We start from the raw sequence: 57,671 nt of genomic DNA, 5'->3' as shown, positions 1-57,671 counted from the left end.
CGGTCCAGCATTGGCGGGTGGGTGTAGCGGAAAATTTTCACCAGCATCGGCGGATTGACTTGACTTAAGCCGTTGCGTGTCAACTCTTGAAATGATGTGATGGCGGCATCCGGATTTTTCGTCATCTCAATTGCATAGGTGTCAGCCCTTGTTTCCTGATAGCGGGAGACAAGATTTGACAGCGGGCTTGAAGCAAATAGCAGCATTGAGATAATCATGTAAAATAACGGGAGCGACCGTATATCCTTTGTGTCGGAAATTTTCAGTTCTTTTCCAAAGCGGTCAACCGCCCAATTCATCATCCGGTAGGTTACATACAACCCGAGAAGCGATAGCAGCAGGTAGCCAGCAATTCCCCAATATATATGCTTCTCCACATAATGCCCCATCTCGTGAGCCATGATAAATAAAATTTGCTCATCTGAGAGTTTATTTAAGGTAGTATCCCAGAGGACAATCCGGGCATTGGAGCCAATCCCAGCGACGTAGGCATTCATGGCATTTGTTTTTTCCGCCATATTCACCTCAAAGACATGCTCCGCAGGGATATGGGCCTTATCAGCCAATGTCAGGATTTTGGTTTCTAATGCTTTGTCTTTCAAAGGATAAAAGTCATTATATAACGGATCGATAATGACAGGCTGAATAAACATCATAAATAGAGTGAACGGAACCGATAACAGCCAGCCGTAAAGCCACCATCGTTTTTGGCTTTTTCTCATAAGCCAGTATAAGACAGGAACAATAATGAGCCATGTTGCATAATTAAGCCAAAAATCAATCAGTTCGTCCTTCATCCAAGAAGGAAAGGATTGCGTTGAAATATGATACGTTTTTGATAAGGAAAAGCTGATATAGCTTAATGGCAGTACCGCAATAAAGGCAAACAAGGATAACCAGAATAGGTAGACTGGGGTGTGCAGCAGTTTATGTTTCACCGAGTCCTCAGCCCAGCGTTTGAATGCCTTCGACAAGCCAAATAATAAAATCAGAAAGTAAATCAGCCATTCCAGCGGAGTAGATAGGAAAAACAGTAGATTTCTAATTTTCGAATATTCCTCACTCAAGCTAAGTTCTCTTCCATTTAAAAAAGTAGCCGGATCCGCCTTTGTTCCTTCATATTCAAACGGAAGCTTCGGGTCGGCAAACTGGAATAAGTACCAGTAAAAAAATAAGCCATATAAAACAAAGGCCAAAACTGCATAGACCCCCATTTTTCTCGCCATGATTTGTCCCCCTTTGTGTACAACCCTCTATATTTAGTTTAGTTTAAAATGCGGGAAATAGAACTTCGTGTTTTTTTTCTTCTAAAATAGTTTCGGTCACGCAGAAACATCTACGTGACCGAATTTGAAAACTAGCTTATTTCCCCTTAAAAACCGGTTTTCTTTTCTCTCCAAATGCCTGAAGTGCCTCAATTCTGTCTTCTGTCGGGAGTGTCACCTCATATGCCTTGCGCTCAATTTGCAGCCCGGTGTTCAAATCAGTATTCATCCCTTGTTTAACTGCAAATTTCGCCTGCTGTAAGGCCACTGGACCATTAGCAAGGATTTGTGAGCAGAATGCACGACTTTCATCCAATAGCCCATTACCATCTACCACTCTAGTTAAAATGCCATAGCTAAAGGCTTCATCTGCCGTTAGCCTTCTAGCAGTTAAAATAAGCTCCAATGCCTTCGCCTGCCCAATCAAGCGCGGCAGCCGCTGTGTTCCCCCTGCCCCCGGAATGATGGCAAGACTCGTTTCTGTCAGCCCCATCAAGGCACCGCTTGCGGCAAACCGAAAATCGCAAGCCAAAGCAAGCTCCATCCCGCCGCCAAAGGCAAATCCATTGATCGCTGCAATCGTCGGCTGCGGCAGCTGGTCAATCGCATTAAAACATTCGTTGATTTTAAACAGATTACGCTTCACCTGTTCATCCGTCAGGCTTTTGCGCTCTTTTAAATCGGCACCGACACTGAATGCCTTCTCCCCTGCACCAGTAAAAATAACAGCCCGTATATCCGGATTGACGCGTATTTCCTCAACCGTATTCTGCAATTCCATTAAAGTTTCATGGTTAAAGGCATTCAGTGCATCAGCGCGATTGATCGTAACAACCGCTATGTGGCTGGCAACCTCAAGTAAAATGGCCTTCATTGATCCTGCACCCCTTTCGCCTTTATAAATTCGAAAAAGGCAAGCTAAAAGCCTGCCTTTTTCATTAAAAAATTTTAGTTCCCAACAGTCTGCGCTACCTGTGTCTTTAAAGCGCGTCTTAAGATTTTACCGGTCGTATTCTTTGGAAGTTCCTCTAGAAAGACAACTGAAGAAGGAACTTTATACTTGGCAAGATGCTCCTTGCAGTAGCTAATCATCTCTTCTTCCGTAAGATCTGCCCTTTTACTTACGACATATGCCTGTACCGCTTCTCCTTGGTTCAGATCCGGAACACCAAGCACCGCAACTTCAACAACATCAGAATGATTATAGATGACTTCTTCTACCTCACGTGGGTATACATTGTAGCCGCCAACGATAATCATATCCTTTTTGCGGTCAACAATATAAAAATAGCCCTCTTCATCCATTCTTGCCATATCTCCCGTATGAAGCCAGCCGTCTTTAATGCTCGCTGCCGTTTCCTCCGGCATTTTATAATAGCCCTTCATTACGTTTGGACCACGGACAATCAGTTCGCCAACCTCGCCGACAGGAACCTCTTCGCCAAGTTCATTCACGACTTTGTTTTCCACATTAACGATGGAAGGTCCGATCGAACCTGCCTTGCGTGGACGATCAAGCGGGTTAAAGCAGGTAACCGGAGAGGCCTCCGAAAGACCATAGCCTTCAGAAATGAGCACATCAAATTTCTTTTCGAAGTTTTCTAATAGGGCAACAGGCATCGCGGCACCGCCGGAAATGCAAAGACGTAATGAACTTAAGTCCTCAGGGCTTCCTTCCGGATATTGAAATAAGAAATTATACATAGTTGGTACACCTGCAAAAACCGTCGCCTGATATTCTTTCGCAAGTTGAAAAATATCCTTCGGGCTAAATTTTGGGGCAATCAATAGAGTTGCTCCTTTTAACAGCGGTGCATTCAAAGCAACCGTTAAGCAAAAGACGTGGAACATTGGCAAGGTTGTAATCACACGGTCGGCATCATTCATTTTCAAATAAGTGCCGACATCACTGGCATTGCTATACAGATTTTTATGTGTCAGCATCGCGCCTTTTGGCTTACCCGTTGTACCTGAAGTATAAAGGATAATGGCAGTATCATCGTCATGAAGTTTAGGACCCTGGAAACTTAATTCACCGGATGCCACCACATCTGTAAACGATTTCATTTTAGGATACACGGTAAATCCCTCAACACCAGGCTGTGCCAATCCCTTTTGCTCTGTTTCGCAAATAATATAGTGGTTCACTTTCGGAAGCATGGTATGAACTTTTTCTGCTAATGGAATCATCAGATCAAGGCCGACAACCACTTTTACATCGCCATTATTCAGGATATAACCGATCTCATCAGCGGTATAAATCGGATTGACCGGAATAACTGTTGCCCCTAGGCGGAGTGCCCCATACAACCCAATGACAAAATGCGGGGAATTCCCCAGCAATAGTGCGATATGGTCCCCTTGTTTTACCCCCAATTTCTCAAGGCCTGAAGCAAACTTGGTAATCGCCCTATCCAGTTCGGCATATGTACTGGATTTGCCCATAAAGTGGTAAGCAATTTTCGTGGCTGAAGCCTTGGCAGTTTCATGAAGCTGTGTCGATAGATTCATATTCTCTCTCCCCTCAAATGAATGAATGCTCATTCACAAATTCGTAACAATTTTCTAAATATATTATATTGCTAGAAATTTATCTATACAAGTATAATACTTAAAAATTTCAGAAAAAAATAAAAATAGGAAGCGTTTTAATACAAACGCTTCCTGCATCCAAAAATTAGTATATTAAGTTAATAAAATCCTCTTTGGAAACATTTCCAAAATAATACGTTGTATCCACATCTTCCAGCGCACTTTCCATTTCGCTTTTTTCATAACGAATCCCACTAAGCCGCTGTTCTATTTCACTGACATCGCCCACACCAAAAAAGTCACCATAAATTTTGCAATTCTCGATGATTCCTTTGTTCACTTCAAGCCGGACATCAATGGAACCAACCGGGAACCTGTGCGAGTGCTGTAAATTGAATTTTGGAGACTTTCCGTAATTCCAATCCCAGTTTTGATATCTTTCTTTGGAAAGCTGATTGATGTTTTGCCAATCTTCTTCCGTTAACACATACTCAGGAACATCTTCCTGTCCTTCAAAAATATATTTAAGGAGCAGGGAGCGGAATTCCTCGATGCTTATTTTTTCTGATAAAAATTCAGAAATGTTAGCAACCCGGCCGCGGACTGATTTGATTCCTTTGGATTCAATCTTATCTTTCTTCACCTTTAAGGCAGATACAACGTTTTCCATTTCAGAATTCAAAAGCAGCGTTCCATGGCTGAACATTCTCCCCTTTGTCGAAAATTGGGCATTTCCAGAAATCTTCCGCCCGTCTACTTCGATATCATTACGGCCGCTTAGATCGGCATTTACTCCTAACTTTCTTAAGGCCTCAATCACCGGTTCAGTAAATTTACGGAAATTATGAAAACTTTCACCGTCATCCTTCGTGATGAAACTAAAGTTTAAATTCCCCAAATCATGATAAACCGCCCCGCCGCCTGATAATCGGCGGACCACATGGATGCCGTTCTTTTCCACATATTCAGTATTAATTTCTTCAATCGTATTTTGATTTTTTCCAATGATGATGGATGGCTCATTTATGTAAAATAATAAATACGTCTCATTAATATCAAGATTCTTTAATGCATACTCCTCAATCGCCAGGTTAATGCGCGGATCAGTAATCCCTTTATTATCAATAAACAGCATACTCACCAAATCCCCCTTTAAAGTTGAATAGTCTGAAATTCTTCTGCAATTTTTATTATACCAGTAAATTCACCTGATGCCTCATGAACTAAATCACATACATTCCCGTAATGCGGCAGGTGAGTGAGAATTAATTGCTTTACGCCTGCCTCACGGGCAAACCGGCCAGCCTCTACACTGTTCATATGTCCCGCTGATTTGCCGTTTTGATGCCCGTAAAAGTTGCACTCGCATAACAACACATCTGCATTGCTGCTAAACTGAATAAACTCCTCTTTAAAGGCGCTATCCCCTGTATAAACCAATGACTTGCCGCCCGCCTCAAATCTCATCGCATAGCAAGGCACAGGATGGTCTGTTTTTAAAAAGCTTACTTGAAACGGACCGATAGACAGGACCTGATTTGGTTCATAGGCAATTCCTTTCGTAATTGTTTTATAGGTTAATTTTGTAAATTCATGCTGATCAAAATGGTGTCCATAGATTGGCAGGGTCGGAAATTGTTTTCCCAAAAAGCCTTGGATCAGCCTCGCATGCTGCAGGACACCGATATCGGCAATATGATCAGGATGGTAATGGGAAAGAATAACCGCATCAAGCTCCTCAGGCTCAACGATATTTGGCAGTTTCGCAAGAACTCCGCTGCCGCAATCGACTAGCAGCCGAAACCCTTCATGTTCAAGTAAATAGCCTGAGCTTGCTGCATCCTTTTTTGGATAGCCGCCCCAAAACCCGATGACCGTCAATTTCATGATAAATCCCTCCAAAATTCCAGTTCATTTTTAATATGTACATTATCAGCAGCTCTTTACTATATTCATACACGAAAAGACCAGCCGTATCAATGTTGAAGGCTGGTCTTTCAAGTTTATTCATGTGCTGCTTTAAATTGATGCTTCATCCTCATCGCATAGTTGGCAATTGACAATACGCTGAAGCCAACAATAAAGCCAAATAAAATGAGGGCATTTTCCCACATAAAGCTGAAATCACCGCTTGAAATCACCGCTTTAAAGCCCTGCACCGAATAGGTCATCGGCAGGAAGGCATTAAAATGCTGCAAGAAATTCGGAATCAATTCAAGCGGGAATGTTCCTGCACTTGTTGTTAATTGGAAAATTAAAATGATAATCGCGATAAACCGCCCGGCATCTGCAAGTACTGATACAAGCAATTGGATTAACGCAATAAAAGTTAAGCTTGTAATTATGGAAAACAAAATAAACTTTGGCATGCTTTGAACTTCAAGGTTTAATCCAAACAGAAGGATTGCATCAGCAATCAATGCCTGGATTATTCCGATGCCTGCCATAATGGCAAATTTGCTGGCAAACCAATTAAAACCGTTTGCCGGTCGGATGGCAGCATCTCTAATCGGGAAGACAATCGATAATAATAGAGCACCAACAAATAATCCTAATGATAGGAAGTATGGCGCAAACCCTGTTCCATAGTTTGGTACAGTATTTAAACTTTCCTTATCCAGTTTGACCGGTTTTGCCATCATATCATAGGTTTTGTTGTCTGTGTGAACCTTTGCAGCCTCATCGGAACCCTCTTTCAATTTATCCGCCAACTCCTTGGCACCATCAGACAGTTTTCCTGCTCCATCTTTTAACTGCTCCGAGCCATCTGCCAACTGTCCGGCACCAGTAGTGATGGCATCGGCACCTGCGGTTAATTGCTTCATCCCAGTTGAGAGACTGCCCGCACCGCCGTTTACCTCATTAGAGCCTAAATATAATTGATGGACCCCTGCCTGTAAGGCCTGCTGCCCTTGGTTGATCGTTCCTAAACCTGATAACAATTGATCAAAGTATGGGTTTGTCTGGCTGGCGATTTTTTCTTCAAGGCCTGACGTTGCTCCTGAAAGCTTACCAGTCAACTCTGTTTTAAACGTATCAAACCCTGCACCCAAATTGGAGGTCAGCTTGGCAGATACAATCGGCTTTACTATAGCCTTGATTTGTTCCTTTGATTCCGCTTGAATAATCTGCTGTGCATACTGTTCTGGGATACCGCTGGCAACAAGCGCCTTTGTTTGATTTTCAATAATTGGCCCCATCATGCTTTGCATTTCAGCCGGAGTAAATTTCCCACTTGAGATCAGGCTTTGAGCTATTTGATTCATGGCTTGCTTTTGTTGATAAATTTGTTCAGCAGTCTGGTCAGCCATTTGTTCAATTAATGACGTGGATAACTGGGATTCAAAACTATTTATCCCATTATTTAATTCCACAACACTGCCGCTCAATTGGTTATTGATTTCTTTCGCAATCCCAGCAGGGAGCTCTTTTTTCAATTGTTCTGCACCCGCATAGGCCTTCTTTGTTCCGGCCACAAGCTTTGGAAAATTGGAATCCACCTCAGACAGACCGGCGCTAAGCTTAGATGAGCCATCAGCAAGCTTAGCCGATCCGGCATCCGCCGTTTTCATGCCGTTATCAAATTCAATCGATTTTTCAGCAAGAGTTGCTAGCCCTGCATAGAGGTCTTTCGAACCTTGAGTTAATTCTTTAGAACCGTCGCTCAATTGGCCCGCACCATCGCTTGCTTTTTCAACTCCATCAGCAAGATCGGTTATTTTAGAAAAAATAGTCTCAGCATACGTTTCCGTTACCTTTTCAGAAACTGCGGTTTTTATTTTTTCTGCGGCCGTTCCGCCAATTTGGGCTGATAAGAAGTTATAGCCTTCGTTTGGGACATAGGTTAATGTTAGTCTTTTCGGTTGGTCGTCCATTAATGTGGTCGCATTTTCCGAAAAATCGTTCGGAATTTCAATCAGCATATAATATTTTTGTTCTTTGAGCTTTTTATAACCCTCACTTTTACCAACCGATTCAAAGCCAAACTCCTTGCTTTTCTCTAGTTTTCGCACTAGGTCATTGCCAAGCTTCAGCTTTTCTCCGTCAAGTGTTGCCCCTTTATCTTCATTAACTATGGCAACAGGCAAATGATCCAGTTTGGCGTATGGATCCCAAAATGCCCAAAGGAACATTCCAGCATATAACACCGGGACCAGCATGACCGCAATGATCGGGATTAAGATTTTTCTATTTTTAAGAATAGTTGATAGTTCAGCCTTTAATAGGTTTGGTTTCAACCTTATCCTCCTCTCTAATATTGACTAATTTGTTCATTTGGTCATTTGTGTTCTAAAAAGAAGGACTATCCAGCAGACAATCCTAAAAAAACGACTCATAAAGTGACCAAATGAACGTTTCAGTCATTAATCACTTAATGAGTATACTACCATTTTAATTTGTTGACAAGAAAAATAAATGAAAACTCGTCGATTGGCGAGTCCGATAGGACGAAGACAGAGACGTAGTTGAATTTATGCGTTATGAAAGTATAAATTTGTGAAAATTTATATTTTCATATTAGCTAAAAAAAAGAAGCTGATTTTAAGTTCAGCTTCCTTTGTTAGTTAAATATTCTAGTACATTTTTAACGGCTGCTTCTCCTTGGTCGATACAATCCGGGACGCCGACACCGCCGTAGGATGCTCCAGCTAAAAACACGCCCGGCAGTTCTTGTTTCATAGCCTCCAGAATGGAATTGAGCCGCTGTTTATGCCCGACCGTATATTGAGGCATCGAGTTTTTCCAGCGGGAAATGACGGCAAAATCAGGACTCATATTAATTTGCATGATTTTGTTTAAGTCATCAAGGACGATTTTAACGATTTGGTCATCGGACAGATCGACTACCGTTTCATCCCCCGCCCTGCCTACATAACAGCGGAGCAAAACTTTTCCCTCCGGCGTAGAATGCTCCCATTTTTTATGTGTCCAGGTACAGGCCGTTATTGTATAATCACTGTTTCTAGAAACGACAAAGCCAGTCCCATCTATGTCCTCATTTATGGCCTCTTCCGGGAAGGCCAAGGCAACTGTGGCAACGGAAGTCGAGGGAACATATTTCAAAGGTTCAAAAAAACGATAATCCGAAAACATCGCCTGCGTTATTTTGTGAGGGGTGGCAGCAATAATACTATCGGCTGTCAGGCATTCCCCATTGTTCAGATAAACCTCATATTTATTATTTACCCGAGCGATGTTCTCCACCCGATGCCCTTTTAAAACCGAGCTGGCATCTAATTTTGCTTCAATCGCTTCAGCAAAGGATTGCAAGCCTGTTTTAAAGGTGAGGAATCCGCCTTTTTTTGATTTCCCTTTATCACCCTGCTGTTTTGGCTGCGCCGGAGTTGATTTTTTCATCCCCAATATCAGGCTGCGGTGCTTCTGTTCCACCTCATAAAATTGCGGAAAGGTGGCCATCAAACTCATTTGATCGATATCGCCTGCGTAAATTCCTGAAAGCAGCGGTTCAATTAAGTTCTCGACCACTTCATCACCCAACCGCCTTCTAAAAAAATGACCTAATGCTTGGTCTTTTCCGCTTTCAGAGCGGGGCAATATTAAATCGGCCGCTGCTCTCAGCTTCCCTGGAATGGAAAATAACCCCGTTGTCATAAATGGCCCCACTTCGGTCGGGATTCCCATGATTGAGCCGCCCGGCATGGAATGGAGCTTTTCATTCACCAAAACATAGGATTTCCCCGTTGAGTTTGGTACTAATTGATCGTCCATCCCAACTTCCTTCGCCAGCCGGATGATACTCGTTTTTCTGGCCAAGAAGGAATCCGGACCTCTTTCAATGGTGAAACCGTCTCTTACAACAGTCTGCATTTTTCCGCCGAGTCGGTGCGAGGCTTCAATAAGTTGGATCTCCAGCGGGAGATTTTTCTCCTTTACTTCTTTTTGAAGATAATAGGCTGCGGTCAAACCGGCAGCTCCCCCACCAATAATAATTACCTTCTGTTTTTCTTCTGCCACCTGACGTCACCTTCTTCAAATTGAATTTCCAAGTTCCTAATCCGCTAACTTCTTTAAGATGACGGTTGACAATGTATCAATGAATTCTTCCTTTGCATTAGGCATTTCCGGTCGATAGTAGCTCACGCCCAATTCACGGGTAACAGCCTTACATTCATAATCATTATCATATAGAACCTCAAGATGGTCCGAAACAAATCCAACTGGTGCATAAACGAATGCCTTATAGTGATGGTTATGATATAAATCTCTCGTTAAATCTTGAACATCAGGTCCTAACCATGGCTCCGGCGTATTTCCTGCGCTTTGCCAGCCAATCACATAATTCTTTACTCCTGCTTCAGCAGCAATTAAATCCGCAGTTTCTTGCAGCTGTTTTGGATATGGATCCCCAAACTGAAGAATTTTTTCCGGCAGACTGTGGGCCGAAACGATCAGCACCGCATGATCCTTTTCTTCTTCAGGCATTTGTTCAAAAGTTTGTTTGAGCTTATCCGCCCAGTAAGAAATAAACTTTGGTTCCTGATACCAGCTTTCAATCGTTTTTATCGTAAGTCCGCCTAATTTTTCTGCCTCTTCAACCGCTCTGCCATTATAGGATTTTACGCTAAAAGTTGAAAAATGCGGGGCAAGCACGATACTTACTGCCTCTTTTATGCCGTCCTCATGCATCTGTTTAACGGCATCTTCAATAAACGGCTCAATATGCTTTAAGCCAAGATACATTTTAAATTCGACTTCATCTTGAATTTTATTTAAATATGCTTCTAGCTTTTCACCTTGTTCAAGGGTGATTTTTGCCAAAGGAGAAATCCCGCCAATCGCTTCATAGCGATTACGTAGGTCCTCAATCATTTCCGGAGTTGGTTTTCTCCCATGCCGGATATGGGTATAGTATCTTTCCAGGTCGTCTGCATTGTAGGGGGTACCGTATGCCATCACCAGCAAGCCCATTTTCTTTTTCGTCATCGTTTGCACCTCTTATGTAATTTTCCGTATTCCTTTTATTAGGGATAGGGCCACAAGGCTTGTGCAGTCTCAACCTGACATCCCTTATGGCCCTTTTTAATAGCTCTTTTATTTTGCCAAAAATCTGCTCTTAATACCAATAAAAAGCTTAATTCAACAGGTTATCTGCCGTTTTTCGCTGCTGAATATTCATGAACAAAAGCCGTAAGTTTTTTCAGGTTTTCCGGATTAACAGACGGGAATACCCCGTGGCCTAAATTAAAGATATATCCGCCTTGCTCCATTCCCTGATCTAAAATGGCTTTTGCCCTCTCTTCAATTACTTCCCATGGAGCCAAAAGGATCGCTGGGTCAAGATTTCCCTGGACTGTTTTCTGAATCCCCATTTCCCGTGCTTGGCGGATTGGCAGACGCCAATCAAGACCGACAACATCCAGCGGCAGGTCATTCCATTCCAATGCCAGGTGGCTTGCGCCGACACCGAACATGATTAATGGAACATTCTCTTCTCTTAATGAAGAAAAAATCCGGTTCATGACTGGTTTAATAAAATAACGGTAATCCTCCACATTTACAGCGCCAACCCATGAATCAAAAATTTGAATAGTGCGTGCTCCGGCTTTGATTTGCGCTTTTACGTATGTAATGACCATATCGCCTAGTTTATCCATCAACGCAAACCAGGCCTTCGGCTCAGCGTACATAAACGCTTTTGTCTTATTATAATTTTTCGAAGGGCCGCCCTCGATCATATAACTAGCAAGCGTAAATGGGGCACCGGAAAATCCGATTAAAGGCACGGATAATTGTTCCTCTGTCAATAATTTAATCGTATCGATCACATAAGGAATATCTTCTTCAGGATGCAATTCCCCTAGTCTTTCCACATCCGCAAGGGAACGAATTGGATTGTCAATGACCGGACCGATGCCGCCTTTGATTTCCACGTTCATCCCGATGGCCGGAAGCGGTGTCATGATATCCTTGTACAAAATCGCGGCATCAACATTATATTGGTCAACAGGCAGGCGGGTGACATATGCACACAATTCCGGCTGATGAGTAATTTCAAATAGAGAGTATTTTTCTTTAATTTCCCGGTACTCCGGCTGTGAACGTCCTGCCTGGCGCATGTACCAAACTGGAACATAATCCGTCTTCTCTCCCCGAGCTGCTTTTAAAAATGTTTCATTAATAGGCTTTGCCATAAAAATAAGTCCACCTTTCAAGACATTCTGTTTACCATTTTAATATATAGAACAAGATTTTAAAAACTTTCTTTCATACACAGTTGTCTTCACTATATCGATAATTTCCTCCTCTGCATAGCAAACGATTACTTTTGTCAAAAAAAAGTCGATTTTTACGTTTGAAAATGAGTTTAAATAAGAAAATAGTTTTTGCATAAGCTATTACTTAAGATTAGCTTAAGGGGGATTTGAAAAATGACCGTATATATTACCAGCGGAACACTCGATTTTTTAAAAACGATTAAAGCGAAATATCCCGCTGAAAAAATTATGATGATGAGCAGTGCAAATGGAGCATTATTATTCCATGAAACTGCCAGAAAAACCGTTTTTAATGAACCAAGGAAATATGAAGTCTTTGAATCAATCGGGGAAATGAGTGGCGAAGGGTTTGTTGTTATGAAAAATCTTCCCGTTACACCTGAAGGACACCCCATATTTGAACATCACCTAAAAAATCAGAGCAGGAAACTGGAAGGCACACCTGGTTTTATCGCCCTTCGCGGGCTCCGCCCCTTGGCTTCAAATACATATATAATTATGATTGTGTGGACCGATGAAAAATCTTTTGAAGATTGGCATGTCACGAATTCATTTCTTGAAGGGGATAAAAACAATCCCGAGAATGACGATCTTCCAAACATATTCGAAAGTGCACCCTATATCAGCAGCTACACAATTGAAGATTAATTTTTCAAAAGGAATGGAGAATCTAGCCATTCCTTTTTCCTTTCCACGGTTAAAAATTTTGTTTTTCCTCCCGCTCACCTCTTTTAAGCAAATTCATATTCTGTATTACATCCAGCCGGGCGGATACCTATTACAAAAGTCCATGGATGAAAGAAAGGAGGTTAATTTTATGCTCGTGGAGCTTACTGCTCTTCATTGGATATATGTCGTCTTTATTGCACTGATTATTGGTTTTATGGTCATGAGACGAGACACGACAATTGTCTGCATTGCCGGTATTTTCTTAATTGGTCTTATCGCCACAGGCAGTTTAAGTCATGCGATAAGCAGCATTTTTAATAGTTTTGCATATGCGATAACAGAATTATTGTCCACGATCCTTGTCATCTCCATCATTGTGGCGATGAGCCATACGTTAACCACAACAGGGATCAATGATGTGATGATTTCGCCTTTCCGGAAGCTGATTCGCAACCCGGCATTAGCATACTGGACAATCGGAATTTTAATGATGGTCATCTCCTGGTTCTTTTGGCCTTCACCCGCGGTAGCTTTGCTCGGTGCCGTCCTTCTTCCTGTTGCCATTAGGGCTGGGCTCCCTGCTTTGGGCGTTGCCATGGCCATGAACCTATTCGGGCACGGAATTGCTTTATCGGGTGATTTTGTCATTCAGGCTGCACCGAAACTGACATCTGATGCCGCCGGGATACCCATCCAAGATGTCATTGATGCCAGCATTCCTTTAGTATTTATCATGGGTATTGTGACAACGATTGCGGCCTTTTACTTCCTGCGCCGTGACATGAAGCGGGGAATTCTAAAGGCCGATACATCGATTATCTCCGCTTCTGAAGCTGAAACCACACAGCAGGGGCTGCTTTCTCTCTCCCAGAAACGATTCTTTGCCATAATAGTTCCTTTATTATTTGCCGCTGACGTTGCTGCGATGACAATCCTTGATTTAACCGGTGGAGATGCGACAGCTTTGATTGGCGGAACCTCGATTTTAATTCTTCTATTAATCTCATTGACAAGTTTCAAAAATGAAGGTCTTGAAAAAACAACAAGTTACTTGATTGAGGGCTTCCAATTTGGTTTTAAAGTCTTTGGTCCAGTCATTCCAATTGCCGCTTTCTTCTACTTGGGAGATGCCGGCTTTACGAAAATCATCGGAGAATATCTGCCGAAAGCCTCTCATGGAATAGTCAACGACCTAGGTCTGGCACTTGCTAACATCGTTCCGTTAAGCAAGGCGGTTGGAGCCGTTACTCTGACTGCTGTTGGTGCCATTACCGGACTGGACGGCTCAGGATTTTCCGGTATCTCACTAGCAGGTTCAGTTGCTGCTCTTTTTGCCGTCGCGATTGGAAAAGGGGCGGCTACCCTGACTGCGCTGGGTCAAATCGCCGCCATCTGGGTTGGCGGTGGAACCCTTGTCCCTTGGGCCCTCATCCCGGCGGCGGCAATTTGTAATGTTGACCCCTTCGAACTTGCACGGCGAAATCTCGTTCCGGTCGTGATCGGCCTTGTGGTGACCACGATAGCGGCAATGTTTCTAATCTAACTATCTAAATGGGGCTGAAAATCTTCAGCCTCTTCTATTTGTTCCATATCTTATATAAATGTTAAAATAGTATGAAAAAGAGGCTATTTATTTCTAAGGAAAACTCGTCGATTGGCGAGCCCTAAGGGCGGTTCATGAGGCGTAGTTGCACTTATACTTTCTTAATAGCTAGTAAAGACTGAGAGGGGGATTTACATATGTTAGATGAATTGTTTGCTAAATTAGAAAATTCCTATGAGGAAATGGTCTCCATTCGCCGACATCTTCACCAGCATCCAGAACTATCCTATCAAGAATACGAAACGGCCAAATTTATTGTTTCCTTTTATGAAAAACTTGGAATTAAAGTGAACAGCAATGTCGGCGGGAACGGTGTAGTAGCAAAGGTTTATGGTAAAAAGCCGGGTAAAACCGTGGCATTGCGGGCCGATTTTGATGCCCTGCCGATTCAGGATGAAAAGGATGATATCCCATATAAATCAACAGTGCCAGGAGTTATGCACGCTTGCGGACATGACGGGCACACCGCCACCCTTCTGCTCCTTGCCAAAGCATTGAATGAACTTAAGGACAATCTCGAAGGAACCTATGTGTTTATTCACCAGCATGCCGAAGAATATGCCCCAGGTGGTGCCATTTCGATGATAGAGGATGGCTGCTTAGAAGGTGTGGATGTGATCTTTGGAACCCACTTATGGGCAAGCGTGCCAACTGGTACGATTCAATATCGAACTGGCCCTTTTATGGCAGCTGCAGACCGGTTTGAAATTGAAATTCAAGGCAAAGGCGGGCATGGCGCACAGCCTCATACGACAAAAGATGCGATCGTGACAGCCTCCCAGCTTGTCTTAAATCTTCAGCAAATTGTCAGCCGCAAGGTTAATCCGATTGATTCGGCCGTTGTCTCCATTGGATCATTTACTGCTCAAAATGCCTTCAATGTCATTGCCGATAAAGCAAAGCTTATTGGGACGGTACGGACCTTCAATGAGGAGCTTAGAAGCTTTATTGAAGAAGAAATTGAACGAATTGTCCACGGCACCTGTTATATGTCAGGCAGCACTTACGACTATAAGTATTTTCGCGGCTATCCGCCAGTGGTGAATCATGCCAAGGAAACGGAATTCCTGGCTGCCTGTGCTCACCTTGCAGCAGAAGTAAAAATCGTGGAAGAGACCGAACCGGACATGGGCGGAGAAGATTTTGCCTACTATTTGCAAAAGGTGCCGGGAACCTTCTTCTACACCGGAGCAAAGCCGGAACGCGATGATGCTGCTTACCCGCATCACCATCCACGATTTGACATCGATGAAAAAGCTATGCTGATTGCTGCCAAGACATTGGGAACAGCAGCCATAAAGGTGCATAACGAGTAAATGGAAACTCGCCGATTGGCGAGTCCGGTAGGACGAAGACAGAGGCGTAGTTGAATTTATGCGTTAGGAAAGTATAAATTTGTGAAATACTTTCCTATTAGCTAAAGAAAAAACCCCTGAACTTTATTTAAAGCTCAGGGGCTTTTTGCAAAATTCTTAACCGATAAGCGTTCATCGCCGTTTCGCCTAATGTTTTCATTAGGTTGTTATTGGCGTATGCCCCAACAAAGGCGCCGATCCCCGGAACAAGCTGAAGCATTTTGACAAAATCAATATAATCCCGGTATTCCTGCTGGAACTTCCGCCAGTCCATTTCCACAAGTACCTGCTTTCGCTCCTCCCAGTTTTCAATCTCAGATAACGTGTTTCTGCGGATTTCATCGCTTGAAAAAGCAAGCTGAAAGACATGAAGAATAAATAACCTTTCCTCATATTCCTTCGTATTGAAGCCGTAAACGGAGGCTGCATCAAATAAGAACTTCATCTTGATGGTTAACAGCAAAGGGAAGTCTGCCAGCCCCAGCAAAATCCCACCCGCACCAGTGCCGGCCCCTTCCACCATCGCTGTTTTTTGGTAGGTGGCAATTTTTTTGCGGACTAATTCATCTCTTTCTTCAAGAGTTAACCCTTCTGCGGCATTTCTGTTGGTGGTCATTTGCGAACTAAATAAAGTAGCCTTTACCATTGTTTTAATGCTGTCCGTCATGACTTCATGAACTTTTTCAGGGATGATTTCATTGATTTTCCCTTGCGCCTTTTTCGATATCCTATTCATCATTCCCGACCGTCTTATCAATTTTCGTTTCCAGTCTTGAACTTCATCATATACCTTTAATTCATAATCGTTCATCAAACCTCACCTCGCCATACTAATTTTATGCGTAAATACGTAAGAATCAGCCGTTTGGTTTCAAAAAAAAACCCCTTTGCCTAAACTCAAAGGGGGGTCATTTTATCCTTCATTCTATTTTTACTGTAAAAATAAACAAATAAGAAGTTAAACAATAGTCCTGCGGCAAGTTCCAATAATGCCAGGGATATTTCTCCCTTCAGAAAAATAAACAGGGCAAAAACAATGTTTTCGATTGTTAAAATGACCATCAGCAATAAATGAAAATCATCATGCTTGTGTTTTTCAGCAACCGGATAAAGGTCGACCCACAGCTTGTTTTGGTGGTGATGGATAAGCGGAAGCAGTTGAAATCCAGTTAAATATAAAAACAAAATACTGATGAGAATTTGTCCCAATCCAAACGAAATAAAATAAATCCCTAGTATACCAATAACCGTTAAGCGGACAAACAGTCCGAGATAATCCGATGACCGCAAAAAAGTCCGTGCATACAAATAGAGATACGTTTTTTCTTGTAAAAAGCGAATCCCCCCCAAGAGGAAATCCAGCCATTTTCTTCTTTTTACCGTATCCTTTAGTTTCGGCACATCTGTAAACATATTTGCAAGCCGATAAAAGGAAGCCATTCTTTTTTCTTCCTGATCAATTAATAAATCCCATTTTAACCCTAGGGCTTTTGTTCTGTTATGGAAAAAGAAATAATACAAGACCATAATCAAAGCAATGACCAAAAGGACTACAAAATTTGCCTGTTTAAACAGCAAATAGGTTAGCGAGAGATTAATGAAATATCTGACGGTCAGATCCCATCTATGTACTGATATCTGAACAAAGTAAGAAATCCGCCAGCTGACTAATAGATTCCATCCCTTGATGACAAAAAGAACAATGAGAAACGGGAAAAATAAGCGAAAGCCAGTGCTGCTAATATGGGCATACATTGGCATAAGAACAGCAAAAATGAGTAAGAGTATGTAACCTTGAAAAATAAAGCTTACGAATCCGGAACGAAGAAAATACCCCTTTAATTTATCTTCTAACGGAAGCAAAAATACCTTATCCGCTTCCAATAAAAAATTATAAACTGGGCTGTATGTTAAGAAAAAACTGATAAACAGGGCTAGAATAATTTCCGCCGGAAAATCAGTTGATAAAGTTTTAATCCACTCCTGATAATAATAAGCACCGCTGCCAATCAGAAACAATAAAACAATGACAAGATGGCCATTAAAAATATAGCGAAGATACGTGCTCAAATCCTTAACACGCCGGCCTGCCCGTTCCTTCCAAAGTTTCACCGCATTAAACATAATTTTCTTCCTTTGTTAACTGAATATAGATGTCATCTAATGACGCGGCCGGCATCGAAAATTGCTCCCTAAGCTCTGTAAGTGTCCCTTTTGCCCGAATTTTCCCTTCATGCAAAATAACAAACCGGTCGCAATATTTTTCCGCAGTGGCTAGAATATGGGTCGACATTAAGATTCCCGCCCCATTGTCTTTCATTTTCTTCATTAAATCGAGCAATGATTGGATACCGAGCGGGTCGAGGCCGACAAACGGCTCGTCTACGATGTAGAGCGATGGCTGCACAAGGAATGCGCACATGATCATCACCTTTTGCTTCATCCCTTTAGAAAAATGAGCTGGAAACCACTTTAGGCGCTTCTCCATCCGAAATTCAGTGAGCAATGGAGATACGCGGGATTTATAGTCCGTTTCAGAAAGTCCATAAGCCATCGCCGTTAAGCGTAAATGCTCCTCCAATGTTAATTCTTCATATAAAATTGGTGTTTCCGGAACAAACGTAAACATTTTACGATATGCCTCTTTATGATCTGTGATGGTTTGCCCATTTATTTTTATGACACCTTGATGTGGTTCCATTAATCCGATGATATGCTTAATGGTTGTGCTCTTTCCTGCGCCATTCAACCCAATTAGGCCAACCAATTCTTTTTCGTTCACCTCAAAAGAAACGTCTTTTAAGACCGGATTCCTTGTGTAACCGCCAACTAGATTTTCAATCGTTAATAAAGACATTTTTTTAAGTCCTTCCCTTAATGATTTCCTTTATTTTATCAAATCGTTTTCAATAAAAATAGAAATTCAATTTTATTTGTATATTTCCTTTTCAATCGGACATCATAATATTCGAAGGGGAGTTCAATTGATGAAGTGATTCATCAACCACTTGAAATGAGGTGTCTACAAAAGACAATATCCGTTTCAAACCCAGAAGCTTCTAAAAACGTTTCAAAACAAGGGGATGGTTGTATTGTACAATGTGCATGGTAACCATTTTGAGTTCAAATAACACCAGGTTTTTGGATAAAAAACTGAAAATGAGGTGTTTGTCGCAGACATCGTCCGTTTTTAAAGGTAAGAAAACCGATAAAAACAAATAGGGGATGGTCAGCTTGAACAATGATGTTTCTTTATAACAACACTCTACTGTAAAATGAGGTGTTTATCAAAGAACACTCCTATTGAACGTCAAATTTGAAGCAATTTCCCCTTCGAGAGGGCGGGATTCTAAGCGAATCCTGCTCTTTTCTTTTTTGCGAAAGAATTCTATGGTAAAATATACAAAATATAATGAAAGGCTGGTCCCAAAAATGAACGATTGTATTTTCTGTAAAATTGTTAATGGTGAAATTCCTTCCGCAAAAGTATTTGAAAACGAACATGTCCTAGCCTTTATGGACATCAGTCAGGTAACAAAAGGGCATACATTGGTCATCCCAAAGATACATAAAGAAAATGTCTTTGAACTGACGCCCGAAATCGCCAGAAACCTATTCGAAGTGGTCCCTGCCATTGCCAACGCTTTAAAACAGGAATTTGAACCGGCCGGTTTAAATACCATTAACAATAATGGCGAGTTAGCTGGACAAACTGTTTTCCATTACCACATGCATTTAATTCCTCGTTATGGCAAGGGAGATGGCCTTGGTGTAGTCTGGAAAAATAATCAAAGTGACTATACACCACAACTGCTCCAGGAAATGGCAGCCAATATTGCCAAGAAATTATAGGCCCGTACAATAAGTTATCTGAAAATTATTTCTTTATTATTATTATCGTAATATGCTATAATGTGTATAAATTCTTCGCTGCAGGCAATGAGTGCACTGCAGGAGGAAAAAAGCTTTAGAAGAGCAGAGGAGAGATGAGAAATGAAAACAAAAAACCTTGTCATTTTAGCACTTTTAGCGGCGATTGGATTTGTGCTGCACGCGGTAATGCCGGCGTTCCTGACGATTAAACCAGATATGATGCTGGCGATGATGTTCTTAGGAATTATTCTTATTCCGGAAATCAAAAGCGTTATGCTTTTGGCGATTGTTACAGGAGTATTATCTGCGATCACCACTCAGTTCCCTGGGGGGCAGTTTCCAAATATCATTGATAAGCCCGTCACTGCATTAGTTTTCTTCGGATTATTTTTAGCATTAAAAAAATACCGCAGCTCTATTGTAAGTGTTGGTGTTTTGACAGCGATAGGAACGATCGTGTCCGGAACAGTCTTTTTAACAACTGCCTATTTCTTGGTTGGTCTGCCTGGCCCATTTGCTGCACTGTTTGGCGTAGCTGTTTTACCTGCTGCTGCCATCAATACTGTCATAATGGTTATCTTGTACCCAATCGCGCAATCGATTGCTAAAAGAACTAAATCATCAACTGTTTCCGTCATTGAAAAGTAATGACAGGTACGTTAAGAAAAGAACCCTTAAGGGTTCTTTTCTTAAATTCACTTTAGAAAAAATAGGTAAACAATAAGGCTAACACTAAAAAGATTCCCCCGCCGCTAGCGCAGACAGCTGCCCTTTTCTTTATTATTTGTTTAGGCGGATAAACACCTGGTTTCGTTAAATCAATGACAAACTTACCTGTACCCATGAAAAAAATGGCACTTAGAACAAAAAACATGATAGCTGCACTTTTCATAGTAAGATCCCCCTGCAGGATTCCAATTTTCAATTGATGTTGTAACTATTTATATGTTTTTCTGTCCATACCTATGAAAAATTTAGTAACACTATATAAGTAAATTAATTTTTAAAAAAATATTCAAAAAGTTTCCATTTTTCTTATTAATCAATTATAATAAAATAGAAATCTTTTAAACAATTTAAATTTCAATATAAAATTATCGTAATTTCTAAAAATTTTGTGAATTTTTTCTTTATTAATTTTTATTTTATTGGCATAATGAAAATAGAGTAATAATAAAGTAGGTGAAAATGGAGATGACGGAGAAACAATATTCGGCCAAGGAAGCAATGATTTTTAGTCAAAGAATTGCGCAATTAAGCAAGGCGTTATGGAAATCGATTGAAAAAGATTGGCAGCAATGGATAAAACCGTATGATTTAAATATTAATGAACACCACATTCTTTGGATTGCCTACCATTTGAACGGTGCATCTATTTCCGATGTAGCCAAATTTGGTGTCATGCATGTCTCAACAGCTTTTAATTTTTCAAAAAAATTAGAAGAACGAGGCTTGCTGAAATTTTCTAAAAAAGAAAATGACAAACGGAATACGTATATCCAATTGACACCAGAGGGTGAAAACATTCTCCTGCAGTTAATGGAAACCTATGATCCAAATGCCTACTCAGCATTTACCGGCGCACTGCCTTTACGGGAATTATACGGAAAATTCCCGGACATCATTGAAATGATGGCAATTATCCGGAATATTTATGGACAGGACTTCATGGAGATTTTCGAACGTTCCTTCCATAATCTTGAAAGTAAGTTTGTGGAAGAAGACGGGAAGCTAAAAAAATCAGAGGAAATAGAACAAGAACTGGCCTAACTAGGCTAAATAAATTTTTCAAATTCCTGAAAAAGTGATTTGTATAGATTCTGTGATAGACATGCTTTGATGGTTTGTCCGATATCTAGTTTGTCAGGCATTGAGATCGAAAGCTCATCAAAAAGCGGATGAAAGTATACATACCCTTCCGCTTTTTGTTCTTCCAATTTTTTGCTCAGTTTATCACATATAGAATAAAAATGATTCACTTCTGATTCGGAAAGGCCGGATTCAATGATCATTCGAGTGAACTTCTTGGATGGATGATCCACTACCTCTAATAACAGCTTTTGATGAAATTCAAGCATATTTATTTTTTCTGCCAGCATTTCATATTTATCCATGAAAAGCCCCCCTTTTCCATATTATTCACCTTTTTGGGACTTGGATAAACCTATTTCAGTATTTACTTATTTGGCATCAAAATCTGAGAACCTTCCATTCTTTTTGACTATCTTTTTAATAAATTATTTGGTAAGGTAAAATGGAACAGTATCTGGGGGGAGGGATTTCTTATGATCTCCATTTTTATCGTTTTTGCCATTTTTATTTTGTTTTATGTAAATAAAATGACCAGTTCATTATGTATTCAAAAAGAAATTCCGGAAGAACGTCAGCACAAGGTGTTTCGTACAATTAATGTTCTCGTTACTATTTTATTAATTTCTTCCTATTTGGAAATTTTGTATACATAGTGTATAAGTAAAAAAACAAGCGATGAGGTGTCTCTCATCGCTTTTTACTTATGCTTAAATTACCCAAGCAGCACCAACGATAATCAATAAAATGAAAAGAACAACGATTAACGCAAAGCCTGCACCGTAACCCGCCCCACCAGACATATTTTTGCCTCCTTTCCGTTTCTACGATATACTATTCAACCTCCCTCCAATTCGACTAGGCTCTTATCTTATTTTTTCGGAAAAGACATGAATGGGCTTGTAAATTTTTGAAATGATAATCCTTTTAATTTTTTGCAGGAGTTGCCATTTATGTTATAGTTAAGGATGTGGACAAAAACCCATAAGAATTTACTATTTAGGAGAGATTCATCATGAAAAAATGGATAATGGCCCTAACGCTTGCAAGCTCAATCCTTGCCTTAAGTGCATGTAATCAAAATGGTTCGGAAACGGTTGCAGAGAGCAAAGCTGGGGATGTAACACAAGAGGATCTTTACAAGGCAATGAAGGATAAATTCGGCAATCAGGCATTACAGCAGCTTGTCTATGAAAAGGTTCTATCTAAAAAGTACAAAGTAACCGACAAAGAATTAGATGACAAAATTAAACAAATCAAAGAGGACCTTGGCTCAAACTTTGAAATGACCTTGGCCCAATATGGTTATAAAAGTGAAGCCGACCTAAAGAAAACAATGAAGCTTGGCATGCTGCAGGAAAAAGCGGCGATGAAAGACATTAAAATAACCGATAAAGAATTAAAGGATTACTATGATAATTATCAACCTGAAATTAAGGCACGCCATATTCTCGTTGCCGATGAAGCAACCGCTAACACTGTAAAGCAAAAGCTTGATGGCGGAGCAAAATTCGAAGATGTGGCAAAAGAATACTCAACTGATAAAGCTTCTGCCCAAAATGGCGGCGACCTAGGCTGGTTTGGGACTGGAAAAATGGACCCTGATTTTGAAAAGGCTGCCTATGCCCTGAAAGTTAATGAAATCAGCGCTCCAGTAAAAACTCAATTCGGTTACCATATTATTCAGGTTACTGATAAAAAAGAGAAAAAATCCTATGATGAAATGAAAAAAGATATTGAATATCAAGTAAAATCTCAAAAGTTAACTACCGATGTGATTAATAAAGCCATGGAACGTGAATTAAAAGACGCTAATGTAAAGATTAATGACAAAGACTTAAAAGACGCACTAACACCACAAACTGCAGCCCAATAAAAATCGGAAAAACGGAAGCGCCTCATTTTGCGCTTCCGTTTTTTTATTCGCTTGTGGCATGTTCACCTTTTCGGGCTTCCTTTTCTTTTTCAAGGCGCATCATATAGATTTCGCCCTCACGTTCTATATCCTCTTGTTCAAGCTGACGCTCTTCCCGCCCTGTTTTGATGGCCATTAACGCGCTAATGATAATCCCAACCACAACTGCATAAACCCAAATAGGTATAGTCAACTTCACTTGCCCCCTTCAAAATGGTTGTCCAATTTTCTAATAAATAATATTCATGGATTAAAAAATTATGCATAAAAAAAAGATAACCTCCAAGAGAGGCTACCCTTCCTATTTATGAAATGCAGGCTTGTAAAATGATCGATTATCCAGCGCAAAAACCCGTTCAGTAAACTCCCCTGGCTTAACTCTTTCCAAAGCCCGGTCAAGCATGTTCATTTTTGCATCGAGATTATCAATGTAATGAAGGATTTCTGCTTCTTTCACTAACGGTGGTTTGGGACTTCCCCACTCCGCTTTTCCGTGATGGCTTAGAACGAGGTGCTGGAGGATTAACACTTCCTCCCCGTTAATACCAAGTTCTTCAGCTGCTTTGCCAATTTCATTGATCATAATCGTAATATGCCCAAGTAGGTTCCCTTCGAGCGTATAAACAGTTGAAATTGGCCCGGATAATTCCATGACTTTGCCCATATCATGCAGGATGATGCCTGCATACAGCAGGTCCCTGTCAAGACTTGGGTATAGGCCGGAGATTGCTTTGGCGAGATCAAGCATGCTGACCACATGATAGGCAAGCCCGGAAACAAATTCATGATGATTTTTGGTCGCCGCCGGATACTCCAAAAATGCCTTCTGGTGCTTCTTTATTAAGTGGCGGGTAATCCTCTGGATATTTGGGTTTTTCATATCAAAAATATACTGGGTCAGTTTACTCACCATTTCATCCTGACTTAACGGTGCGGTTTCAAGGAAGTCTTCCAATTTCACCGCATCCGCTGGTCCGGTTCTTCGAATCTGGCGGATTTTCAACTGGCTTTTGCCCCGGTAATTTTGCACGTCCCCATGAATTTTGACAATCGTTTGGGCGGCATACATTTTTTCATCCTCTTCATTGGCATCCCAAAGCTTGGCTTCAATATCTCCACTTTGGTCTTGCAGTATTAACGTTAAAAACGGCTTTCCGTTGCTCGCAATTCCTTTTGTGGACGTTTTAATTAATAAATATAACTCAATCTGTTCCCCAACATCATAATGTAAAATACCTTTCGCCAACCTAGACACGCTCCCTTCCGATAGTAAAAGTATAACATATCCTTCTTTCACTCTATGAAATTATCTGAACAGCACCTTTTTCCAAGAAAAGAACATTTTCCTTTGGAAAGAACTGTAGTAAATGTTGATGACAAGTAAAAAATAAGATTTGATTTTGTTCCAGCGTTTTTATAAGCGCGATGACCCTTTCTGTTCTGCCAATATCAAAGTTTACGAAGCTGTCATCAATGATAATCGGGAACCGGTATTTTTCATAAAGGGTTGTAGCCAGTGCCAGTCTGATCGAAACATATAGCTGTTCTGTGGTGGCTTGGCTTAATTCGTTTGCTTCAAATAGGGTCCGGTCCTCCCGTTCTACTAGGAAACCAGTCCCCAATGGGTGCAGGTGTATTCGGTGGTATCTGCCATTTGTAAGAAAAGACAGAAACTCCTCCGCCCTTTCCAGCATTCTGGGCAAATGTTCATTTTTGTATTTCTCGATTGTTGCCGTCAAAATATTTTGTGCAAGAGAATATACAGCCCACTCTTTTGCTGTCTCCTCGAGTTCAAATTTTTTCAGCTTATAATGATGGAGAATATCAGAATAAACGCCGCCTTCTTCGAGAACCTGTAATTCGTACTTGACCTTGGCTTGCTCCTCCTGCAGTTCTTTTAATCTAGCATGCAATCGCTTAGATTCATCAAGGCCGGCAGTTATTAATTCATCCCAATTAAGGATGGTTAGGAAGCTTTCCCTCTCTTCCTCAGACAGGCTTGAATAGTTAAGCTGACTGCGGATATTGTCCAAATCAGCCAGCAGTTCGGATCTTTTTTCCGCCTTTTTTCCAAGTTCATAGAATTGCTGTTCCGTATCCGTATTAGCAGACTGAAGCAGCAAAGCATACTCCGCTTCAAGCTGTTCCAGTTCATGTGATTTGCCTTGCCAATCTGCTTCCATGCCAGCAAGCTTATTTTTTCTTTCCTGTTTTTTGATACTCTTTTCAAGCTCTTCCTTAAGTTTTGTCCTCAATAAAAATGCGGTCTTAAGTAAATCGAGATCCTTTTCCGGCAAAAAGCGTTTGCCATATTCCAGAATTCCTTCGGAAATCTGGCTTTGCTGCTGATTAGCTTTGTCCACTTTTGCAATTAGCTTATCCCGTTCCCATAAAATCTCTTTAAATTTTTCGATTTGTTTAAACGCTTCCTCCAAAAAGGCGTCCGCAAGATTATCAGGTATTTTTAATTCCCTGCTAACTGTAAGCAGCGTCTCCTTATGCTTACTAGAGGCAATCTCCCATTCCTCAAATTTCGAAATCACTTTTTCAAATTGGCTCTGCTGCTGCTTAAGCCTTAATTTTAACAGCTGCAGCTGTTCACGCCGCTGATTGTCTATCTTCAACTCTTCAGCAGCCTTGCTCAGATCCAGGTATTCGGCAGATTGCAGCTTTTCACTTACCTGTTTTTCTCTTTCCCGCAGTCCGTTTAGTTGTTGAACAAGCTGCTTTTCTTTAGCCTGCTTTAAGGATTGGAGCATGTATACGGCAAAAGCCAAACAGCCTCCTAACCCCAAGATCATCAGTACCCATTGTTTTGTCAGAAGTCCATAAAGGATTAGTCCGAGGAGGATCAGCTCTATCGTGATAAATTGAAGCTTAAGCCTTGATTTAGCATCCTGTTCCTGGTCAAGAGATCTTTGCTGGAAATGGATTTTTTCCTTGATTCCCTTTAATTCCTCTTCTAAGCCCCTTTTATCATTTCCGTGAACCTGTTTTTCAAGGAGCAGTCTGTCTTGGTCCGGCAAACATAAGCCCTCAGTCAAGAGAACCTCCTTTTCAATCGTCTCTAAGGCATTTTTTTCTTCCTCATACCGTTCATCCAGCTCCTCTTTTGCTTCCATCAGTTTTCTGCTTTGTTTTGCAGTTGTTTCAACCTGGTTTTTCATATACATATTTGTATTAATGGCTTGAAAATCTTGATCCTGCAATGGCAGATGGAGCTTCGCTTTTATAATGGAAAGTTCCGCCTCACAGTCAGCTAGCCTCTGTTCATATTGGCCCAGTTCCAATTTGAACTGATCAAAAATGGGCATCTGATCCAGTAACATTAATATCGCCGGCTCATTCTCGAGGAGCTCTTCATTTGGCTCCAAACCGGCTATTTCCAGCTTTACCTTTTCAATTCGTTCCGCAAGACTGTTCAGCTCTGCTTTGTAGGGAAGAATAAGTTGGTTTAATTTTTCGAGTCTTTCCATTCCTCGGACAGGGAACTGTACTTCTTCAAGTTCAGCAAGCTCGTTCTCAATCCACTTTTCTTGTTTAACAGAAGATTCTATCCTTTTCCATTCCGAAAGCTTTGCTGTATTTACCTGAAAGGTGGCAAGCTGTTCATTAAGATTAGCCATTTCCTGCAGCAGGCTTTCTTTTTTCGCTGCCAAGATCTCATATTCCTTATTTTTCGCAGCGGCTTTTTTTAGCTCTTGATTGACCTCATGAAGCTCCTGCAGTTTTTCATTTAGCTCAGGCTTTTTTCCCCCTGGCTTAAAGCGGGTATCCAGCTCCTTTTGGAGGGCAGCCTCTGCCTTTGCCAGTTGTTCTGTGCCTAGTGTTCCTGCGGAAAATAGGTATTTACCCAGCTCTTCACCCTTCATCTGGTGGATGTTTTGCAGCCCGTGTATATTGAAAGAAAAAATGGCCTGAAATAGATTTTTATCAAAGCTTTGTAGTAATTCCTTTAAAAGTTCCTCACCGCCAATGATCCCGTTATCCATGACTACCTTGACATCACCGGCGGCTTTTCCTTTTACCCGTTCAATTACTGCAAAGCCTTGACCTTCAAGATAAATTCGGATATTCCCGCCGTACTTTGTACCTTGTTTCGGTTCGTAGCGCAGCTCTGATTGCTGCTTAGTTGGAAAACCAAATAAAATACTATGTATAAAGGCCATAATCGTAGATTTTCCAGCCTCATTTTCCCCAAAGAAAACCTGAAATTCATTCAAATTTTCGATGATGACATTTTCCAGCTGCCCAAAACCGTAAATATTCATTGCCGTGATTTTCAATTTGGATTCACTCCTTTCTATTTATAAAGTAATTCAATTAGCAGCTTCTCCGCCCTATTAATTAGTTCATGCTGCTCACCTGAGGATAGGGGTGACAAATATTTTTTACCCAAGCGGTGCTCATACAAAACGGCCAAGGCTTCATCTACATGATCGAATTGTTCAATTGCACTAAAAAGCTCACCATAAAAATTGGCTTCTTTTTTTAATTGTTCCTTGTTCACCTGCAGCCTTTCGGAAAAAGATAGCTCCACAATCCAAACAAATGCTTCCTCCTCCTGTTCATCTTCCAACAAAAGATCTAGCAGATCCGTTTGCAAACTTCTTCTTTCCATGTCGTCTTCCAGGAGAATGTTTTTGATGGCTAGGGACAAGAATGTGCCTTTTTTATCCTTTCTCCAGGTATTTAGGCTTGACTGACATAATTGAAGAATATCATGAAAATTCTTCGCCGATGCTGCATCAATTTCAGCCTCTTCCCAGACAATATCTGCTGCTTCTACAAAGTCCAGTTTTGCCTCAAGTTCCGTAAGAGTGACATGATAAAATCCTTTTGCGTCTTTTTCCTTTTTATTTCTCCCTTGAATATTACCGGGATAGATAATCGGAGGATTTTCAGACAATACAGCGCGTTTATGGATATGGCCCAATGCCCAATAATCAAAGTCTTTATCAAGTAAATCCTTAACAGTAAACGGGGCATAGTTATCATGTTCGGAGGAAGAGCTTTCATTTCCATGAAGGATGCCAATGTGGAAATCTGTACCCACTGACTTCACATACTCATCTGTTCTTCTCTCAAACACATGCCGGGTTGGATAGCTGAATCCATAGAAGGATACTGTTTCACCTGACTTTGTCTGCAGTTCCATCCGTTCGACTTTGCTCCCAAACACATGGACATTGTCCGGCATGTCAAGGTGAACCCAGGAACCATTTAAATGGTCATGATTGCCGTGGATCACATAGACGGGAATTTCATGTTCTGCAAGCCTCTGCATTTCCGCTCTGAATCGAGATTGGGCCCGGAGACTGCGGTCCTCTCCGTCAAATAAATCACCTGCTATAATGACAAAATCAACCTGTCTTTCAATTGCTGTTTCAGTCAGCTTTTTTAAGGATGTAAAGGTGCTCTCTTTAACTCTTGAAAAAATAGCAGCGGGCAAATGCTTCAAACCGACCATTGGGCTGTCCATATGTAAATCGGCAGCATGAAGAAATGATAAATTTTTCATAAAATTTCCTCTCAAACGTTCTTTTCTTTTATTTTATCACGACTAATATACGAATGCACGTTCTTGTTATGATTAATAAAAAGCTTTACCATAAATGGTAAAGCTCAGACTGACTATTGGTTTTTTGTTAATTGCAAAGCTTTTTTAATATCTTTAAAGGAATTGGATTTGCCATACATCAAAACACCGCCGCGATAGACTCGTGCGCCAAAAATAGCTAATACGGCAATCGTTGCCACAAGGATGGCAATCCCTAAAACAGCCTCCCAAACCGGAATGGTCAGCATTCCCACACGGAGGAACATAATCATTGGCGTAAAGAATGGGATATAGGACGTGATGGTAATAAACGCAGCATCCGGCTTGCCAAGGCCAAACATGGCAATCATAAAACCACCAACAACCAATAACGTCATCGGGGTAATCATCTGTTGGACATCCTCAATCCTGCTGACCAGCGAGCCTAAAAAGGCCGCTAGGGTGGCATAAAGAAAATAGCCAAGGATAAAGAAAATCACTGCATAGACGATGGTTGCCGCCGGGATATCGCCAAACCCATACACTCCAAAGAAACCGTCTTTGAGGGACTCCATATTTTTTGTAAGAGAAAAATAGCCGACAATCAAAAATACCGCCAATTGTGTCAGGCTCAACAGTCCAATCCCAAGAATCTTCGCAAACATCTGCTTGATTGGCGAGACACTTGAAATCAGGATTTCCATTACCCTTGATGATTTTTCCGTTGCCACCTCCATGGCAATCATATTGGCATACATGATGACAGCAAAATAAATGATAAATAAGAGAACATAGACAAGTCCGCGTGCTTGATTTAGTTCCTCTTCTGTTTTCGCATTTTTCTCAAGCGCTGTTTTTTCAAACGAAACCGGCTCGTAAAGCTTTTGCAGCTGATCAGGTGCTAAATTAATTTTCGAAGCGGCGAGCATCGTTTTAACCTGCTGCAAGGCTGTCTGAAGATCCGTATACAACGCAGAATCAGCAATGCTCATTGCCTTATAGCCCGCTTCCGGAAGCCCTTCTTTGTTAAAACGCAATTCAAGCAATCCAGTAAACTTACCATTTTCGACCGCTTTTTCCGCTTCTTTTTCAGTACCTTTATAGAATGTTAAGTTTATATCTTTATTGATTGTTTTCAATTGCTGCTTGAAAGGCTTGTAAAGCTTGCCTGTCTCATCCAGGACAGCAACATTCTCTTTACCGCCGTTTTTATCAAAATTCTCGATGATATTTTGAAAGTTTGTTAACCCCAGAACAATTACGATTGTCAAAAAGGTTGTGACAATAAAGGATTTGCTTTTCAATTTATTCAGGTAGGTATGTACTAAAATAATCCAAAAATTATTCATATGCATTACCTACTTTCTCGATAAAAATATCATTCAATGACGGCTCTTCAAGGGCAAATTTTCGCAGCAAGCCTTTCCCGGCAATTTCCTTGAGGATTCCTTCCGCGACCTGTTCCCCTTCAATCTGTAATTCCAGCCCCTCCATTGTCGGTTTCGTCTTTACCACACCAGGAAAGTCTTTGATCGACTCCAAGGAAAAATCCGCATGGATAATGAGGTTCTTCTTCCCATAGGCGCGCTTGATTTCCTTTAAGGAGCCATGAACCACTGGACTTCCATTTTGCAGAATACAGAGATGTTCGCACAGTTCCTCGACATGATGCATTTGATGGCTGGAAAAGACAATGGTTGTTCCGTTTTCCTTAAGTCCTAAAACTGCCTCTTTTAACTGCTCGACATTGACAGGGTCCAGTCCGCTAAACGGTTCATCCAATATTAACAGCCTCGGTTTATGGATCACAGCAGCAATGAATTGAATTTTCTGCTGATTTCCTTTTGAAAGCTCTTCAACTCTTTTATTTTCGTATTCGGGTATTTTAAATTTTTCAAGCCAGCTTCTTAGCTCCATTAAAGCTTCATTTTTGGGCATTCCTCTTAATCTAGCTAAATAAACAACTTGGTCCCGGACCTTTAGTTTTGGATACAGCCCTCTCTCTTCAGGGAGATAGCCCACCAGATGGCTGGTAGAATAATCGAGTGGTTGATCGTCCCAGGTTATTTTACCGGAGCTTGCATCGAGTAACCCTAAAATCATTCGAAACGTTGTTGTTTTCCCAGCGCCATTTGCCCCCAAAAAACCAAACATTTCTCTCTCCGGAATCGTCAGAGATAAATCGCTGACAGCAGTAAATTCTCCGAAACGTTTTGTAACCCGTTCCAGTTTAAGTACCATTTTACCTACTCCTTTCCTCTTACAATACAAATATACCATATTATGGGTTTAATTTTCTCTTTGCACAATTTATAGAATTATGCAAAAATAATAGTGAGAATTTTTTTGAAAAGGGGTATGTGGAATGAAAACTTATAAATTAACGGCGTTTGAGGCAAATGGAGAAAAGATATTAGACGAAGCCTTCCAAGCAGAAAACGATGATGCTGCAAAAGCGCAGGGGGAAAAACTATTATCAGAGAAAAATTTACTAGATAAAACACACCGCTGCACATCTCCTGCAGGCAAACTGCTACTTTTTCATGCTTAAAAATCAGCAATAAGAGGCTGTCTTTTGACAGCCTCTTGTTTTATTTTCCGATAAAATTTGGCTTTCTTTTTTCAATAAACGCTTTGATTCCCTCTTTGTGGTCTTCGGTTTCGCGCATTTTCTGCTGGCCGTATTTCTCTAGCTCCAATATTTTTAAGAGCTGCGGGCGATTCTTTTCAGCCAATATCTTTTTCGTTTTGATCATCGCTTGAACAGGTCTTTGCAGCCAATCTGCCACTCTAGTATGTACAGCATCCTGCAGATCGCCTTCAGCTACTTCCTGAATAAGACCGATTGAATGCGCTTCCTCCGCACTCATCATTTTACCTTCCCAGATTACATGCTTTGCCTTAGTTTCTCCTAATCTTTTTTCCATGAAGAAATGGGCACCGCCATCTGGGATCAGCCCAATGCCGATAAAATTCATTGCCAGTTTGCTAGATTTTTCAGCGATTATATGATCGGTTGCTAACGCTAAACTAAACCCTAAGCCCGCTGCCGCACCGGTAATCGCGCTGATTGTTAATTTTGGCATGCTATATAAGGTGATCACCAGCTCACTGATACAGTCCATGAGCGGAAGAAATCCATTCTCGTCCATATCAGATAGCATTGTTTTAATATCTCCCCCTGCTGAAAACGCTTTTCCTTTTCCAGTTAAAATCAGGATATCCACATCATCCGATTCGCTGATTTCTTTCAGTTTGCTGACAAGGCCTTTTATCATATCCACGTCCATTGCGTTAAGCGCTTCCGGCCGATTCATTTCCAATGTGGCTACCCGGCCCTCTACTTGTAAGTTCACCTTTTCTGTGACAAAATTTAAAGCCATTTCCAATCCCCCCAATAAACTTGTTCATCTTCATTATATAGAGAAATAAACAGAATAAAAACAAACTTTCGTAATAGATTGAATTTTCCACGGGCAAAAAGGACAAAGGGCTGGTCCCCTTGCCCTCGGCTATTAACCTTTTTGACTTACTTCCTTTTGCACCTGGTCACGAAGAGCCATTTTCAAAAATTTCCCTACAGAGGTTTTTGGAACTTCCTCGATGAATAAAATATCGTCCGGAATCCACCATTTTGCAAATTGAGGCTGAAGAAATTCAAATAGCTCTTCTTTAGTTGTTTTTCCTTTATAGGCATCCTTCAGTACAACGCAGGCGATTGGGCGTTCCTGCCACCTTTCATGGGGAACCGCCACAACGGCCGCTTCAAACACTGCTTCATGGGCCATTAAAGCATTTTCCAAATCAACAGATGAGATCCATTCCCCTCCGCTCTTAATCAGGTCCTTCGTTCTGTCGACTATTTTAACAAACCCTTCTTCGTCAATAGTAGCGACGTCCCCGGTGTGCAGCCAGCCATCGTGGAAAGCATCCTTCGTCCGTTCATCCTGATAATATTCGGAAGCAATCCATGGTCCTCTTAAGCATAATTCGCCCATTTCCGTGCCGTTCCATGCGACTTCACCGTTCTGGCCCAGTATTTTCATCTCTAGTCCAGGGACAAGAACTCCTTGTTTAGCTCTTAATTCCAATCTTTCCTCGTAATCGAGGTCCTGTTGATAGCTTTTTAATGAGGAGAATACAGCAAGCGGGCTTGTTTCAGTCATCCCATAGCCGTGCATAAAGGGAATATTGTATTTTTGTTCAAATGTTTTAATCATTCCTTTAGGCGCTGCAGAACCGCCGCACAGGATTCCTCTTAGGCTGCTTAGATCATAGCTGCCTTCTTCAAGTTCTTTCAGCAGTCCCATCCAAATCGTTGGAACCCCTGCTGTTATGGTCACTTTTTCCTGCTGAATCAATTCAGCTAGCAGCTTTGGTGTAAAATTGGGTCCCGGAAGGACTAACGTTGTTCCAAACCAAACACCCGCAAACGGCATTCCCCAAGCATTTGCATGGAACATTGGGACAACCGCAAGGGCAACATCTTTTTCACTAAGCGCTAAAGTGTCAGCTAAACCTATCGCCATGCTATGCAGAAAAATTCCGCGGTGAGAGTATACGACTCCTTTTGGATTTCCAGTAGTCGCGGAAGTATAGCACATCCCGGCTGGGTCGTTTTCATTAATTTGAGTGGTATATTGAAATTCTGGGTTTGCTTCGGCTAATAGTGTTTCGTAATGATATACAGGTGAGAGTGTGGTCTGAGGGACCTCTTTTTCGTCTGTCATGATAATAAAAGCTTTTACGGTTTTAAGTTCATCTTTACATTTTTCAATAAGCGGGAGGATGTCAGAATCGATTAGGAGTACTTTGTCTTCGGCATGGTTGATGATATAACTGATGTGCTGTGGTGAAAGACGGATGTTAATCGTGTGAAGGACAGCGCCCATACACGGTATGGCGAAGTATGCTTCAAGATGGCGGTGATGGTTCCAGGCCAATGTTCCCACCTTATCGCCTTTTTCAACGCCTAGCTTGGTCAAGGCATCGGAAAGCTTTCTAGTTCTTTGGCCAATTTCTTTGTAAGTAAGCCTTTGAATGCCGCTGGCGGTTCTTGAGACAACCTGCTTCTTTGGAAAGTACCTTTCAGCCCTTTCTAGCATTTGCGTCATTGTTAAAGGTGTTTGCATCATAGCTTATTCCCCCTTTTAGTAAATACGTTTTAACCCCATAGTATCCTATGAGGCGGTTCCTCTTAAATATTCGACATTGGGGAAAATAATCCTTTATTAAGAACACGCTACCAACAAAAAATCCCCTGCTTCATATTAAGCAGGAGATCCTTTTTCTGAAAATAACTCATCTAATATTTTGATCTTTTCTTCTGTGTATGCCTCAAATCCGTCATTATAGGATTTCGGGTCTTTCGGGTTGGCAAAGTGCGTAATTTTCCCAGTGACAGGGTCAATGAATTTGCTCGATGCCCCGCAGCCAAGTCCGATAATAGTCTGCTGCTCTTCCATAATCATGATATTATAGATACTTTCTTGATTTGGCAGGGAGTAGCCGACATTTTCCAGGTTGCCCAGGATGTTTTTCTGGCGGTATAGGTAGTAAGGGACATAGCCATGGTCAGCGGTCCAATCCTCGGCCAGATTCATCATTTTTTCAACCTCAGTCCGGTCTGCCACCTTATATTTTTCCTTATTCTTCGTCATTTCAGACGCGCGCTTGAAGGATAAAGTATGAACCGTCAGTGATTCTGGCATCAGTTTTTCGGTTTCCGCCAAGGAATGGGTAAATTCTGTCAGACCCTCACCGGGAAGGCCGATGATAAGGTCCATATTGATATTATTCATCCCCATTTCCCGAGCCAAGTGATATTTTTCAATCGTTTCCGTAACCGTATGATGCCGTCCGATTGCCTTCAATGTTTCCTGCGTATACGATTGTGGGTTAATGCTAATCCGGTCAATCTTCCACTTTTTCAAAACGTCAAGCTTCTCCGGGGTAATCGTATCTGGACGTCCCGCCTCCACAGTAATTTCCCGAATTTTAGTGACATCAGGAAACGAGTTGTACATCTCCTCGTAGAGCATGTCCATCTCTTCAGGGGTAATGCTTGTGGGTGTGCCGCCGCCATAGTAAACGGTTGTAATCCGCACCCCTTTTTCCTTCAGCCACTCGCCGATTTTCCTCATTTCATAATGAAGGCCGCCTAAGAAGGAATCAACAGATCCCTGCCGCCCGTTAATAGCATAAGCCGGGAACGTGCAATAGGCGCATTTGGTCGGGCAGAACGGAATGCCAATATAAATGCTCACTTCCCGCTCGAGCGAGTAAAGGTCTGGAACAACCGTCAACTGCCGGTCAATGATGTGCTGCATCAGTGCAATTTTTTCATCAGTAATTAAATACTCATCCTTTAATTGCCGATGGGCCACTTCAGCTGGAATGCCTTCCTGCAGTTTTTTGTGAAGCAGCTTAGTCGGTCTAACACCCGTTAAAATTCCCCATTTTTGCGTAATGCCGGTCAAGTCCTGGAGAACCGTTAAATAAACGTGGGAAACGGCATTTTTAATCTGCTTAAACCGTTCTTTTTCAGAATCGGCTTCCTTAAAATCCCGCTGATATTCAGCAGATAGGACTTTTCCGTTCCCATCCGTTAATTTAGCAGAAACACCGATTTTTTCCTCAACCTGTAAATGAAATAAAATCTGTATATCAGCATCATCCGTCTGAGATGTCAAAATCTGTGACTCTTCAAAAAATAAATTCGCAATTAGCGTCAATGGCCGATTGAATCTTTCATCCTCTAAGCCTAGTATCGAAATTCGCAAGCTTTATCACCTTTCAAAAATAAACTTCTTTAAGTGTACAAAATCACAAAAATAAGGTCAATATAGTGGAAATCATTGGAGCATATAAATGAAAACTCGCCGATTGGCGAGTCCGCCAGGACGAAGACAGAGGCGTAGTTGAATTTATGCGTTAAGAAAGTATAAAGCTTTCGACAGAAAGTTTATACTTTCTTATTAGCAAAAAAGATATCAGAGACCGACCCTGATATCTTTTTTCAAGATTAATTTTTGATAATCTTCATTTTTCTTAAAAATTCGATTGGCTGCTGCTTTCTGAAGTGTTCCTTCACCATATAAGCAACGCCATGTTCGTTTTCCGACCTTGTTACCCAGTCCGATGCTTTCTTCACCTCAAAAGGAGCATTCCACATCGAAACACCTAGACCAGCCGCTTCAATTAACGGGATGTCATCAAGGCTGTCACCGATATAGACCATCTCTTTTAACTGGAAACCGAGCTGGCTGCCAAGAAACGCTAACCCATTAAGTTTGGAAACTCCTGCCGGAACAAGATCGAGCCGCAATGAATCAAGTTTAATCGGAGTGATTTCCGTAAACATTTTTTCAATGGCGGTTTTGGCATCCTCTAAATCGCGTTTATTTTCGAAATAGACTTCAATCTTCGTAGGAGTTGCCGGCTGATCATGCAAATATTCGCTGAGGGATTCGACAAATTGCTGTGAATAAACAAAAGGGTCGCCTGTGGTGAAAACCGTTTTTGCTAATAATTGCTGATGCAGTTTATATTTATTGGCAATCGAAAAATTCTCGTGAACTAAACGGATTTGACACGGCAGCGCCTCGAGCAGACGAATAGTATCATAGGTAATTTCCTCATTAATCCGCTTCACGTATACCGGCTTATTTTCCTCCCGCGCAATGAATGCCCCCTGATGGGTGACGAGCGGTGACGATATCTTTAAGGCTTTCGCTGCCTTCTTGGCTGAGTGAAAGCTCCGTGATGTAACGAGTGTGATATAAATCCCCTTTTGCTGAACATATTCTACGGCTTCCTTTGTCGATTTATGGATTTTTCCATTGCTTTGTAAGAGTGTGCCATCAATATTTAACGCAAGTAAGCGATAAATCATTATGCTGCCCCCTGTTCTTGGTGAAATTCCCTTTATATCACTTTTATGATTTTTCACCAATTTATAGAACAGTGCTTGTAAAAGTGTAGGCTTGGCAGCTTCTTAAAAAATTAAATTTGTCCGTATAAATCAGCCAATGGCTTTAGGACGATCTGGTTTAACTCCCCGATCACATTATTCATTCGCTGTTCCACCTGCATAAGATGGGCGATTTTCGGATTTTGCTGAACAACTCCGACGGTTGCTTGGGCCTGCTGAATTTCCTGCTCGGAAATGTTTTGTCCCATCATTTGTTTTTGCTGCAAATTCATTTGGATGTGGCGAAATTGATCAAACAACTGCTTCGCTGCCGGGTCGGCATTTACCTCTTGATAAGCTTGCTGTAGTTGTTTAAATTCATCACTTTGACGGATCGCATTTTCTAAAGCATAGGCGGAATCATATAAATTTACTGCCATTTGCGGGCTCACTCCTTTTTGGTTAACAATACTTCCCAACTATATCAAACTATTCAAGGGAATGCGAGAATGTTCAAATCACCATCCCTATTGGTTTTACATAGGATACTACATCAGCGGATGCCTATTTAATAAAGAATGAGGAGTGATTATGTCCCGTTCATTAACAAGCATAACAATTTTACCAGAGAAATCCGAAGCAACGAATTCTCATTTGATTAAAATGTCCCGCAGGCTGTATCACTACCTGCAAATGGAGAATCACCGCGAATTACAAATCATGGTCGGCACAAAAACAATTCGTGCCAATATCCAAATCATCGATACCCTTCCCCGGGAACTGCATGTGCCGGAGGAAGTCTTTACCTATTTTTGCTTGCCTGTCCGAAAGGTTAACCTACAAGCAAAATACTTTTCTGAGTCCAACACACTTAAGCTTGGTCCGGTCATCGGATTGCTGACAGATTTTTCACCGAAGGATGGTGAAGAACCTAATTTCCGTTCCATTCATAAGTTTTGTGAGGATCTCCATCAGGTGGTGTCAGAAAATGGCGGTTTTCTTTATGTGTTTTCTTTTAAACATTTTTTACAGCACGGCTATTATTTTGAAAACGGAAGCTGGATAGGAACAAGCCCACCTGCCCCTGATGTTATTTACAATCGAATCCATTCTCGAATACTAGAAAACAAACAAGAATTTGTTGAATTTCGAAAGATTCTTGAACAACTGGCCATTCCCATCTTCAATGATCGCTTTCATTCAAAATGGGAAGTATACGACCAGTTGAAAAATGAACATCATTTGTCATCCTACATTCCCGAGACAGCCTTGCTCTCAAGGGATACTTTACATTCCTTCCTGCAAACCTATGAAACCATTTTTATAAAACCGATTCATGGCAGCCAGGGAAAAAATATTATTAAACTGGAAAAAATTGCGGAAGACCAATTTACCCTCCAAACTTCAGGCCAATCCCAGGCAGATGCATTACCAGCCCTAGCAGCACATGAAATCTATCAAGAAATAAAATTACTGCTGCAAAACCGAATTTGTATTGTTCAGGAGGGTATTTCTTTTATTGACTATCAATCATCTGCCATGGACTTCAGGGTATTAGTCCATCGAAATTATGAAAAAAAGTGGGAAATTACCTCGATTGTTGCAAGAATCGGGGCTGAACAGGAATTTGTCTCCAATGTTTCCAGGGGCGGCCATACGATAAAACCGGTAACTGCCTTACGTTCCAAAATGTCCCAAAAAACCGCTTTGCAAACATTGAAGCTAATAAAAGAGCTGTCGTTGGAAACCGCCGAAAAGGTCAGTGCGCTGTCTTCCGGAATTACCGGCGAACTGGGGATTGATGTCGGCGTTGATGAAAAGGGGAAACCCTGGCTGATTGAAGTAAACTCAAAACCATCGAAGGTATTTGAAGATGATTCAGGGAAAATCAGACCGTCTGCAAAAGCCATCATTCGCTTTTGCACAAGCCTGGCCTTTGAAACCCTGAATGAAAAGGAGGTTTAATTCACTTGATTACATTTGGCATTATGTCCTTAAACCTAGAAACAGAGGCCCCCTATATAACGGAAATGGCCGAACATGCAAAAGACTTAGGAATTGAAGCTTTTCGCTTCGTTCCAACCAATATCAATCCAAATACACTTCAGGTTCAAGGGAAAAAATTTGACGCTGAACAAAAGAATTGGGTCAATGCCGAATTCCCCATCCCCCGCATCCTCTATGACCGTTGCTTCTACGGAGAGGATGACCAATCGAAACAATGCCTTCCAATAGTATCGTGGCTAAAAAGCAGGAAGGATATTAACTTTTTAGGATATGGTCTGCCTAATAAACTAGACCTCTATCAGGCGCTGAAAGACACGAAGCTATCTGCCTATCTGCCGCCGACAAAGCAGGTAATCGATACGGTTGGAATTTTAAAAGAATTAAACAGTGGAAAAAAGATTGTCATAAAACCCATTAACGGTTCACAGGGTTATGGCATTTATTCCTTGAAGAAAAATGACAAATCGATTCATGTTAAAACAGAAAAACAAAAACAGATTATATCAAGGATCTTTCCAAACGAAGGAAAATTTTCGCATTGGCTTAAGAGCTTGCTCGCGCGGCATCAATATCTTATGCAGCCTTATCTTGAATTAACCAACAGTGAATTGCAGCCCTTTGACATCCGGATTCTCCTGCAAAAAAATGAGCATGGCAATTGGGGAGAAATTGGGCGCGGAGTGCGAATCGGTACCAGCGGCGGGATTTTATCGAATTTAAGTGCAGGCGGGATGGCAACAGCGTTCTCAGAATGGTCAGCTTCCCTGCCTGCAGCGAGAAGGGAATTTATTCAGCAGGAATTAACCAGCATTCTTACAGAATTACCACACCTTCTTGAAAGAAGCTTCCTGCCGCTCTTTGAAATCGGTGTCGATATTGGCATCGCCAAAAACGGCTCGATCTGGATTTTAGATATGAATTCAAAGCCCGGCAGGAAGGTTATTTTGCAAACCCGGCCCAATCTTAAAGAAAAGCTGTACTGTGCACCGCTGCTTTACGCAAAATACCTGTCGGAATCGAAAGACCAAGAAAGGAAGAACATCTATGAGAAAACGTTATCTCATTGAGGTCGTCCAAAATGATCAATTGATTGTTTTTTGCCCTCCTTCCCTCCTTCAAGAAAATGGGCCTAAGCGAATTGCTTTTGGTTCAAATTCAATGGCAGTGGAATTTCTGCCCCATCCTGACCGAAAAGATCGGATTGTGATGAGCAGGGTCATACAAAAAGAACTCCAATTTCCGGAATTTAAGCTGCCGCTCCATGTTTTTTTAGATAATCAAACCCTGTACATCGGTCCTCTTGTTGGCATTTTTACGGCTGGATTTACACTGCTTCCTGATCAGCTCCTCGGCGAGAGAACACAGTTCTTTTCCAAGCTTTTATCCGTAAATAAAAACGTCGGAGCCCTCGCTTTTGTGTTCGGAGAGCAGCATATTGATTGGGAACAGGGCACGATTGAGGGTTATTTTTTCCACGATGGAGATTGGGAACAGCGGAAGGTCCCTTTCCCTAACGTCATTTATGATCGTCTGCCAAACCGAAGGAGTGAAGGAATTCCCAAATTAGTTAAAGTAAAAAAACGGCTTCAACAGGAATATTTAATCCCTTGGTATAATCCCGGCTTTTTCAACAAGTTAGATATTTACGAACGGCTTCTCCAAGATCATTCGGTTGATAAATACCTTCCTGAGACCCATCCTTTTACCTCTTTTTCCTTGATTGAGAGGATGCTTTCTAAATACGGGCATGTGTATATAAAGCCGAAAAACGGCAGTCTTGGCTTTGGCATTCATCAAATTATTTTTGATAAAAACACAAACGACTATTACTGCCGTTATCAAGATGACGACGGGGCAAACAGGTTACAAAAATTCCACAGCCTGGAGAAATTGTTTGAGCGGGTATTCGCGAAGCAATCGCTTGAAAAAATGGTTGTCCAACAGGGGATTCATTTAGTTCGCAACGAGCAGCGGCCCGTTGATTTTCGCATCCATACGAACAAGGACGAAACAGGCTGCTGGCATGTTTCCGCGCTTGCAGCAAAAATAGCCGGGCCGGGAAGCCCGACCACTCATAAGAGGAGCGGCGGAGAAATTAAAACGATTAGCGAAATCTTTCCTGCTGAAGATGCCGGCATGTTCGAAGAGAAGCTTTCCAATGCTGCCCTTTCCTTAAGTCATGCATTAGACCGAAATGTCGAAGGAATTATCGGCGAAATTGGCTTTGATTTGGGCATTGACCGGAACGGCGATGTCTGGCTGTTCGAGGCAAATTCCAAACCCGGCCGTTCGATTTTCAGCCATCCGGAATTAAAAGAATTTGATTTATTGACACGTAAATTGTCCCTCGCCTTCGCCGTTTTTCTCACCGAGCAAGCCTTACTGCATCCCGAGGAACTTTATCAATGATCGACAAACAAGCAGGGCCGGTGATTGGCATCATGACCGCGCTTAAATCCGATGGAACAGTCGCTGGAAACGGGGAACTTTTTATCAAACTGCAAAAAAAGCTTATTTCGCTTAATGGAATAAGCTTTATTTTTACCCTTGAAGGGGCAGGAGCGGAATATATTGAAGGATTCAGCTATTCACCCGATGAAAATCGCTGGATAAAGAACTCTTTCCCCTATCCAGATTTGGTGTATAACCGAATTCCCTTCAGAAAAACAGAACAGACCGAAGAATGTAAAAGCTTCTTTCAGCTTTTAAAGGATAAAGGAATTCCCTATTTCAACCCAGGTTTTATAGATAAATACGAGCTTTATCAACTAATGGAAAACCATCCTGTCCTCCAAGATTACGTACCGAAGACGATTCTCCTTCAAGAAAAAAAAGACCTGGAATTGTTATTGAAAGCAAATTCTAGTGTTTATCTAAAGCCGGCAGCCTCATCAAAGGGAAAGGGCGTTTTTCGCATCAGGCATTTATCCTCGCCATACATCCAATTTGAGTCAAGAAAAAGAAGCATTTGCTACCCATCTTTTGAAGATTTTTGGCAGGATTGGAGCGAATTGCTCTTATCGAAAACCTATTTGGCACAGATTGATATCAATTCTGCTGAATATGAGGGTTTTCGCTATGATTTTCGGATTATTGCCCACGCCGAAAAAGGGGATTATTCACTAACCGGCGTCGGCATCCGGCAATCCCAGGAACAAGGAGTCACCACCCATATTCCAGCGGGGGGAAGACTTCTTCCCTACTCTTTATTGCAAACGAACGAACATGATCAGTTTTTTCAAATGATTATCCCTCACATTGGGAAAGCATTATCGGAACAGCTTGGCTTTTTCGGGGAATTTTCCATTGATGCCGGCATGAGCAAAAGTGGAAAATATTATATTTATGAGGTGAATTCAAAACCAATGCGGTTTGATGAATCACAAATTGAAGAGAAAAAAATTGACCAGCTATGCCGTATTTTCCTCCACTTAACAAGCTCCTGCCCATAAAAAATTTTATTTGCATAATATTCAAAACAAGGTAAGCTATAAGTAATACAAGGTGTTAGAGGAGGACAATAAGGTGATCATGCATTTTCAATATAAGCCGCTTTTTGAAAATACCAATATTCCCGGCTGGAATATTTCCTTCTATTTTAAAAAACAGAGATATACAGGAGTTTATCACCAAACAGGAAACCTTGAATGGACCTCAAAACCTCCTGCCGAAGAAGATTTGAAGGCATTGACGAGCCAGATTCACGAGCTAATGCTTTACCATGTATATGAATAATCGACTATTCCCTGCATGAAACTCCATCCTTTCTGTACAAACTAAAAACGAATTAGAAGGAAAGGATGGTTGAACGTGACTAAAAAAAATGAACAGCCTATCACTGAAGGGTCTGCATATGAAGGCAGAGACATGGCTTACATGGATATTGACAGAATGATTAATGAAGGAATGTCCGGAGGGTCTGTCCACGCCCGTTATGATTCAACAAATATTGAAGAAGCGCGCGATCTAATAGAAGAATCACCGCCAAATGAAAATACATGATAACATTTGCCGAGCCAGTTTAGAGGGTTCGGCAATTTTTCTGTGGAAACAAATTGAAACTGGTATAATAGGCTCTAAGAAATCTAATGGGGAAATGAACGATGCTTAGAAAATTACTTACTGTATATGAAAATTCACTGCTGTTTTCCGAAAGGCCAGATGTGCCATCTGAACAGCTTTATCTGTTTTACGACCAGTCCTCCGATGAATGGCTGGGTATTCCCAAAAAAGAAATTAGTGAAAAAGAGCTCCACCTTCTAAAGACTTTGTATGAACTGGTGGAGCAGTCTTCAGCCGTGTCGTCTAGAGTAAACACCTGGTATGAGTTTTTATTTTTAAATGGGGTTCTCCCTTCAGAGAAGCAGGACACGTCATTTCGCTTTATCCAATTTCATTTAAATGGCGATGTTACAGATCAAAAGGAAATGGAAACTGCGTTAAAAGGCTTCTTTTCGGATGAGGCTGTGTTTCTTTGGGAAAGTCACTCCAAAGGTGTGGTTATAGAGGAACAAAAACAAATTTCTCTTTCCGAAGAAGAATTGTTGGCCATTTCAGAAACATTGGAAAGCGATTTTTATGAAAGTGTCACTTTTTTCATCGGAAAAGTTCATCCTTTTTCTAAGCAGTTAAAGGACTTCTTCCAAGAGGAAAGAGAATTATTCCAGTTTGCTCTAGTGAAAGTGCACAATTCAAAGATTTTTTCTTTTGAAAGAATTTTTCCGGCTTACCTTTCTGCCCGCTTGCCTGCTGAAATAAAAAATATGGTTCCCGAAGCGGTTTTTTCGCTTTTTGGTGATGATCCGGAAATGTTTTCAACGATAAAAGTATTTCTTGAAACCAATTTAAATGCCAGTCTTACAGCTAAAAAGTTATATATTCACCGAAACACACTGCAATATCGGATTGATAAATTCGTGGATAAAACAGGAATAGTATTAAAGGATTTTAACGGTGCGTTTATCGTGTTTTTAGCATGCCTGCTATTTGAACAAGAGGGATAATGTCAATCTGCCCAAAAAAGCGTTTTCAATATTTGTGCAGCCTGACCATATCGATTAAAGCGCTTTCCTTGTAAACTTAAAGTACAAACAACCACAAGGAGGCTGTGAACATGGCTGAATTAAAATTAGACCATATTTATAAAATTTACGACAACAAGGTAACGGCAGTTAAAGATTTCAATTTACACATTGATGATAAGGAATTTATCGTATTTGTCGGCCCATCCGGATGCGGAAAATCAACGACACTTAGAATGATTGCCGGTCTTGAAGAAATCTCAAAAGGGGATTTTCTCATTGATGGCAAACGCGTAAACGACGTAGCACCAAAAGACCGCGATATTGCAATGGTTTTCCAAAACTATGCGCTTTATCCGCATATGACCGTTTATGATAATATGGCATTCGGTTTAAAGCTTCGCAAATTTCCTAAAGATGAAATCGACCGCCGTGTGAAAGAAGCAGCTAAAATCCTTGGCCTTGAAGCTTATTTAGCTCGTAAGCCGAAGGCGTTATCAGGTGGTCAGCGCCAGCGTGTTGCATTAGGCCGTGCAATCGTTCGTGATGCAAAGGTATTCCTAATGGACGAGCCATTATCAAACCTTGATGCCAAGCTTCGTGTGCAAATGCGCGCTGAAATCGCCAAGCTTCACCGCCGCTTAAATACAACAACTATTTATGTAACACACGACCAAACTGAGGCCATGACAATGGCAACCCGATTAGTCGTTATGAAGGATGGCATCATCCAGCAGGTTGGTTCACCAAAAGAAGTTTATGAAAAGCCTGAAAATGTCTTTGTTGGCGGCTTTATCGGATCACCAGCGATGAACTTCTTCAACGGAAAATTAGAAGACGGCAAATTTATCATTGGTAAAACCTCCATTGCTGTTCCGGAAGGAAAAATGAAATTCCTTCGCGAACAAGGCTATGTCGGCAAATCGCTGATCCTTGGTGTCCGCCCTGAAGATATTCATGACGAGCCATTGTTTATTGAAGCTTCCACAGGTACAAAGATTGCTGCCCATATTGATGTTGCCGAATTAACTGGTGCAGAATTAATGATTTACTCCAGCATCGAAGGCCAAGATTATGTGGCCCGCCTTGATTCTCGCAGCGATGTAAGACCTGGCGATAAATTAGAATTGGCATTTGATTTAAACAAGGCCCACTTCTTCGATACGGAAACAGAGCTACGTATCCGCCCACAAAGCGAAAAATAAAATATGATTCTTTAGGGTCCTGATCACTCTGCAATACCGCAGAATGAGGTCAGGACCTTTTGATTATTCTTTAATAAAGATAACATCATCTTTATGGCAGGCATGGCAGCGATAAAGATGCGGACACTTATGATCAGAATAGGTATCTGCGTAACCATCCTCCATTTTCATCAAGTCAATTTCCATATAGGGGCTGTAATCATCGTAGTAATCTTGAAGTCTGCCGCTTTCCAACATTGGCTCTCCGCAATTGGCACATAATAAGTATACTTCCCTCAAGCCGTTACATACCGGGCATACGTTCATCTAATTCACCCTTTAATTTGTTTTCTTTAGTTTGCGTCACTTTGTCCCCCCTATGATATAGAATAAATTTCCACTTAAAATTTTCGAATAAGCTTTTTAGATTTAGTCATAATAAGATTACAAGCAACACCCCACCAGGAAAAACAAACATCACTTACAACGATGGATGAAGCCAGACAGGGTTACAACCGGTGCAACTCCGGTTCATCCAACCAAAACAATTATCATGGGTTAGGCCAAGGAGGCTATGGTAATAATCCCATTATGGTTCAACTCCATACTAACCCCAAAACTAAAAAGAGGAGTGTTAACTAACTATGGCTAACAACAACAACTCTAACCAACTTTTAGTACCAGGAGTACAACAAGCACTTGATTCAATGAAGTATGAAATTGCTCAAGAATTTGGCGTAAATCTTGGAGCGGACACAACTTCTCGCGCTAACGGATCTGTTGGAGGAGAAATCACTAAGCGTCTTGTCGCTATGGCTGAATCTCAACTTGGCGGTTTCCAACGCTAATTAAGTAAACCTTATTGATAAAAGTTCATAATATGGCTAAGAGCCCCCTCCTTTGGAGGGGGCTTTCCTTTGTTTACACCATTTTTTCTGGCTTAATCCACTCATCGAATTGCTCAGCGGTCAGATACCCCGTTTTGATTGCCGCTTCCTTCAGGGTGCTATTTTCTTTAAAGGCAAGTTTGGCGATTGCAGCTGCTTTTTCATAGCCGATATAAGGGTTTAAGGCGGTAACCAGCATTAACGAACGTCCCACATGCTCTTTAATAGCTTCTTCATTTGCTTCAATGCCAACTGCACAGTTGACATTAAAGGAACGAATGCTGTCGGTTAAAAGCCTGATTGATTGGATTAAATTATAAATAATCACCGGTTTAAATACATTTAATTCGAAATTGCCCTGGCTTGCGGCAAAGCCAATGCATGCATCATTCCCAAAGATTTGGCAGGCAACCATCGTCAATGCTTCACTTTGTGTTGGATTCACTTTCCCTGGCATAATTGAGCTTCCAGGCTCATTGGCCGGTATCGTCAGTTCGCCGATGCCGCTGCGCGGGCCGCTTGCAAGCCATCTGACATCATTGGCAATTTTCATTAAATCGGCCGCCAATGCTTTTAAAGCCCCATGGACATAAACGATTTCATCATGGCTTGTCAGAGCGTGGAATTTATTTTCTGATGTTTGAAACGGGAAACCAGTCAGCTTGTGGAGCTCTTCAGCGACTTTTGCGCCAAACTCCGGACTAGCGTTGATTCCCGTACCGACTGCAGTTCCGCCGATCGCTAATTGAAGCAGGTGCTGGCATGCCTCTGTAATCATTTGCTCATTATTCTCGAGCATATACCTCCAGCCGCTGATTTCCTGCCCCAAAGTAAGCGGTGTTGCATCCTGCAGATGGGTTCTGCCGATTTTTACGATATTTACGAAGGCTTTTTCCTTTTCTATCAGCGTATTTTTTAATTCCTGTATTGCCGGAATAAGATTTTCGGTAATTTTTATAAAGGCAGCAATATGCATTGCCGTCGGAAAAGTATCGTTTGAGCTTTGCGACATATTAACATCATCATTTGGATGAATCTTTTCGGTGCTATTTTGACTTTTTAACCATTCATTAGCGCGATTGGCAATGACTTCATTGACGTTCATATTGGACTGTGTACCGCTTCCTGTCTGCCATACCGCCAATGGAAAATGTTCATCATGTTGTCCGGCTAAGATGTCTTCAGACACCTTTTTGATGGCGTTCATTTTATCCTCACTCAATTTACCGAGCTGATGATTAACAATCGCAGCCGCCTGCTTAATGTAAACCAAACCATAAACGAGCTCGAGCGGCATTTTTTCCATCCCGATTTTAAAATTCTCTTTACTCCGCTGCGTCTGTGCTCCCCAAAATTTATCCTCAGGAACACGGACTTCCCCCAGGGTATCGTGTTCAATTCTGAATTTTACCATCATTTTTCCACCTCACTATTTATCATCCTTTCATATGTATTCCCAAACTAATCTGTTTTATAAATAAAAAAAACTGCGGAACATTGTCCGCAGCCTTAATGTCTGCTAATAAGTGTATAGCCAATGTAATACGTAAGAACTAAAAAACTGCCAATGGTTAGAACAACTGTGTAATCTGACATTGATTTGCCACCCCATTTTTTATTTGAATTAAAACTACAATATCATGGGGTGAAAGGATGACAAGTGATTAAAATTACACTTTTAACGCAAAGAAATGAATTTTTTATGAACTTTTTCAATTAACCTGCCATGTCTGTGCTTCCAAGCTGAAGCTCATACATTTGATAATATTTTCCCTTAAGCGCCATTAATTCATCATGAGTCCCGCGTTCGACGATGGTGCCGCGGTCTAGGACGAGAATTTGGTCCGCATTTCGAATCGTCGACAGACGGTGGGCGATGATAAAGGTTGTTCTTCCCTTCTTCAAGACATCCATCGCCTCTTGGATCAGCGCTTCCGTTTCAGTATCAATGCTGGAGGTGGCTTCATCCAAAATGAGAATAGCCGGATTATAAGCAAGGGCACGGGCAAAAGAAATCAACTGGCGCTGACCGCTTGATAAAGTGCTGCCTTTTTCAATAACCGGTTCGTCATAACCGTTTTCTAGGTTTTTAAAAACTTTTTCCGCACCAACATCTCGTAATGCTTTTTCGACTTTTTCACTTGTAATGGACGGATCATTTAGACTCACATTGGAGGCGATTGTTCCTGTAAATAAATACGGGTCCTGCAGGACAATCCCCATATGCTGACGGATTGTTTGCCGCGGGAAGCATTCGATATCTTTTCCGTCAATCAAGATTTTTCCTTTCTGAAAGTCGTAATATCGAAAAAGAAGATTCATGATGGAGCTTTTCCCGGAACCGGTATGGCCAACAAGCGCCACCGTTTCCCCAGACTTTGCCTCAAATTGAATATTCTTTAGAACATATTCACCGTCTTTGTAACCAAAAGAAACATTTTCGAATGTGACATTGCCTTTAATCCGTGAAATTCGTTCCTGACTGACATTTTCCCCCGGCTCATCCATCAGCGTAAATACCCTCTCACCAGCAACAAGCGCTGTCTCTAGATTGGCCAATTGGTTGACAATGCCTTGGACGGGCTGAAACAGCCGATTGATGTAATCGACAAAAGCGTACAGCATTCCTAAAGAAATGACAGCTGAAGGTGAAAGTGCCTGGCCTCCAAAATACCAGATAAATGCCACAAACACGAGATTTCTTAAAATCCCCACCAGGTTGTGACCTGTTAAGGCATTCAGGTTTAACAGTTTGTTTTGGTAGGTAAAATGGCCATGGTTCAGATTCTCAAAATCCTTCATCGTTTCCTTTTCCCGGTTGAAGGCCTGGATAATATTCATCCCCTGAATCGATTCATTAACCATCGCATTGATTTCACTGTTCCGCGAACGAATCACCCGATTATATCTGGAAGCATACTTCCTGTAAATCAAAATCCAAATATACAAAATGGGCAAGAGTAGCAAACAAATTGCCGCCAGCTTTGCATTTAAAATAAATAATGCTGAGTAAATGCCAGTAATATAAATGGCGCTTGTAAAAAAGGCTGCCAATACGGTTACATAAAGCTCACGAATCGCCTCGGTGTCATTTGTGATTCTGGCAACAACCTTGCCTGCCGGAAGGTTGTCAAAATAGCGGACTGGAAGTCTTTGAATATGATGAAACACATCCTCACGCATTTTTTGAATAATCCGGTTGGCTGATTTTTTCAAAAGGAAGTGCTCGCCGTATTGAAAAATGGCCGAAACCACCAAGAGTCCAAAATACACTGCCAGCAGTTTAAAGATCCCTGGTATTTCTGGCTGATAAAACGCTAAAAGTTCAGGCCCTTTGATAATTTTTGCAGGGTATTCTGCTTGCTTTTTCCCTTTTGAAATAAATAGTTTACTGTCCTTGAGGTTTCTTTTTCCGTCAAATTCCAGATCGTCCTCTATAAACACAAACTTTGTTCCTACCTGAAGGATCCGGACTTTTTCTCCCTTTTCCTCGCCGTTTGAAAAATACTTTTCCCGTTTATAAAACGTTCCGTTATAGCTAACGGCTTTATCGTCTTTTGCTCCTGTTTCATACCAAACCGACTCAATCCCTAAAATATGCTGGTCGATGATGTTCTTTGCGATAAATGGTCCGGCCAAATCCGTAACGACCGAGATGGTCAGCATGAACAGGGCCGCGATAATGATTTTTTTATAAATTAAAGCGTAATTAATTAAGCGTCTGCCAACCTTCATGCTGACACCTCCTCTTCGATTTTGGCTTCGACCTGCTGGCGCAAGAATTGCTCTTTATACCAGCCGTCCCGCTCCAGCAGCTGTTCATGGGTTCCTTCCTCAATAATGGCCCCTTCATCAAGGACAATGATATGGTCGGCATGCTGGACTGCAGACATTCTGTGCGTAGTGATAATCGTTGTTTTCCCGTTTCTTACTGTTCGGATATTGTCGATGATTTTCTTCTCCGTTTTCGCATCAACTGCAGATAAGGAATCATCGAGAATCAGTATTTCCGGATTTTTAATGAGCGCACGGGCAATCGAAATCCGCTGCTTTTGCCCGCCCGATAACGCGACTCCCTTTTCCCCAACTAGTGTCTCGAGACCTTCCGGGAGCATTTGCAGGTCCTTGCGAAAAGCCGCTAGGTCAATGGCGGTCTCTAGGTCGTCCTCAGATGCATCCTTACTGCCGAACAAAATATTTTCCTTTACACTTCTTGAAAAAAGTACATGGTCCTGCGGGACATAGCCAATCCATTGGCGCACTTGTTCTAGTGTTTGGTCCTCAATGGAGGCCCCGCCGATTGAAAGTCCGCCTGTTCCAAGTGGATATTGCCTCAACAATTGCTTGATAAAAGTGGTTTTTCCGCTGCCAGTCTTACCGACAACCCCAAGCGTCTGACCTTGAAGCAGCTTGACGGTGACATTTTGCAGATTATCCGTTTTCGAAGATGGGTAACGAAACGTTACTTTTTCGAAATTGATTGGATTTGCTTTGGTTATCTTTATTGGCTGGGATGGGTTTTGGACCTCTTCCTGATAGCTGAGTGTTTCATGGACCCGGTCGAGCGAGGCATTCCCCCGCTGCATTACGTTGATCAGTTCGCCGACCGCAAACATCGGCCAAATCATCATCCCCAGGTACACATTAAAGGAAACGAGGTCTCCCAAGGTGATAGCCTGATGAAAAACGAGCGTGGCTCCGTAACCAATGCCAATTAAATAGCTGAGGCCGACCAGTATTTTTATGGTCGGATCAAATAACGAATCGATTCTGGCGACGTTTATATTTTTTTGATAAACATCTTCGGTCAATTCGTGAAACCGCTCGCGGTCCGCATTTTCCTGGACATAGGCACGGATGACTCTTACTCCGGCAATCGATTCAAGAACGCGGTCATTTAATTCGCCGAAGGCATCCTGTGCTTCGGTAAAGCGAGTGTGGATCTTTTTGCCGTACATTTGCATCAGGATGGCCATGATTGGCAGCGGCAGAATCGCCGCCAAGGTCAGCTTCCAGCTGATGAAAAAGCCCATCGTAAACAGAATCGTCAGCATCCAGACACTCGAATCGACAAGCGTTAAAATCCCGAATCCGGCTGTAATGGAAATAGCTTTTAAATCGTTGGTGGCCCGAGCCATTAAATCCCCGGTACGATTCTTTTCAAAAAAGGCCGGCGTCATTTTTAAAAGATGGCCCATAAATCTTGAGCGCAGCTTTCTTTCGATTAAAAAAGCACCGCCGAACAATTGATATTGCCATATATAAGTGATGGCGTAGGATGAAACCATAATGATGGTGAGATAGACAAGATACATGAAGATTTTTTGGTTTGTCATCGCCCCTGAATGAATATCATCAATCGCCAAGCCAATTAATTTGGGCGGTATGACATCTAATAACCCCACGAATATAAGTAAAGTGACCGCTACTAGGTAGCGCTTCCAATTTTCTTTAAAAAACCAGCTTAATTTCTTTAATACGGAAAACATGCTGTTATTCCCCCTATTTCGGTTTAATCTATCCGCTTTCTAGATCTCCTATTTTGTGTGCGAGCCTTACATTGAGTCTTTTCAGCATGCTAATTCCTCCTTTTTTTATAAAAAAAGAGACATACTGCCGCAATTGTGCAGTATGCCTCTTTTTTAAAAATAAAAAACACACGCCGCGCATCACAAAGTAACGCAGCCTGTGTTTGTAAATACAAAAGTGAAGTGTAGATTACAAGGAAATCCCTTTAGTGGTGGCTGCGTTAACATATTCAGTTGATTGATTAGTTAAGTGGTTTAAGATAATCATTTTGCAGCCCTCCATTTCCTTTTTTTTCTTACTTTGTAAGATTAACACCATATTTTTTAATTGTCAATTCCCATTTTTCGGAATTATCTTAGCTCTATTTGGTCGACAAATATTAACAAAGTTTTCAAATATTCGAAATTAACTTTCTGCAATTTGAAGTAAAATGGGAAATGGGATATTAATTATTTGAAAGGATGTGGACTATGCCTACACCCAAAAAATCACGCCGTGAAACAGAGGAGTTACTTATGTTACGGGCCTTAAACCCGCGGATAAACCTTTCCGACAAAGACGGTAGAAAGTACTACGCTCTTGAAAAAGGCTATCAAGGAGAAGTGATGTTTGATGCAATTACCCAAGAATTGAAGAATAACTGCATTGTATTAAATGGCTTACTCTTTAAATTGAAAGAAAAGCATTTTCAAATCGATACGGTGATTATTTTTCAAAAAACGATTTACCTGATTGATGTTAAAAATTTTGAAGGAGATTATATTTATAAGTCTGATCCCGACCGTTTTTGTAAAAATGATACCGAAATTGACGACCCTATCCTTCAATTGTTGAAGGCCGAGTCCAAGCTGCGGCAACTTCTCGAAGAGTACAGATTTAATCTGCCGGTTGAATCCTACGTAGTTCATATTAGCCCCACATTTAACCTATACAATGCTCCTCAAAACAATCATGTTATTCTCCCAACACAACTCAATCGCTTCATAAGAAAATTAGAAAATATCCCATCGAACCTGAATGGCGGCCATGAGAGGCTGGCAGACCTGTTAATTTCTCTGGATCAAGGTGATTATCCAAATCCCCCAAAGCCGACTTATAGTTATGATGGGCTGAAAAAGGGTCCTTATTGTTCAAAGTGTATCTCATTTTCGGTTTCTGTTGGGGAGAGGAAAATGGTTTGTAATACTTGCGGGTGTGAGGAGCGGATGGAGTCTGTGGTGCTGCGGTGCATGAGGGAGTTGGTGTTGCTTTTTCCGGAGATTAGGATTACGACAAGTGCTGTTTATGAGTGGTGCGGGTGCGCAGTCCCGAGAAAAACGATTGGAAGAGTCCTAAAACAGAACTATAAGGTGATGTCATCTGGAAAATGGACTTATTATGTATAGTTGGGGCAGGTTTCTACCAAGTTCTTGATTTTTAATACGATTTTAGCAGCTTACACCATTTTTATAATACCGTTTTTGAAAATTATACCTTGTTGCGGTAGCATATACCCTTTTTATGCTACCCAACTCTTGATTCACTCGGTGGTTCGGGCTCTTTCTATGCTACCCAATTTTTCGTTCTTTCGATGGTTCGGGTGCATATACCCTTTCTATGCTACCCAACTCTTCGTTCTTTCGATGGTTCGGGCGCATATACCCTTTCTATGCTACCCAACTCTTGATTCCTTCGATGGTTCGGGCTCATATACCCTTTCTATGCTACCAAATTTTTTGTTCTTTCAATGGTTCGGGCGCATATACCCTTTCTATGCTCCCCAACTCTTGATTCCTTCGATGGTTTGGGCTCATAGACCCTTTCTATGCTACCCAACTCTGAATTCCTTCGATGGTTCGGGCTCATAGACCATCTCTATGCTTCCCAACTCTTCGTTATTTCGACGTTTCGGGCTCATAGACCATCTCTATGCTTCCCAACTCTTCGTTCTTTCGACGTTTTGGGCGCATAGACCATCTCTATGCTTCCCAACTCTTCGTTCTTTCGACGTTTTCGGGCTCATATACCATCTCCATACTTCCCAACTCTCCGTTCTTTCGTTGGATTAGGCTCATGTACCCGCCATCAAACCATCCCATAAACAGAAAAAAGACAGCCCCCCACCCACGGCCATCCCATCTTCATGTATTTAGTCTTCACTTTTAGACAATTCCTTGAACTGCTGCTTAGAAAACTTTTCGTCAAAGCTGCTGAAAATACGGTAATTTCCCCCATCCAAGATCCGAAAATGCTTGCTTAGAATATTCTGTTGGAGGACGAATCCGTTCTTCTTTACAACGACCCGCCACCAGACCCGGCCGCCAAGTGTTTTGGCTTTCCGGTAATCAATGCCTTCTCTTGCTACCGTTTCAAGTACTTCAAGGGGCTCGTTTCCAAATAAAAATTGGACCGTTTCTGTTTCACGAAATAAGGCACAAACAGAAACTACCGTTGACCAGTTGGCAAGAACTCTTCCTTTTTCAATCTGTACAAGGGTTTTCTTAGAAACACCAATAATATCTGCCATTTTATCCTGAGTGTAGCCTGCTTCAGTCCGGATTAGCCGCAATTTCTCTGAAACAATCTGAATAATTTCATCTCTGGTCATACAAAGCCCTTCCTTCAATAACTTCTAGTGTAATTTTACACAAGTTTTCCCAATTTTAAAAGTAATAAGGGTATTCACATAAAAAAAACTGCTATCCCATAAGATAGCAGTTCATTCATTACTTACTGATTTCTGGCGGTACACTACATCCGCCGGAGCAAGATTTGTTCAATTCGCATGCAGCACATTTTCCTTGTTTCGAGCGATTAATAAATCGTACAAGTGCCCAAGTGGCATATCCAAAAATAGCAACTCCAATAACAATGCTAGCAATCATAGAATTTCACTCCTTTTGTTTATACCAGACCAAACAGCTTGCCGCCCTGATAAATAATCAGCGATAAAACATAGGCAATGACTAATGCATAGCCGATCGCGAAGGCTGTCCATTTTTTTGAGCCTGTTTCTTTATAAATGGTTGCGGTAGTGGCCAAGCATGGAATGTACAATAAAATAAACACCATAAAGCTGTAAGCAGCAAGCGGTGTATAGTAATTGGCCAGCAGCCCCTGCAGACTCGAATCATTCGGCACAAAATAAATAATGTTCATCGTCGAAATGATCGCTTCTTTGGCAAGGAAGCCGGTAATTAAGGATGCTGCCGCCTGCCATGTACCAAAGCCAATCGGTGCTAAAATCGGGGCAATGACACCGCCGATTGCCGCAAGGAAACTGTCATCCATTTCCACCTTCAAGCCGCCCGGCCCTGCATAGGATAAAATCCAAATGAAAACGGAACCGGCAAATATAAACGTACCTGCTTTCCGTACAAATCCCTTGCCTTTATCCCAGGTGCTTCTCCATAAGGATTGAAACTGCGGCAGCCGATATGGCGGCAATTCAATGACAAATAAGGAAGTCTGCGATTTTAACATGGTCGATGAAAAGATTTTTGCTAAGATTAACGCGACTACAATCCCTAATACATATAAGCTTAAGACAATAAAAGCTTTATGGGCTGCAAAAAATGCCCCGACAAATAAGGCATACACAGGCAGACGTGCTGAGCAAGACATTAACGGAGTCAGCAAGATTGTTAACAGCCGTTCACGCGGTGTTTCGATCGTTCTTGCCGCCATGATGCCCGGAACATTACAGCCAAACCCAATCATCATTGGGATAAATGCTTTCCCGTTCAACCCAACCGATTCCATAATTCTGTCCATAACCAACGCGACGCGGGCCATATAGCCGGAATCCTCTAATAACGATATGAAAAAGAACAAAATAAAAATCTGCGGTACAAAAACAAGAACACCGCCAACCCCGGCAACTAATCCTTCAATAATCAGCGCATGAATAAAGGCAGACGCATGAACAGCCGTCAGGGCTTTTTCAATACCAGCCGCGACCGGTCCTGTCAATAACCCATCAAGTGCATCCGACATCGGCGTCCCGAGCCAATCAAATGTCAGCATAAACATTAAATACATAAGCAATAAGAAAATTGGCATTCCAAGATATTTATTGGTGACAATGCTGTCAATTCTTTCAGATAATGGCACGACACCATCACGTTTGCTCGTTGTTTCAGCGATAATTTTTTCAATCGCTGCTTTTCTTTTCATATAAATAAAGTTTGGTAATGTTTTAACGTCATACGATTTCTTGATGGACTCTTCCAATTTAGCTGAAAGAGCTTCAAGTTTTTCGCTATCCACAATTCGCGTTACGTAATTTTTTACGTATTCATTTCCTTCAAAATACTGAATCGCCAAAAAGCGCTTTGAATGCTCCGTTTTCCCAGCCAGTTCCTGAGATAGGTCGGCAATTGCCTTTTCCACTTCCACACCATAGTTTACAAGGTTCTTTTTCACCGGCGTAAATGATTTTGTGGAAATAGTATCAACCAATTGGTCACAGCCCTTACCGCTTCTGGCGACGACGGGTACAACCGGGACACCCAGTTTTTCCGAAAGTTTCTCGGCATCAATCATAATCCCGCGCTGACTAGCGACATCAATCATATTTAAACCAATTAAAAGCGGCTTTTCAAACTCCAGCAGCTGCATGGTTAAATGTAGATTCCGTTCTAATTGAGATGCATCCAATATATTCAATAGCCGATCGACGGAATCGTTTAGAAAAAAGGAAGTGACGACTCCCTCATCTCTTGAAAGCGGGTTTAGTGTGTAGACACCCGGCAAATCTATTAATCTGCCAATATTATTTTTGAAAACGCCAACTTTCTTTTCAACCGTTACTCCGCTCCAGTTGCCCACATACTCATAGGAACCTGTGAGGTTATTAAACAATGAAGTCTTTCCAGTATTCGGGTTTCCAATTAGAGCAATTTCCATTTATATTCTCTCCACTTCAATCTGGACGGCTTCCTTGCGGCGGATTCCGACGCATTGGCCGCAGGACTCAATCATAATCGGGCCGCCAAAAGGCATAACGCATTTCACACATATTTCCGATCCTTCGGTAATTCCTAAATCAAGCAGACGTCTTTTCACAAGGTTACCGACATGGGAAATATCAACAATTTTCCCCTTTTCCCCTGCTTTCAAAGATGTAAACATATATTATCACCCAATCCGTTGTAATTGAGAATGATTATCTTTCTATATTGTCATTTTACACCTAAATTTTTAAAAAAAATATAAAAATTTGTGACAAAAAAAGAAAAAAAGAAAAGCACTTGGCTTTTCTTCCAGATTGTAGACAAAAGGCATCCGAATGAGCCCATTCGGATGCCTTTTTGTTGGATTATTGCTCGTAAGAGCAAATTTTAGACCTATCCCATACCTATTATTATGCCATTTCTGGACCCTTCCACGTCCAGTTGGCCATCTTTTTCAAATTCATGGCAGCAAAAGTAAGCATCGCCTGCATGGACAATTTTTTTAGGCCCCTTAAGGTTGTCCAACGCATACCATGCTTCTCCTTTGCATCCGCAAAGACACGCTCAATCGTTTCTTTACGTCTTGCATAAATGGTTTTATTTTCTTGTGTGTGACGAAGATGGTCGGCTTCTTCTAAATAGTTCTCCCAAACATGACGCTGAATTAGCTTTCTATGTTCTTTACTCTGCGTGCACTGTGAAAGTAATGGGCAATTTTTACACTCAAGCGGATTAGAGAAGTACTGACGGTAGCCTTCCTTCGTCGTGGTTGCATATTTTAATACTTGTCCTTGCGGACAGATATAACAATCGTAGTATTCATCATATACATATTCATGCTTTCTTAAATAACCATCCTTCGTACGTGGGCGAGTATAAGGTAAAGCTGGGATCATATCATTTTCAAATAAGTATTGAGCAATAGCAGATGTTTTATATCCGGCGTCAGCAGCAACAGCTTCAGGTTTTCCATGCTTTTCAATTACCTTTTCAAGGAGTGGTTCAAAAATGACACTATCATGGATATTACCTGGAGTTACAATTGCACCTAAAACAAAACCATTTTGATCAGAAGCAGCGTGGAATGAGTAAGCAAACTGTTTTGTTCGCTCATCTTTCACGTAATAACCACTTTCCGGATCAGTAGTACTTTCCTTGATTTCTTTATTTTCCTCTTTATCAAATTTATCTGGAGGAAATGGCTTTTTTCCGTGATCTTCGCGGTCTTTATTAATCTCGTCTTGTAGACGTGCTTCATAAGCTTTTGATTCTTTTCGAACTACTTTTTTCTCAAATTTATGCTTATTAGCGCTTGCCTTAACATGTGTAGAATCAATAAATACGTGCTCGCTACTAATCAATTTCTTGTCTGAGGCTTCCTTCAAAATACGATAGAAAAT

54 protein-coding genes (1 of these 54 running past the window's edge) are annotated in these 57,671 nt (G+C 41.4%); 19 read left to right on the top strand and 35 right to left on the bottom strand.

What is annotated here, in order from left to right:
• The 9 genes from ACFPA1_RS00610 to hemE form a co-directional block, all read right to left on the bottom strand.
• Nucleotides 1–1,226 carry the 5' portion of a M48 family metallopeptidase gene (locus ACFPA1_RS00610; protein WP_213141054.1) on the bottom strand. It extends 46 nt beyond the left edge of the window, so only the first 1,226 of its 1,272 coding nucleotides appear in the window; the start codon lies at nucleotides 1,224–1,226; the stop codon falls past the left edge of the window.
• Between the two features lie 136 nt (nucleotides 1,227–1,362).
• Complete coding sequence (locus ACFPA1_RS00605) at nucleotides 1,363–2,139, bottom strand: enoyl-CoA hydratase-related protein (RefSeq protein ID WP_378580849.1); 777 nt, start codon at nucleotides 2,137–2,139, stop codon at nucleotides 1,363–1,365.
• A gap of 74 nt (nucleotides 2,140–2,213) precedes the next feature.
• Nucleotides 2,214–3,776, bottom strand: coding sequence for a fatty acid--CoA ligase family protein (locus ACFPA1_RS00600; protein ID WP_378580848.1), 1,563 nt, complete (start codon nucleotides 3,774–3,776; stop codon nucleotides 2,214–2,216).
• 166 nt (nucleotides 3,777–3,942) lie between these two features.
• Nucleotides 3,943–4,932 carry a lipoate--protein ligase gene (locus tag ACFPA1_RS00595; RefSeq protein ID WP_378581845.1) on the bottom strand — a complete coding sequence of 330 codons (990 nt, stop codon included), beginning with the start codon at nucleotides 4,930–4,932 and terminating at the stop codon, nucleotides 3,943–3,945.
• 17 nt (nucleotides 4,933–4,949) lie between these two features.
• Nucleotides 4,950–5,684 carry an MBL fold metallo-hydrolase gene (locus ACFPA1_RS00590; RefSeq protein ID WP_378580847.1) on the bottom strand — a complete coding sequence of 245 codons (735 nt, stop codon included), beginning with the start codon at nucleotides 5,682–5,684 and terminating at the stop codon, nucleotides 4,950–4,952.
• A 116-nt stretch (nucleotides 5,685–5,800) separates the two neighbouring features.
• Nucleotides 5,801–8,035 (bottom strand): YhgE/Pip family protein, encoded by a 2,235-nt coding sequence (locus ACFPA1_RS00585; RefSeq protein ID WP_378580846.1) that lies wholly within the window; start codon nucleotides 8,033–8,035, stop codon nucleotides 5,801–5,803.
• A 310-nt stretch (nucleotides 8,036–8,345) separates the two neighbouring features.
• A complete protein-coding gene (gene hemY, locus ACFPA1_RS00580; RefSeq protein WP_378580845.1) occupies nucleotides 8,346–9,773 on the bottom strand; it encodes a protoporphyrinogen oxidase in 1,428 nt (475 codons plus the stop codon).
• A gap of 36 nt (nucleotides 9,774–9,809) precedes the next feature.
• On the bottom strand, nucleotides 9,810–10,742 hold the full coding sequence (hemH, locus tag ACFPA1_RS00575) for a ferrochelatase (RefSeq protein WP_378580843.1): 933 nt from the start codon (nucleotides 10,740–10,742) through the stop codon (nucleotides 9,810–9,812).
• Nucleotides 10,743–10,903: 161 nt separating this feature from the next.
• On the bottom strand, nucleotides 10,904–11,950 hold the full coding sequence (gene hemE / locus ACFPA1_RS00570; protein ID WP_378580841.1) for a uroporphyrinogen decarboxylase: 1,047 nt from the start codon (nucleotides 11,948–11,950) through the stop codon (nucleotides 10,904–10,906).
• Between the two features lie 237 nt (nucleotides 11,951–12,187).
• Here hemE and ACFPA1_RS00565 point away from each other — a divergent pair, with 237 nt between their 5' ends.
• From ACFPA1_RS00565 to ACFPA1_RS00555, 3 genes are all read left to right on the top strand, one after another.
• Nucleotides 12,188–12,682, top strand: a complete 495-nt coding sequence (locus ACFPA1_RS00565) for an antibiotic biosynthesis monooxygenase family protein (protein WP_378580839.1) — start codon at nucleotides 12,188–12,190, stop codon at nucleotides 12,680–12,682.
• A gap of 169 nt (nucleotides 12,683–12,851) precedes the next feature.
• Nucleotides 12,852–14,246 carry a hypothetical protein gene (locus tag ACFPA1_RS00560; RefSeq protein ID WP_213141063.1) on the top strand — a complete coding sequence of 465 codons (1,395 nt, stop codon included), beginning with the start codon at nucleotides 12,852–12,854 and terminating at the stop codon, nucleotides 14,244–14,246.
• 197 nt (nucleotides 14,247–14,443) lie between these two features.
• Nucleotides 14,444–15,622 carry a M20 family metallopeptidase gene (locus tag ACFPA1_RS00555; RefSeq protein ID WP_378580837.1) on the top strand — a complete coding sequence of 393 codons (1,179 nt, stop codon included), beginning with the start codon at nucleotides 14,444–14,446 and terminating at the stop codon, nucleotides 15,620–15,622.
• Nucleotides 15,623–15,749: 127 nt separating this feature from the next.
• On the opposite strand, the gene ACFPA1_RS00550 is transcribed toward ACFPA1_RS00555, so the two are convergent.
• From ACFPA1_RS00550 to ACFPA1_RS00540, 3 genes are all read right to left on the bottom strand, one after another.
• Nucleotides 15,750–16,472, bottom strand: coding sequence for an EcsC family protein (locus tag ACFPA1_RS00550; RefSeq protein WP_378580835.1), 723 nt, complete (start codon nucleotides 16,470–16,472; stop codon nucleotides 15,750–15,752).
• Between the two features lie 86 nt (nucleotides 16,473–16,558).
• A complete protein-coding gene (locus ACFPA1_RS00545; RefSeq protein ID WP_378580834.1) occupies nucleotides 16,559–17,785 on the bottom strand; it encodes an ABC transporter permease in 1,227 nt (408 codons plus the stop codon).
• Complete coding sequence (locus ACFPA1_RS00540) at nucleotides 17,778–18,518, bottom strand: ABC transporter ATP-binding protein (RefSeq protein ID WP_378580832.1); 741 nt, start codon at nucleotides 18,516–18,518, stop codon at nucleotides 17,778–17,780. Before ACFPA1_RS00540 ends, ACFPA1_RS00545 begins: the two co-directional genes overlap by 8 nt.
• A 575-nt stretch (nucleotides 18,519–19,093) precedes the next feature.
• Here ACFPA1_RS00540 and ACFPA1_RS00535 point away from each other — a divergent pair.
• Together ACFPA1_RS00535 and ACFPA1_RS00530 are read left to right on the top strand one after the other, a co-directional pair.
• Complete coding sequence (locus ACFPA1_RS00535; RefSeq protein WP_213141068.1) at nucleotides 19,094–19,513, top strand: HIT family protein; 420 nt, start codon at nucleotides 19,094–19,096, stop codon at nucleotides 19,511–19,513.
• 141 nt (nucleotides 19,514–19,654) lie between these two features.
• Nucleotides 19,655–20,182: a tryptophan transporter gene (locus tag ACFPA1_RS00530; RefSeq protein WP_378580830.1), complete on the top strand. Its 528-nt coding sequence runs from the start codon at nucleotides 19,655–19,657 to the stop codon at nucleotides 20,180–20,182.
• A 52-nt stretch (nucleotides 20,183–20,234) separates the two neighbouring features.
• On the opposite strand, the gene ACFPA1_RS00525 is transcribed toward ACFPA1_RS00530, so the two are convergent.
• Nucleotides 20,235–20,426 (bottom strand): hypothetical protein, encoded by a 192-nt coding sequence (locus ACFPA1_RS00525; RefSeq protein WP_378580828.1) that lies wholly within the window; start codon nucleotides 20,424–20,426, stop codon nucleotides 20,235–20,237.
• A 302-nt stretch (nucleotides 20,427–20,728) separates the two neighbouring features.
• Between ACFPA1_RS00525 and ACFPA1_RS00520 the strand changes: the two genes are divergently transcribed.
• Nucleotides 20,729–21,304 (top strand): HTH-type transcriptional regulator Hpr, encoded by a 576-nt coding sequence (locus ACFPA1_RS00520; RefSeq protein WP_378580826.1) that lies wholly within the window; start codon nucleotides 20,729–20,731, stop codon nucleotides 21,302–21,304.
• A gap of 5 nt (nucleotides 21,305–21,309) precedes the next feature.
• On the opposite strand, the gene ACFPA1_RS00515 is transcribed toward ACFPA1_RS00520, so the two are convergent.
• Nucleotides 21,310–21,648, bottom strand: coding sequence for a DUF1878 family protein (locus tag ACFPA1_RS00515; RefSeq protein WP_378580824.1), 339 nt, complete (start codon nucleotides 21,646–21,648; stop codon nucleotides 21,310–21,312).
• A gap of 171 nt (nucleotides 21,649–21,819) precedes the next feature.
• On the opposite strand from ACFPA1_RS00515, the gene ACFPA1_RS00510 reads away from it, so the two are divergent.
• Entirely contained in the window at nucleotides 21,820–21,999 is a 180-nt protein-coding gene (locus tag ACFPA1_RS00510; RefSeq protein WP_213116688.1) for a hypothetical protein, read from the top strand.
• A 54-nt stretch (nucleotides 22,000–22,053) separates the two neighbouring features.
• On the opposite strand, the gene ACFPA1_RS00505 is transcribed toward ACFPA1_RS00510, so the two are convergent.
• Nucleotides 22,054–22,146, bottom strand: a complete 93-nt coding sequence (locus ACFPA1_RS00505) for a YjcZ family sporulation protein (protein WP_213141071.1) — start codon at nucleotides 22,144–22,146, stop codon at nucleotides 22,054–22,056.
• Nucleotides 22,147–22,358: 212 nt separating this feature from the next.
• Between ACFPA1_RS00505 and ACFPA1_RS00500 the strand changes: the two genes are divergently transcribed.
• A complete protein-coding gene (locus ACFPA1_RS00500) occupies nucleotides 22,359–23,219 on the top strand; it encodes a peptidylprolyl isomerase (RefSeq protein WP_213141072.1) in 861 nt (286 codons plus the stop codon).
• A 43-nt stretch (nucleotides 23,220–23,262) separates the two neighbouring features.
• Here ACFPA1_RS00500 and ACFPA1_RS00495 read toward each other — a convergent pair whose 3' ends face one another.
• From ACFPA1_RS00495 to ACFPA1_RS00470, 6 genes are all read right to left on the bottom strand, one after another.
• Nucleotides 23,263–23,457: a sporulation YhaL family protein gene (locus tag ACFPA1_RS00495; RefSeq protein WP_378580821.1), complete on the bottom strand. Its 195-nt coding sequence runs from the start codon at nucleotides 23,455–23,457 to the stop codon at nucleotides 23,263–23,265.
• Between the two features lie 102 nt (nucleotides 23,458–23,559).
• On the bottom strand, nucleotides 23,560–24,504 hold the full coding sequence (yhaM, locus tag ACFPA1_RS00490; RefSeq protein WP_213141073.1) for a 3'-5' exoribonuclease YhaM: 945 nt from the start codon (nucleotides 24,502–24,504) through the stop codon (nucleotides 23,560–23,562).
• Between the two features lie 52 nt (nucleotides 24,505–24,556).
• Complete coding sequence (locus ACFPA1_RS00485) at nucleotides 24,557–27,544, bottom strand: AAA family ATPase (protein WP_378580819.1); 2,988 nt, start codon at nucleotides 27,542–27,544, stop codon at nucleotides 24,557–24,559.
• A 17-nt stretch (nucleotides 27,545–27,561) separates the two neighbouring features.
• Nucleotides 27,562–28,779, bottom strand: a complete 1,218-nt coding sequence (locus ACFPA1_RS00480; RefSeq protein ID WP_213141075.1) for a metallophosphoesterase family protein — start codon at nucleotides 28,777–28,779, stop codon at nucleotides 27,562–27,564.
• A gap of 113 nt (nucleotides 28,780–28,892) precedes the next feature.
• A complete protein-coding gene (locus tag ACFPA1_RS00475) occupies nucleotides 28,893–30,146 on the bottom strand; it encodes an ABC transporter permease (RefSeq protein WP_378580817.1) in 1,254 nt (417 codons plus the stop codon).
• Nucleotides 30,139–31,038, bottom strand: a complete 900-nt coding sequence (locus tag ACFPA1_RS00470; protein ID WP_378580815.1) for an ABC transporter ATP-binding protein — start codon at nucleotides 31,036–31,038, stop codon at nucleotides 30,139–30,141. Before ACFPA1_RS00470 ends, ACFPA1_RS00475 begins: the two co-directional genes overlap by 8 nt.
• A 124-nt stretch (nucleotides 31,039–31,162) precedes the next feature.
• Between ACFPA1_RS00470 and ACFPA1_RS00465 the strand changes: the two genes are divergently transcribed.
• Nucleotides 31,163–31,348 carry a YhzD family protein gene (locus ACFPA1_RS00465; RefSeq protein WP_213141078.1) on the top strand — a complete coding sequence of 62 codons (186 nt, stop codon included), beginning with the start codon at nucleotides 31,163–31,165 and terminating at the stop codon, nucleotides 31,346–31,348.
• A gap of 40 nt (nucleotides 31,349–31,388) precedes the next feature.
• Here ACFPA1_RS00465 and ACFPA1_RS00460 read toward each other — a convergent pair whose 3' ends face one another.
• The 5 genes from ACFPA1_RS00460 to ACFPA1_RS00440 all read right to left on the bottom strand — a co-directional run bounded on the left by ACFPA1_RS00460 (nucleotide 31,389) and on the right by ACFPA1_RS00440 (nucleotide 37,149).
• The gene (locus ACFPA1_RS00460; RefSeq protein ID WP_378580813.1) at nucleotides 31,389–32,180 is read right to left on the bottom strand and encodes an enoyl-CoA hydratase; all 792 of its coding nucleotides are present in this window, start codon (nucleotides 32,178–32,180) and stop codon (nucleotides 31,389–31,391) included.
• Between the two features lie 132 nt (nucleotides 32,181–32,312).
• Nucleotides 32,313–33,932, bottom strand: a complete 1,620-nt coding sequence (locus ACFPA1_RS00455; RefSeq protein ID WP_378580811.1) for a long-chain fatty acid--CoA ligase — start codon at nucleotides 33,930–33,932, stop codon at nucleotides 32,313–32,315.
• 135 nt (nucleotides 33,933–34,067) lie between these two features.
• Nucleotides 34,068–35,579 (bottom strand): coproporphyrinogen III oxidase, encoded by a 1,512-nt coding sequence (locus ACFPA1_RS00450; protein ID WP_378580809.1) that lies wholly within the window; start codon nucleotides 35,577–35,579, stop codon nucleotides 34,068–34,070.
• A gap of 242 nt (nucleotides 35,580–35,821) precedes the next feature.
• On the bottom strand, nucleotides 35,822–36,691 hold the full coding sequence (locus tag ACFPA1_RS00445; RefSeq protein ID WP_378580807.1) for a Cof-type HAD-IIB family hydrolase: 870 nt from the start codon (nucleotides 36,689–36,691) through the stop codon (nucleotides 35,822–35,824).
• Between the two features lie 110 nt (nucleotides 36,692–36,801).
• Entirely contained in the window at nucleotides 36,802–37,149 is a 348-nt protein-coding gene (locus ACFPA1_RS00440) for a YlbF family regulator (protein ID WP_213141083.1), read from the bottom strand.
• 151 nt (nucleotides 37,150–37,300) lie between these two features.
• Between ACFPA1_RS00440 and ACFPA1_RS00435 the strand changes: the two genes are divergently transcribed.
• The 8 genes from ACFPA1_RS00435 to ACFPA1_RS00400 all read left to right on the top strand — a co-directional run bounded on the left by ACFPA1_RS00435 (nucleotide 37,301) and on the right by ACFPA1_RS00400 (nucleotide 44,942).
• Nucleotides 37,301–38,674, top strand: a complete 1,374-nt coding sequence (locus ACFPA1_RS00435; RefSeq protein ID WP_378580806.1) for a YheC/YheD family protein — start codon at nucleotides 37,301–37,303, stop codon at nucleotides 38,672–38,674.
• A gap of 5 nt (nucleotides 38,675–38,679) precedes the next feature.
• The gene (locus ACFPA1_RS00430) at nucleotides 38,680–39,783 is read left to right on the top strand and encodes a YheC/YheD family protein (protein WP_213141085.1); all 1,104 of its coding nucleotides are present in this window, start codon (nucleotides 38,680–38,682) and stop codon (nucleotides 39,781–39,783) included.
• Complete coding sequence (locus ACFPA1_RS00425) at nucleotides 39,761–41,125, top strand: YheC/YheD family protein (protein ID WP_378580805.1); 1,365 nt, start codon at nucleotides 39,761–39,763, stop codon at nucleotides 41,123–41,125. The genes ACFPA1_RS00430 and ACFPA1_RS00425 overlap by 23 nt, the downstream gene beginning before the upstream one ends.
• Nucleotides 41,122–42,168 (top strand): YheC/YheD family protein, encoded by a 1,047-nt coding sequence (locus ACFPA1_RS00420; RefSeq protein WP_213141087.1) that lies wholly within the window; start codon nucleotides 41,122–41,124, stop codon nucleotides 42,166–42,168. Before ACFPA1_RS00425 ends, ACFPA1_RS00420 begins: the two co-directional genes overlap by 4 nt.
• Nucleotides 42,169–42,241: 73 nt before the next feature.
• Nucleotides 42,242–42,451 (top strand): YheE family protein, encoded by a 210-nt coding sequence (locus ACFPA1_RS00415; RefSeq protein ID WP_378580803.1) that lies wholly within the window; start codon nucleotides 42,242–42,244, stop codon nucleotides 42,449–42,451.
• 75 nt (nucleotides 42,452–42,526) lie between these two features.
• Nucleotides 42,527–42,718 (top strand): hypothetical protein, encoded by a 192-nt coding sequence (locus tag ACFPA1_RS00410; RefSeq protein ID WP_213141342.1) that lies wholly within the window; start codon nucleotides 42,527–42,529, stop codon nucleotides 42,716–42,718.
• A 101-nt stretch (nucleotides 42,719–42,819) separates the two neighbouring features.
• A complete protein-coding gene (locus tag ACFPA1_RS00405; protein ID WP_378580801.1) occupies nucleotides 42,820–43,719 on the top strand; it encodes a PucR family transcriptional regulator in 900 nt (299 codons plus the stop codon).
• Between the two features lie 110 nt (nucleotides 43,720–43,829).
• The gene (locus tag ACFPA1_RS00400; RefSeq protein ID WP_378580799.1) at nucleotides 43,830–44,942 is read left to right on the top strand and encodes an ABC transporter ATP-binding protein; all 1,113 of its coding nucleotides are present in this window, start codon (nucleotides 43,830–43,832) and stop codon (nucleotides 44,940–44,942) included.
• Between the two features lie 63 nt (nucleotides 44,943–45,005).
• Here ACFPA1_RS00400 and ACFPA1_RS00395 read toward each other — a convergent pair whose 3' ends face one another.
• Complete coding sequence (locus ACFPA1_RS00395) at nucleotides 45,006–45,248, bottom strand: hypothetical protein (protein ID WP_213141091.1); 243 nt, start codon at nucleotides 45,246–45,248, stop codon at nucleotides 45,006–45,008.
• Nucleotides 45,249–45,565: 317 nt separating this feature from the next.
• Here ACFPA1_RS00395 and ACFPA1_RS00390 point away from each other — a divergent pair, with 317 nt between their 5' ends.
• On the top strand, nucleotides 45,566–45,769 hold the full coding sequence (locus ACFPA1_RS00390; RefSeq protein ID WP_213116711.1) for an alpha/beta-type small acid-soluble spore protein: 204 nt from the start codon (nucleotides 45,566–45,568) through the stop codon (nucleotides 45,767–45,769).
• Between the two features lie 73 nt (nucleotides 45,770–45,842).
• On the opposite strand, the gene fumC is transcribed toward ACFPA1_RS00390, so the two are convergent.
• From fumC to ACFPA1_RS00375, 3 genes are all read right to left on the bottom strand, one after another.
• Nucleotides 45,843–47,222, bottom strand: coding sequence for a class II fumarate hydratase (gene fumC, locus ACFPA1_RS00385; RefSeq protein WP_378581844.1), 1,380 nt, complete (start codon nucleotides 47,220–47,222; stop codon nucleotides 45,843–45,845).
• Between the two features lie 302 nt (nucleotides 47,223–47,524).
• Nucleotides 47,525–49,543: an ABC transporter ATP-binding protein gene (locus ACFPA1_RS00380; RefSeq protein WP_378580796.1), complete on the bottom strand. Its 2,019-nt coding sequence runs from the start codon at nucleotides 49,541–49,543 to the stop codon at nucleotides 47,525–47,527.
• Nucleotides 49,540–51,297, bottom strand: a complete 1,758-nt coding sequence (locus ACFPA1_RS00375) for an ABC transporter ATP-binding protein (RefSeq protein WP_378580794.1) — start codon at nucleotides 51,295–51,297, stop codon at nucleotides 49,540–49,542. Before ACFPA1_RS00375 ends, ACFPA1_RS00380 begins: the two co-directional genes overlap by 4 nt.
• A gap of 510 nt (nucleotides 51,298–51,807) precedes the next feature.
• On the opposite strand from ACFPA1_RS00375, the gene ACFPA1_RS00370 reads away from it, so the two are divergent.
• The gene (locus ACFPA1_RS00370) at nucleotides 51,808–52,722 is read left to right on the top strand and encodes a nuclease-related domain-containing protein (RefSeq protein WP_378580792.1); all 915 of its coding nucleotides are present in this window, start codon (nucleotides 51,808–51,810) and stop codon (nucleotides 52,720–52,722) included.
• Between the two features lie 743 nt (nucleotides 52,723–53,465).
• Here ACFPA1_RS00370 and ACFPA1_RS00365 read toward each other — a convergent pair.
• The 5 genes from ACFPA1_RS00365 to ACFPA1_RS00345 form a co-directional block, all read right to left on the bottom strand.
• Nucleotides 53,466–53,924 carry a helix-turn-helix transcriptional regulator gene (locus tag ACFPA1_RS00365; protein ID WP_378580790.1) on the bottom strand — a complete coding sequence of 153 codons (459 nt, stop codon included), beginning with the start codon at nucleotides 53,922–53,924 and terminating at the stop codon, nucleotides 53,466–53,468.
• 118 nt (nucleotides 53,925–54,042) lie between these two features.
• Nucleotides 54,043–54,201 (bottom strand): FeoB-associated Cys-rich membrane protein, encoded by a 159-nt coding sequence (locus ACFPA1_RS00360; protein ID WP_378580788.1) that lies wholly within the window; start codon nucleotides 54,199–54,201, stop codon nucleotides 54,043–54,045.
• Between the two features lie 19 nt (nucleotides 54,202–54,220).
• Nucleotides 54,221–56,224 (bottom strand): ferrous iron transport protein B, encoded by a 2,004-nt coding sequence (gene feoB, locus ACFPA1_RS00355; protein ID WP_378580786.1) that lies wholly within the window; start codon nucleotides 56,222–56,224, stop codon nucleotides 54,221–54,223.
• Nucleotides 56,225–56,449: a FeoA family protein gene (locus ACFPA1_RS00350; protein WP_213116719.1), complete on the bottom strand. Its 225-nt coding sequence runs from the start codon at nucleotides 56,447–56,449 to the stop codon at nucleotides 56,225–56,227. It abuts the gene before it with no gap.
• Between the two features lie 232 nt (nucleotides 56,450–56,681).
• Nucleotides 56,682–57,671, bottom strand: a 990-nt coding sequence (locus tag ACFPA1_RS00345) for an IS1182 family transposase (protein WP_378580784.1), incomplete at its 5' end; no start/stop codon positions are given.

Origin of the sequence: Neobacillus sp. GCM10023253 (genome assembly GCF_042653105.1) — a bacterium.
Lineage (GTDB): Bacteria > Bacillota > Bacilli > Bacillales > Cytobacillaceae > Neobacillus > Neobacillus citreus.
The sequence above is the reverse complement of the archived record's forward strand: the minus strand, read 5'-3'. Positions and strand labels throughout refer to the sequence as shown.

Coding starts and splice junctions, on each gene's coding strand:
- ACFPA1_RS00605 (WP_378580849.1), bottom strand. CDS start 2,139: ATGAAGGCCATTTTACTTGAGGTTGCCAGCCACATAGCGGTTGTTACG.
- ACFPA1_RS00600 (WP_378580848.1), bottom strand. CDS start 3,776: ATGAATCTATCGACACAGCTTCATGAAACTGCCAAGGCTTCAGCCACG.
- ACFPA1_RS00595 (WP_378581845.1), bottom strand. CDS start 4,932: ATGCTGTTTATTGATAATAAAGGGATTACTGATCCGCGCATTAACCTG.
- ACFPA1_RS00590 (WP_378580847.1), bottom strand. CDS start 5,684: ATGAAATTGACGGTCATCGGGTTTTGGGGCGGCTATCCAAAAAAGGAT.
- hemH (WP_378580843.1), bottom strand. CDS start 10,742: ATGACGAAAAAGAAAATGGGCTTGCTGGTGATGGCATACGGTACCCCC.
- hemE (WP_378580841.1), bottom strand. CDS start 11,950: ATGGCAAAGCCTATTAATGAAACATTTTTAAAAGCAGCTCGGGGAGAG.
- ACFPA1_RS00565 (WP_378580839.1), top strand. CDS start 12,188: ATGACCGTATATATTACCAGCGGAACACTCGATTTTTTAAAAACGATT.
- ACFPA1_RS00560 (WP_213141063.1), top strand. CDS start 12,852: ATGCTCGTGGAGCTTACTGCTCTTCATTGGATATATGTCGTCTTTATT.
- ACFPA1_RS00555 (WP_378580837.1), top strand. CDS start 14,444: ATGTTAGATGAATTGTTTGCTAAATTAGAAAATTCCTATGAGGAAATG.
- ACFPA1_RS00550 (WP_378580835.1), bottom strand. CDS start 16,472: ATGAACGATTATGAATTAAAGGTATATGATGAAGTTCAAGACTGGAAA.
- ACFPA1_RS00545 (WP_378580834.1), bottom strand. CDS start 17,785: ATGTTTAATGCGGTGAAACTTTGGAAGGAACGGGCAGGCCGGCGTGTT.
- ACFPA1_RS00540 (WP_378580832.1), bottom strand. CDS start 18,518: ATGTCTTTATTAACGATTGAAAATCTAGTTGGCGGTTACACAAGGAAT.
- ACFPA1_RS00535 (WP_213141068.1), top strand. CDS start 19,094: ATGAACGATTGTATTTTCTGTAAAATTGTTAATGGTGAAATTCCTTCC.
- ACFPA1_RS00530 (WP_378580830.1), top strand. CDS start 19,655: ATGAAAACAAAAAACCTTGTCATTTTAGCACTTTTAGCGGCGATTGGA.
- ACFPA1_RS00525 (WP_378580828.1), bottom strand. CDS start 20,426: ATGAAAAGTGCAGCTATCATGTTTTTTGTTCTAAGTGCCATTTTTTTC.
- ACFPA1_RS00520 (WP_378580826.1), top strand. CDS start 20,729: ATGACGGAGAAACAATATTCGGCCAAGGAAGCAATGATTTTTAGTCAA.
- ACFPA1_RS00515 (WP_378580824.1), bottom strand. CDS start 21,648: ATGGATAAATATGAAATGCTGGCAGAAAAAATAAATATGCTTGAATTT.
- ACFPA1_RS00510 (WP_213116688.1), top strand. CDS start 21,820: ATGATCTCCATTTTTATCGTTTTTGCCATTTTTATTTTGTTTTATGTA.
- ACFPA1_RS00505 (WP_213141071.1), bottom strand. CDS start 22,146: ATGTCTGGTGGGGCGGGTTACGGTGCAGGCTTTGCGTTAATCGTTGTT.
- ACFPA1_RS00500 (WP_213141072.1), top strand. CDS start 22,359: ATGAAAAAATGGATAATGGCCCTAACGCTTGCAAGCTCAATCCTTGCC.
- ACFPA1_RS00480 (WP_213141075.1), bottom strand. CDS start 28,779: ATGAAAAATTTATCATTTCTTCATGCTGCCGATTTACATATGGACAGC.
- ACFPA1_RS00475 (WP_378580817.1), bottom strand. CDS start 30,146: ATGAATAATTTTTGGATTATTTTAGTACATACCTACCTGAATAAATTG.
- ACFPA1_RS00470 (WP_378580815.1), bottom strand. CDS start 31,038: ATGGTACTTAAACTGGAACGGGTTACAAAACGTTTCGGAGAATTTACT.
- ACFPA1_RS00465 (WP_213141078.1), top strand. CDS start 31,163: ATGAAAACTTATAAATTAACGGCGTTTGAGGCAAATGGAGAAAAGATA.
- ACFPA1_RS00460 (WP_378580813.1), bottom strand. CDS start 32,180: ATGGCTTTAAATTTTGTCACAGAAAAGGTGAACTTACAAGTAGAGGGC.
- ACFPA1_RS00455 (WP_378580811.1), bottom strand. CDS start 33,932: ATGATGCAAACACCTTTAACAATGACGCAAATGCTAGAAAGGGCTGAA.
- ACFPA1_RS00445 (WP_378580807.1), bottom strand. CDS start 36,691: ATGATTTATCGCTTACTTGCGTTAAATATTGATGGCACACTCTTACAA.
- ACFPA1_RS00440 (WP_213141083.1), bottom strand. CDS start 37,149: ATGGCAGTAAATTTATATGATTCCGCCTATGCTTTAGAAAATGCGATC.
- ACFPA1_RS00435 (WP_378580806.1), top strand. CDS start 37,301: ATGTCCCGTTCATTAACAAGCATAACAATTTTACCAGAGAAATCCGAA.
- ACFPA1_RS00425 (WP_378580805.1), top strand. CDS start 39,761: ATGAGAAAACGTTATCTCATTGAGGTCGTCCAAAATGATCAATTGATT.
- ACFPA1_RS00420 (WP_213141087.1), top strand. CDS start 41,122: ATGATCGACAAACAAGCAGGGCCGGTGATTGGCATCATGACCGCGCTT.
- ACFPA1_RS00405 (WP_378580801.1), top strand. CDS start 42,820: ATGCTTAGAAAATTACTTACTGTATATGAAAATTCACTGCTGTTTTCC.
- ACFPA1_RS00400 (WP_378580799.1), top strand. CDS start 43,830: ATGGCTGAATTAAAATTAGACCATATTTATAAAATTTACGACAACAAG.
- ACFPA1_RS00395 (WP_213141091.1), bottom strand. CDS start 45,248: ATGAACGTATGCCCGGTATGTAACGGCTTGAGGGAAGTATACTTATTA.
- ACFPA1_RS00390 (WP_213116711.1), top strand. CDS start 45,566: ATGGCTAACAACAACAACTCTAACCAACTTTTAGTACCAGGAGTACAA.
- fumC (WP_378581844.1), bottom strand. CDS start 47,222: ATGGTAAAATTCAGAATTGAACACGATACCCTGGGGGAAGTCCGTGTT.
- ACFPA1_RS00380 (WP_378580796.1), bottom strand. CDS start 49,543: ATGAAGGTTGGCAGACGCTTAATTAATTACGCTTTAATTTATAAAAAA.
- ACFPA1_RS00375 (WP_378580794.1), bottom strand. CDS start 51,297: ATGTTTTCCGTATTAAAGAAATTAAGCTGGTTTTTTAAAGAAAATTGG.
- ACFPA1_RS00370 (WP_378580792.1), top strand. CDS start 51,808: ATGCCTACACCCAAAAAATCACGCCGTGAAACAGAGGAGTTACTTATG.
- ACFPA1_RS00365 (WP_378580790.1), bottom strand. CDS start 53,924: ATGACCAGAGATGAAATTATTCAGATTGTTTCAGAGAAATTGCGGCTA.
- ACFPA1_RS00360 (WP_378580788.1), bottom strand. CDS start 54,201: ATGATTGCTAGCATTGTTATTGGAGTTGCTATTTTTGGATATGCCACT.
- feoB (WP_378580786.1), bottom strand. CDS start 56,224: ATGGAAATTGCTCTAATTGGAAACCCGAATACTGGAAAGACTTCATTG.
- ACFPA1_RS00350 (WP_213116719.1), bottom strand. CDS start 56,449: ATGTTTACATCTTTGAAAGCAGGGGAAAAGGGGAAAATTGTTGATATT.